A 55,744-nucleotide genomic window follows, 5' to 3' on the forward strand; every position below is an offset into this window, starting at 1 on the left:
GCCAATCAAATCTGCCAGACGAGGGCGGCTGCCAGCGCGCCCGCGCCGTTGACCGACCAGTGCAGGGCTATCGGGGCGAGCAGGCTGCCGCTGCGGTGGCGCAGCCAGGTGAACACCGCTCCTGCCGCCGCTGTCGCGGCGACGGCGAGCAGTATCCCGATGATCTGCCCGGCCACGCCGCCGCCGACGATGCCGCTGAGGCCCCGGTTGCCCGAGGTGAGGCCGAAGGAGGATGCGATGTGCCAGAGCCCGAACAGCAGGGAGCCGGCCGCGAAGACGCCGCGCGCACCGTACGCCCGGTGCAGTGTGCCGTGCAGCACACCGCGGAAGGCCAGTTCCTCGGGGATCACCGTTTGCAGTGGGATGACGATCATCGAGGCGATGAGTGCGCCCGAGATGGTCGCGTAGCGATCGGCCAGGAAGAACGGGCGGGTGAGGGGGAGCGCCGCCCCGATCGCGACGACCGCGAGCACCAGTGCTACCGCGCCGAGCGCGTAGAGCGAACCGCGCCGCCAGTGCCGGGGCGAAAGACCCAGCTCCGCCCAGCCGAGGCCGCGTCTGCGGACCAGCGCGAGCAGCACGATCGCCGCGGCGGGCACGGTCACGATGCTCGCCCAGGCGGTGGTGAAGTGCGCGATCAGGTTGGTGCCCGCCAGCACGATCACGACGACGGCCACGTCGACGTAGGCGTGCACTTTGTGGCGTGGGTGGGTCGGTGCAGCTAGGTCCGGCTCAGACATCCCGGACGAGTCTACGGAAGAGGAACACGTTCACCAGGGATCCCTCTATGTTTTGCTGGATCGATCACTTTTTCGTGGCCGTCGCGGTCCGCCGGGGTCCGCGCGTCGCACCGGGCTGCGGCACGCCGCTCGGCCGGGAAATCGTGTCCGGACGGCGCTACCCGAGACCACGGGCGCTGATCCCGGTGCCGTCAGCCAGCCCATCCGTGCGGATCGGTCCACGCCTGCAAGGTGCGTGTGGTCTCGAAGCGGCGCGGCTCGCGGGTGACCGGATCGGTGAACTCGAGCGAAGCGGCCAGCAGTTGCAGCGGCCTGGTGAAATCGTGGACGGGTTTGTCGGTGAGCACCGGGTAGAAGTCGTCGCCGAGAATGGGGATGCCCAGGCTGTTCATGTGCAGGCGCAGCTGGTGGGTCCGGCCGGTGTGCGGGCGCAGCCGGTAGCGGCCCAGCCCGTCGCGGTGCTCGAGCAGTTCGATCTCGGTTTCCGCGTTGGGCTCGCCCGGCACCTCCTGGGCCGCGAGCACCTGCTTTTCCTTGACGATCCGGCTGCGCACCACGCGGGGCAGTGTGAGGTCCGGGTCGAACCGGGCGATCGCCTCGTACTCTTTGCGCACGGTGCGCTTGTGGAACATGGTCTGGTACGCGCCGCGGCGGGCCGGGTTGATCACGAACAGCAGCAGGCCCGCCGTGACGCGGTCGAGCCGATGCGCCGGGACCAGGTCGGGCAGGTCCAAATCGCGCCGCAACCGCACCAGCGCGGTCTGCAAGATGTGCTGACCGCGCGGGATCGTGGCCAGGAAGTGCGGTTTGTCGACGACCAGCAGGTCGTCGTCGCGATGCACGACGGGGATGTCGAACGGGACCACCGTCTCCTCGGGGAGATCGCGATGGAACCAGACCGCGCCGCCCGGTACGTACGGCGCGTCGGGGGCGACCGGCCCGTCCAAGGTCACGATGCCGCCCGCGTGCAACAGTTCATCGATCCGTGTGGCCGGGACCCGGGGCAGGCGCTCCACCAGATGGTCCCGAATGGTCGCCCAGTGGCCCTGCTCCGGTAGTCGCAGCCGGGCCGGGTCCAAGCCGTGCCGCTTCGGCAACGGCGGTTGTTGCCGCCTTCTCATCGGTATCGACCCTAGTCGCCGACCTGACGCGGGCCGCGCCGGCCGCGCCTCAGTGGGCCCGGATCGCGATGCCCGGATAGTCGAGCACCAAGCCCGACTTGTCGTATGCCAAGGTGCACCCGAAGTCGAACTCCGGAGCCGCGTAGTCGAACCGCGGTCCGTGCTCGCCGTCGACGACCCGGTGGTAGCGCTGTCGCAGCCGCCCCACCGCGGCGCCGGAGGCGTACACGTAGGCCGCGGGTGCGTCCGCGCCTTCCCCGATCTCCGGCGCCGACCTGTGCACGGGCAGGGCGTTGGTCAACGCGGAGGACTCCAGGTCCACGTCGAGACAACCGTCGAGCAGCGGCGCGGGCATGCCGTCCAGCAGCCAGGATCCCGCGCCGTCGGCCTCCAGCACCAGCGTGTTCCAGCCGCCCGGTTTCCGAACGGCCACCTCGGCCCGGCGCGTGCGCCATTCGGTGTCCAGCGTGATCCGGTAGTCCACCACCCATGCCGCGCCGTCCTCGACGGCTGTGGTGCAGCCGTCGATCAGCACGCCTTGCTCGGTGACCCGGAAATACGCCACCTCGAACCCCTCGCGAGCGGTTCGATGCCGCCAGGCGGCGGTGGGCGGCGGCGGCGCGAACATCATCGGCTCAGAACCCGCGCAGCCGATCCGGGGTGATGCGCAGCACGACCGAGTATTCGGCGTAGAACTGCTCGTCGGTCATGTCGATCGAGCGAAGGCCCTCGGTGTACTTCGTGGTGAAGGCGGCGATTTCGGCCGCGTCCGGCCGCTGTTCGGCGATCCGCGCGGTGCCGGTGAACACGACGACATCCCCGCCGGTCTCGGTGCTGTTGAGATTCAGCGAGACCCGGGGGTTGCGCTGGATGTTGCGTACCTTCGGCTGCGCGGGCTTGCTGAAGACGAGGAATTCGCCGTCGCGCCACTGGAACCAGACGGGGTTCGGCTGTGGTGTGCCGGTGGGGCCGACGGTGGTCAGCCAGAGGACGGATTCGCGGTTCAGCCGTTCGGCGACTTTCGCGCCGAATTCGGTCTCGGTGTCGACGACGGGGGCGGCGGATCGATCGGATGCCGTTGTGGTCATGGCAGGGACAACGCCGCCGCGCGCCGTGCGATTCCACCCCTGCACCGAAACCGATCCGGCGCGCGGGAACCCGCCTTCGCTCGCCCGGGCGTTCGCGGGCACGATCGCGCAACGCGTTCCATCACGGCGTGGCCCGTTCGTCCAACACCATCAAGCGTGCCTCGACCAGCGTCCTGCGCGCGCGGCGGCGGACCCGGCACAGTTCAACGCTGCAATCCAGGTGCACCTGCATGGCCAGGTGCGCCTGGCCCGGGCTCAGTTCGCCGGGGTCACGCGCGCAATTCGACAGGACCGAAAACAATTCCATGCCATACATATCCGATACTCCTGCGCTTCAATTGTTCCGCTTTCGCTCGAAGTTAGCGATGTTCACGAGCTATCGGACCAGGATGCACCGCCGTTCACGGAGGCTTCCCCGGCGCGTCGGGAGTGCGAAAACCACGAGTCCAGATCAGTTTTCGCACGTTGACGGAATAGGTCGGGGAGAACAACGCCGGGTGCGGGGCGATGGCGGATGCGAGTGAGCTGAGGCGGTACGGGTGGAGGCGCGGACGGACGCCGGCGGAAGTCGTGCCGCCGGCAGCGAAGAGGAAACCGTCGACTGAAGGTCCTCGGCGAAGGCAAGCGGCGTACGGCGGAGGCGCCCAGCTCCGTCCTGGGGAGCCGCCGTGTCCGAATGAAGGAAGGTTAGGCAACCCTATTTTGTTGCGATATGCTCCTTGCCGAGGTGCCTGACCGGCTGGCCGGCGCTACACGTCCGGAACTGCTGAGACTTCGGAGCGTTCGTAGACGTCGGCCCGGTGCGGGCGTCCCGCGAGACAGAGGAGTGACAGCAGTGATGGAGCCAAGGCGGGGGAACGGGGCGAAGTCGGTCGCGGCGGCGGCGATGGACACCGACGAGGTCCGCGAGGCGGTGGCCGCGCAACTCGGCATCGCCGCGAACACGATCACCGACCGAGACGACCTCATCCAGCTGGGCCTCGATTCCATTCGCACCATGAAGTTGGCCGGAGCCTGGCGAAAGCGCGGATACGACGTCAACTTCGCCGAACTGGCTGCTGCGCCGACGGTGGGGGACTGGCACCGGATCCTCGCGTCGGGGGTGCGATCCGGGGGATCCGAAGTCGCTGCGGGCGGCAGCGCGCTGCAGGCGGGCGACCGGTCCGGCGAAACAGCGGAAGAAGCGGCGCAGCGGGCGGACGAGTTCGCCCCGTTCCCGCTCGCAACAATGCAGCACGCGTACTGGATCGGACGTTCCGACGAGCAGGAACTCGGCGGCGTGGCGGCGCACCTGTACGTCGAATTCGATGGCGGGCAGGTCGATCCCGCGCGACTGGAGCGCGCGGTGGCCGACCTGGCGGCGGCGCATCCGATGCTGCGCACCAGATTCCTGCCGGACGGTACCCAACAGACGATGGACGCGCCGGGACGCCCGGTGTTCAGCGTGGTCGACCTGCGCGAGCACGCACCCGAGGCCGCCGCGGCGGCTTTGGTGCGGCTGCGCGACCAGAAGACCCATCAGCGCTTGGACATCGCGAAGGGACAGGTCTTCGACGTCACGCTCACCCAGCTCGCGGACGAACGAACCCGGCTGCATCTGGATGTCGACATGCTGGCCGGGGATGCGATGAGCTATCGGGTGCTGGTCGCGGATCTCGCCGAGTTGTACCACGGAGCGCAGTTACCGACGCAATCTTACAGCTATCGTCGGTACCGTACCGAGCGCGAGGTGGACACCGCGGCTCGCGAGAGGGACCGCCAATGGTGGCAGCAGCGGCTGCCGGAATTGCCGGGCGCCCCGGAACTGCCCACCATTCCCGTCGGTGAGCGCGTCGAACCGCATCGCACGGTTCGCTACGACCACTGGCTGGCTCCGGAAGCGAAGGAGCGGTTGTCGGCCGCCGCGCACGAGCGCGGAATCACCCCGGCCATGGCATTGGCGGCGGTATTCGCCGAAACCATCGGCGGCTGGTCGGCCCAGAGCCGGTTTCTGCTGAATGTGCCGCTGTTTCACCGGGAGCCGGTCGACCCTGGCATCGACCGGGTGGTCGGCGACTTCACCTCCTCGATCATGCTCGACGTGGACGTCACCGAGAACGTGACCGTCGCCGAGCGAGCCAGGTCGCTGCAGCGCAGCATGCACGAAAGTGGTTCGCACAGCGCCTATTCCGGGCTGGAGGTGCTGCGTGACCTCGGTCGATACCGGGGTGAGCCGGTATTGGCGCCGATCGTCTACACGAGTGCGCTCAACCTCGGCGAATTGTTCGCCGAGTCGGTCACCGACACCTTCGGTGAACCGGTATGGATCATCTCGCAGGGGCCGCAGGTGCTGCTGGACGCGCAGGTCACCGAGGTCCGTGGCGGACTGCTGCTCAACTGGGACGTCCGGCGATCCGCGTTCCCGGCGGGGATGATCGACACCATGTTCGCGCGCTACATCGAGGCGGTCGCGAGGCTCGCCGAGGGATCGGCGGGCTGGGATGCCGAGGCGCCGGTCCGGCTACCGGTGGCACAGGCGGCGGTGCGCGCGCACGTCAACGCCACCGACGGGCCGGTCAGCGGGCGTTGCCTGCACCAAGGTCTGTTCGAGCACGCGCGGACGACGCCCGACGCGCCCGCCGTGGTGTGGAGCCGCGACGGTGCAGATGGCGCGTGGACCTACCGCGAGCTGGCGGCACAGGCGTTGGCGGTCGCGGGCGCACTGCGCGACAACGGTGTCGAGTCCGGTGACGCCGTGGCGGTGCAGTTGCCCAAGGGGCCGGACCAGATCGTGGCCGTGCTGGGGATCCTCGCGGCGGGCGCCGCCTACGTGCCCATCGGATTCGATCAACCGGCGGCCCGGCGGGCGGAGATCCTGCGGACGGGTGAGGTGGCCGTCGCCATCACCGTTGCAGGTGCCGACTTGGGCGAACAGGTCCGCTGTGTGCCGATGACCGTGGCACGGCAACATGCGAACCCGTTGCGGGAGCCGGTGCTCCCGGACACCCGCAGCATCGCCTACGTCATCTTCACCTCGGGCTCCACGGGTGTGCCGAAGGGCGTCGACGTTCCGCACCGCGCGGCGATGAACACCATCGACGCGGTGAACGACTGGTTCGACGTCGATGCCGTCGACCGGGTACTCGGTCTGTCCGCCCTGGAGTTCGACGCGTCGGTCTACGACATCTTCGGGATGTTCTCGGTCGGGGCATCGGTGGTCGCGCTCGACGCGGAACAACGCGCCGAAGCAACCTCCTGGGTCGAACTGATTCGCCGCCACCGGGTTTCCATTCTCAACTGCGTTCCCGCCATGCTGGACATGATCCTGGAAGTCGGCGGTGGGGAACTGGGTGACTCACTGCGCGCGGTGACACTGGGCGGCGACTGGGTCGGCGCCGACTTGGCGCGACGACTCGCGCGCCAGGTCCCGGGTTGCCGGTTCTCCGGGCTGGGCGGTGCGACCGAGACGGCCATCCACAACACCATCTGTGAGGTCGTCGATCCTCCCGAGCACTGGGCGACGGTGCCGTTCGGCGTCCCGCTGCGCAATGTACGATGCCGGGTCGTCTCGCCGGCCGGCCGTGATTGCCCCGACTGGGTGCCGGGTGAGTTCTGGGTGGGTGGCGCCGGCGTGGCGGCCGGCTATCGCAACGATCCGGAGCGGACGGCGGAGCGGTTCGTCGAACACGAGGGAACACGCTGGTATCGCACCGGGGATCTGGCTCGGTACTGGCCGGACGGCACCATCGAGTTCTTGGGTCGTGCCGACCATCAGGTGCAGATCCGTGGCTACCGTGTGGAACTCGGCGAGGTCGAGACCGCCTTACGGGCGGTGGACGGCGTCCGCCATGCCGTCGCCGCGGTCGTGGGAGCCAGTTCACCGAAGCTGGTCGCGGCGGTGTCCGGACCGACCGGTAGTGCCGCGGAGATCACCGCAGCGGTATCGGACCTGTTGCCCGCCTACATGATTCCGACCCACATCGAGGTACTCGATCGCATGCCGTTGACGGCCAACGGAAAGCTGGACCGGCGTGCGGTGGTCGCTCTGCTCGAACCGAGCGCCGGGGACGCGGCGGACGGTCGGCCACGCACGGATGTGGAAGCCGCGCTCGCGGATATCGTCGCGGGCGTGCTCGGCGTCGACAGCGTCGGCGTGCACGACGACTTCTTCCAGCTCGGCGGTGATTCGGTGCTGGCCACCACAGTTATCGCGCGCGTGCGCGATTGGCTGGACACCGACCACGCGTTGGTTGCCGACATGTTCGCGGCTCGCACCATCGCGGGACTCGCGCAACGACTGCAGAGCAGGGATCCGCATGCCGACCGGCTGGCGCAGGTGGCCAGGATGTACCTGGAGGTCTCGGCGATGAGCGACGACGAAGTGCTGTCGCGAACTCAGAGTATGGCCTGAGGCCGGGGAGAGGAGCGCCTCGCAAAGGGCGAGGCGCTCCCGGGCTACTTCCAGTAGGCCTGGTACTTGATCGAGGTCTTCGGCAACTGGTGGGTTGTCTTCAAAGCCTTCACGATCGCGCGGGTGGTGTGGCCGTCGCAGGCGGCCCACGCGAAAACGTCCTTGGAGCAGTCCAACTCATGTGCTTGTTCGCGCAGCAGCTTGCCGTCATCGATGCGCTGCACCCAGTTCACCTGGTGGTGTGGCTTGTTGCGCACCGGAAGCGAGGTGTCGGACTCGTACTGCCATTCCAGCCACACTCTCGCGGGCGCGTCGCCGATCGCGTCGAGCAGCGAATTGATCGCAGGAAGCGAGGCGGTGTCGCCGAAAATGACGTACTCGCTCGGTACGGTCTCCGGCAGCTGAAACTTCGAGCCCAGTACGGAAGCTTCGATTTCCTCGCCGACCGCCGCGCGCTGTGCCCACGCGCTGGCCGGGCCGCCGTGCAAAGCGAATTCGATATAGAAGTGGTCGGCCGCGGGGTCCTGATCCACCAGCGTGTACGCACGGTGGTGCAACTTGTCGGTGACCGCGTCGGGGATCCACAGCCGGATGAACTGTGTGGGGTGGACCGGATGGTCGGCGAGCAGACCGCCCGCGGCGAAGCCGATCCGCACGTATTTGTCGGTGATGCTCTCCGTCGAGGTGACGCGCAGTCGATAGTCATCGGCGCGCCACAGCTTCAACATGACGCCGTTGGTTCCTTTACCCATGTGATTAAGGTTAGCCTAAGTATACTTGGAAGTCTTGTCGGCTGTCCTGACGGCGGCGGCACAGACGATCCGCTTCGCGGCCGGGGCCGATCCGGTGGCTGGGATGAAGATGGGAGAACCGGTGGACAGACTTCTGGTGGTCGGTGCGGGTCCGAAGGCCATGGCCGTCGCGGCGAAGGCATACGTCCTGCGCGAGCTCGGCCTGCCTGCGCCGCAGGTGGTCGTCGTGGAACCGCATGCGGTGGGCGGCAATTGGTTGCCGAACGGTGGCTGGACCGACGGTCAGCACCGGCTGGGCACCAGCCCCGAGAAGGACGTGGGTTTCCCGTACCATTCCACCTGGGCACGCGGGCACAACCGCGCGATCAACGAGGCGATGATGGCGTTCGGCTGGACGTCGTTTCTCATCGACCGCGGCACGTACGCCGAATGGATCGACCGCGGCCGCCCCCATCCGCACCATCATGTCTGGGCCAAGTATTTGCAGTGGGTCGCGAAGAAGGCCGAGGTCGAGATCGTGCCGGGGGCGGTGCGCAAGATCGCCGCGGCGGCCGACGGCTGGCTGGTCTCGGTGGTCGACGCGGACGGCGTCGCGTCCGAGATCGATGCGGATCAGCTGATGATCACCGGGCCGGGTGACAGCAGGCGTGCGCTGGCCACTCATCCGAAAGTGCTGAGCATCGCCGACTTCTGGGATCTGGTCGGCCGTCGCCGGTTGCCGGTTTCGTCGCGAGCGGCCGTGATCGGCGGCGGCGAGACCGCGGGCTCCGCGATGGACGAGTTGGTCCGGCACGACGTACTGACCGTCTCGGTGATCTCGCCTGCCGCCACGATCTACACCCGCGGGGAGAGCTATTTCGAGAATTCGCTGTACAGCGATCCGGCCAAATGGCGGGGGTTGAGCATAGAAGAACGGCGGGACGTCGTCCGGCGCACGGACCGTGGCGTGTTCTCGGTGCGTGTGCAGGAGAACCTGTTGGGCGACAATCGGGTTCATCATTTGCAAGGGCGTGTCGTGCGGGTCGCGGAGCAAGGCGAGGGCGTCGCGCTGACGTTGCGCAACGAAGGGCGCCCGGATCGAGTGCATGTCTTCGATCTGGTGGTGGACGCGACCGGCGGTCAGCCGCTGTGGTTCCTGGAGATGTTCGATGTCGACGCCGCGGATCTGGTGGAACTCGCGATCGGCGGCCCCATCACGCAGCCGCGGGTCGAGGCGGCGATCGGCCACGACCTGGCGGTGACCGGCCTCGACGCCAAGCTCTATCTGCCGAATCTGGCCGGCCTGGCACAGGGGCCCGGATTCCCGAATCTCAGTTGCCTAGGAGAACTTTCGGATCGGGTACTGCAGGCGGGGCCGACCCGGGCGCGCTCGGGAGCCGTGCGCGCACGGGAACGTTCGGCCGGTCGGTAGACGCGGGTGGTCAGCGCCGGATCGACGGTACGTCCTGCGGCTCGCGCGGCAGCGTGCACAGGGCGATCCGGCGGCCGGGCCGCACATCGAACTCGCCCAGCTCCACCCAGCCGTTCTTGGCCAAAGCCTTGCGTACCGAGATGTTCTGGTGATCCGGATCGCCCATCAGGCGGCGGCATTCCGGTTCGGCGGCCCAGATCCCCTCGGCCAAGAGGCCGATCCACTTCGACATGACGCCTCGGCCGATCAGGTTCTGGTCCGCGGTCGCGATGTGGAAACCCATGTCGCGGGGGTCGGCGTGGTAGAACCGAGCGCACTCGTCCTTCGCCGCCCGGTACAGCTCCACGTAGGCGACCTCGCGGCGGCCGAGTTCGGGCAGGTCGATGGCTGCGAAGTCGAAGCTGACGATGCACGGCCGCGAGTACGTTCCGGCGAGCTGTGCGGCGATGTCGGCGCGTCTGCGCTCCGCGGGCCATGGTTGTTCCCAGGTCTCGGCCAGGTGAGGGAGCGCCATCCATTCGGCGATCGTCGCGGGATCGTCGCTGTCGGGATCGGCCACGCGGAGACCGAACGGCTCGGGGAAATCAGGAATCACCGGCGCCGGGGCGGCGCGGACATCGTCGGGAATATCGGTCAGTTCTCGCTTGAGAACGTACGGCGTTCCAGTCGGATTCATCGTTTCGGCGGCTCCTCGGTCGGCACTGTCGGTTTCGGCCGCAGTACTCGGTCTCCGGTCACCGGTAAGGTTACCCTATGCTAAGACCGCATCGGGTGGTTGCTCGGCTCGGCCAGGGAGTCGAAGCGCATACCGTCGGATCGCGCCGGAGTGGCTGCTCCCGCTGATGCCAGTGACGCGGGAGCCGTGCTGTGCCGTGATGCGAGTAAGGGAGACAGATGCTTTCGGAACTGCGCGGTGGCCGCGCCCCGGCCGCCCACTCGCTGGTGCGCCCGGTACGGGCCGGGTCCGGTGTCGGTGTCGACGCGGGAGGCGTGGGCACCTTCGCAGTCCGGGATCCCGCCGGGCCGGCCCACGCCGATCCCGTCGGCGAGCCGGCTGTACTGACCGCTGACGAGCGACGGCGGGTGCTCGACGAATGGGCTACCGGTGTGGAATTGCCCGCGACGCCGCGCATCGCCGACATGGTTCGCCGGGCTCGGATGGTTCCCGGCATTCGTACCGCGCTCCGCTGCGGCACAGTGCGTCTCACCTATGGCGATTTCTTCGCACTGCTGGATACGCCCGCAGTGGGCAGCGTGTCGGCGAACGTGTCGGTCGACCGCTTGGTCCGGCTGGTGGCCCTGCTCGCCGATGGCGCCGCGACCGTCGCCGGCGTCGCCCCGGAGACCGCCGTGCTGACCGATTCGGCACTGGGAGTGGCCGTCGAGGACCGCCGTACCATCGCCGCCGAACGCCGGTATCGAGAATCCGATCGCGCGGGGGGTTGCGCCGACGTGCGGCTGCTCGCCTCGGGGTGGAGCGACGCTGAGCTGGCCGTCGAGTTGCTCGCGGCCCTGGCGGACGGTGCGACGTCGGTCGTCGCCACGCAGTCGCAGTGGGGTGACCCGCACACGGTGGTCGAACTCGTCGCGGCACACGCGGTCACCCACGTCACCGCCGATGTGGCTGCGGTCGAACGCATCGCTGCCACCGGCGCCGAGTTGCCGACGGTACGGCGCTGGGATGTCACCGGGGTCTGCCCCGCGCCACTGCGTCCCGGCCGACTCGCCGCCCGGTCGCCGGCGTCGATCGCCACGTTCGGCTATACGGTGCTCGCGTACGCCGGTACGGTGACGCGCGGCTCCCTGGACGGAACCGGACGCACGAGGCCGATCTCGGGCGCCAGGGTGCTGGTCTTGGACGAGTCCCGGCAACCGGTCCCGCCGGGAGTGGTCGGCGAGGTCTACGTGGGCGGCGCCGCGCTCGGCGCCGAGGGCGGGAATCCGTCCGCTCCCGACCGGTTCGTGAACGACCCGTTCCTGCCGGAGGGCCGATTGTTCCGAACCGGCGATCGTGCCTGCTGGACCGCGGACGGTTGGCTGGTATGCGCTTGCCGCGCGTGCCGTTCCTGATCAGGCGGCACAATCGCGATTGTCCCAGCCGCGATCATGATCGGCTGGGACGATCGCGAAGGAGCCGAGGCAGCCCGCTCGGCTCCTTGCTCCTCAGTCGCGGACCGCGGCGAAGATCCGCTGGTCGAGCATGTACATCGGATGATCGGCGTCGGGCAGCACCAGCATGGGGGTGAACCCGGACTCGCTGAGCTGATCACGCCACTCGTCTTCGGTGAGGAAGATCCGTGCCCCGGCCCGGATATCGGAACTGCCGGGATGCGGTTGACCGGGGCCGGCCGACATCAGGAACTTCATCGATGTCAGCAGCTGGAAGTTCGCCCGGCAGGCCTCGATGAAAACCACCGCGCCACCGGGGTTGAGCAGGTCGTGCAGCTGGCGAAGCGTCTTCCCGATGTGGTGCGCATTGTGCACCACGTTGGCCGCGATCACGATGTCGTAGGGCGGCTGCTCACCGAGGTCGGTATTGAGGTCCATGATCCCGTAGCGGATCCACGGATACTCGGCGAACCGCTTCTGCGCCGCGGCGAGGAAGAAGGTCGACAGGTCGGTGAAGTGGTAGTCCACGGATAGACCGGACAGTCCGGCCAGGACATCGTTGGTTGTGCCGCCGATGCCGGCACCCAGTTCGAGGATCCGGATGGGTGATCGGTCGCGTTCCAGTCGCTCGGCTATGCCCGCGACGGTCTCGCGGGCGGCGGTATTGAGATAGCTGCTGATGATGTTGTCGCGATAGGCGGCTTCGGCCGTGAGCATGTCGCCGTCGGGGAACAACAACTCTTGAACGCGCACGCGGTCCTGGGCCAGTTCGGTCAGATGCTCATCGGACCGCTGGAGGAAGGTCGCGAACTCGGGCGAGTAGCCCAGGTCGGCGCACACCGTGAGCAGATCGGGACGAGCCGGTGTCGGCACCGGACCGGCGGCGCGATAGCCGTGTGCCGGGGCCTGGTCGAGATAACCGTGTGTTGTGAGCTCATCGAGCCAGCGCTGCAGCAACCACCGATGTCGCGGTGCGAATTCCAGACGTGTGGCGATTTCGTCCGCGGTGTGGACGGCGCCATCCCGCAACACCGGATCAAGGGTCTCCATCATCGCTCGGAGCCCGAAGGTATCAAGATCCGCGCGTGCGGAGCGCATTCGGTCGTGATCCAGGTCGGCCGGCACCGCCTGCGCGGCTGCCAGCCGCGCACGCTCGGTGATGTCCACGGGCTTCGTGGCCTGCGCTGGGCGCACCGATTCGGCGGGCACGTCTGGTCGCGGGGAGGACGAAGGGCGTGCCGGTGTTCCCGTCCGCGCCGGGATCGGCGGGTGCGAGCGGACCAGCGCCACGACGTCATCGACGGAGGCTCCGCCGAGAAGCTGCGCGACGGGCAGGTCGTGACCGAACTCCCCGTTGACTCGCCGACGGAATTCCAGCGCCTGCAACGAATCGAGACCGATCGCGACCATCGGAACGGAAGTGTCGATGGTCCCGACGCGATCCACACCGATGACCTCCGCCAGCAGCTTCACCATGCGCCGCGGCAAGTCCTCTCCGCCATCGGGTGCGTGATCGGCGTCGGCCGGTGTTGCTGCCAGCTGCGACAACAGCGGCCCGTATCCATACGCCTCGAGCGCGGAACGCGCGCGGCTCCAGTCGAATGCCGCGACGATGGCGTTGGTGCGGATTCCGTTCGATCCGAGCGCGATCGCGTCCGCGGGATCCATCGGAACGACGCCCGCTCCAGCGAGCTTCGCCGCGCCTGCGGCGCCGAGATCGAGATGCACCGTCCACTGCCCCCATTGCACCGAGACGCAATCGAGGCCCTCGGCCCGCAGCCGGTGCGCCATCGCATCGAGCATCCGGTTGGCTGCCGCGTAGACGACCTGTCCGCGTCCACCGATCGTGGCCGCCATCGAGGAACACAGCAGCACGCGGCAGTTCTCCGCCCGGGGGAGCACTTCCAGCACCTGCGCGATGCCGAGCACTTTCGTCCGCAACGCTTGGTCGGCCTTCTCGCTGGTGATCTGCGCCAGCTCGATATCCGAGTAATCGACCGCGGCGTGGATGATCAGATCGGCGGGCGTCGCGCGGAGTTCTTCCGCCATGCGCGCGACAGCGGACTTGTCACGCACGTCGCAGCGGATCGTGCGGATGTCGGCCGCGCCCGTCCGGCGAATCCGGGCCAACCGGTCGGCGGTCGCCGCGGTTTCACCTGACCTGCCCACCAGCGTGATGCGTCGTGCGCCGTGGCGGGAGAAGTGATCGCAGAACTCCAGGCCGAGGTTGCCTGTGCCCCCGATGATGACGACGTTCTCCGGCGCCGTCGCGGCCGAATCCGGCGTCATCCGTTCGGCCTCGACGAGTCGCTTGGCGTACAAGCTGTCGCCACGCACCGCCAGTTCCGGTTCACCTGCCGTGTGTATCGCCGCGATGATCGCGCCGGCGGCATCCGGACGCGACTGTTCGGGCGACAGATCCAGATGACGGAAGGCGACGCCGGGGTATTCGGCGCCGATGCAGCGGAATCCCGCACTGGCCGCGGCATGCACCGGGTGCGGCGGCGCGTCCTCGGCCACCACGGTCTCCCCGCCGGCCGTCAGCAGCCAGCAATCGGTCACTTCGCTGCCCAAGCCCGGCCACCACGATCGAAGCCCGAAGAAATCGGCGGTTCGGGCCACGGCGTCGTAGTCGTCCAGCGGCCCGGGGTCGGCGAGCAGCACCACGACTGTGTCGACATCGCCGCTGTCATCGTCGTTCTCGATGTCGATCATGCGCGCCGTGGCGCCGTAGTTCTCCGCTTCGGCGCACAGCGTCGAGGCGAGTTCGGCGCAGGCGCCGGTGTGATCGATGAGGCCGAGTCGGCGCGGCGGGACCAGTGAACGCCGCACCAGCCGCACCCAATCCTCGACCAGCAGTTGTGCGGGCGCCACGGCATCGGCCAGGTTGCCGGGGACATGCTCGGTGACCGATGACGCGGCGGCGTGCTCGGCCGGTGGGGTCACCGGCCCGGCCCGGACGGCCGAGGGGGAGTTGTATGGCAACCACAGCCGCAGTTCGTTCATCCGCACATTGGGGAAGTCGGGCAACGGCAGCGGGATCGTCTTCTCGGATCCGGTGCGCAGGCGATCCCACGAGTAGTCCGCGTCGCTCGTCGCCAGAACCGCCAGGTTTCGCGCGAACTCGCTCAGATCGGTGGCGGTGCGACTGGAGGTACCGGTCACCGTCGTGTTGTGCTCGGCCGCGACGACGCTCAGATTCTCCTGGATCGACAGTTGCAGCGTCGGATGTTCGGCGAGTTCGACGAAGGTGTCCACCTGCTGTGCGACCGCTGCGGCGATCGCCTTGTCGAATCGGACGACGTTGCGCAGATTCCAGAACCAGTATTCGTCGACGGGCAGATCGGAGGTGATCGGGCGGCCGAGCGTGGCGCCGATGCACTCGATCTTGGTCTCGTGGAAGTGGCGGCTGCTCAGCCTGCTCCGCACCGCCTCTCGGACGTCGTCGCCGAGCCGGTTGATCGCACTGGTGTGCGCCGGGTACCGGACGCGGATCACCCGGGCGAAGGTGCCACGCTCGGTGAGCGTATCCACGACGTCCTGCACTGTGCCGCGGTCGCCCGAGATGCCCACCATGTGCGGAGCATTGACCACCGACAGCTGGGACCATCCCGAGCGGCGCGCGAGCAAGTCTTCGCACTCGTCACGGTCGGCGGCGACCACCGCCATCGCGTAGTCGTCGGAGGCGATCTCGTCCACCGCGTGCGCCCGCGTGCCGACGACGAGGATCGCGTCGGCCAGCGTCATCTTGCCCGACACATACGCCGCCGCGATCTCGCCCTGACTGTGCCCGATCGTGACACCGGGCTCGATGCCCGCAGCTCGCCACATCGCGGCGAACGCGGCCATCTGCAGGAACAGCGCGGGTTGCACGATTCGCGCGCTGTCGTCGGCCGGGAAATCCTCGTCGAGGACGTATGTCAGCGGTGATTCGCCGAACAGCTCGTGGAAGATCTCGTCACAGCGATCCGCTTCGGCGCGGAACGCGGGGGAGTGTTCGTAGTAGAGCTTGCCCATTCCTGGGCGCTGACCACCCTGTCCCGGGAATACGAACGCGCGCTTGCGAGGCGTGGCGGCACCCGCGTTACGCACCACCGCAGGGTGCGCAGCGCCCTCGGCGACCGCTCGCAGCGCGGTGGCGAGGTCGTCTCGGCCGGTGACCATCGCCACCGCCCGATGCCGCCGCGCGACCCGCGTGCGGAACAGCATCTCGGCGACGCGGTGCGGTGCTACCTCGGGACGATCCGTGACGTAGGAGAGGATGGCCGCGGCCTCGTCCCGCAGCAGGTCAGGCGTATCCGCCGACAGCAGAACCGGAATGGTGCCGTCGGGCAGCAGATAGTCAGAAATCGTCGCGCTCCTCACGAACGGGCATCGCAATGATTGCGTGCGCATTGGCTCCGCCTGCGCCGAACGAGGACACGGCGCCGTAGCGCGCGCCGTTCGCCGGCTCCCACGGCAGCAGTTTCGTAGCCAGCCGCAAGCTCGACCGATCCCAATCCACTTTGGTGGTCGGGTTCTCCGAGAACAGGCTCGGCGGGATGTGACCGTGCTCACCGGCCAGCAGCAGCTTGATCAATCCGAGCATTCCCGCTGCGGCCTGCGCGTGTCCGGCGTTCGATTTCACGGAACCCAACATCACATCGGATCCCGCGCGGCCGTAGGTATTCTGCAGTGCGGTCAACTCGACCGGGTCGCCGGCGCGAGTGGCTGTGCCGTGTCCTTCGACCATTCCGACAACGGCGGGGTCGATCCCGGCGATATCGATCGTTTTGCGAATCAGCCGCTCCTGGGCATGCGCGCGGGGAACCAGGATCGGCTTGCCCTTGCCATTGTGATTGGTAGCGGTGGCCAGAATGCGGCCGTGGATCCGATGTCCCAGCCGACGGGCGCGCGACTCGGGCTCGACGACTACGACACCCGCGCCTTCGCTCCAGAGCGTGCCGGTGGCGTCGTCGGCATAAGATCGGCAATGCCCATCAGCGGAAAGGGCGTTGTTCTTCGCGAATTCGTAGAACGCCACCGGCGATCCCATCACGCAGACGGCCCCGGCGAGCGCCCATTCGCATTCTCCCGCTCGTACCGCCGCGGCGGCCAGATGCAATGCGGTCAACGACGACGCGCACGCGGAGTCGATGCACATCGACGGTCCGCCCAGTCCCAAGCAGTGTGAAATCCGGCCCGCGACGCCCAGTTGTCCGAAGCCGACGATCCGATGTCCGCTGTAGGCGTTGACCTCCGCGCCTCGCGGGCCGTACTCCATCGGGGATGCGCCGATGAAGCAGCCGCCGTCCTCGCCGTCGAGCGCGCCGGGATTGATTCCGGCGTTTTCCAGTGCCTTCCATGCCACCCGCATGCCGACCCGCTGTTGTGGGTCCATCGCGATGGCTTCCCGTTGCGTGATTCCGAAGAACGAGGGATCGAAATCCGCGGCGCCGTCGAGGAATCCGCCCGCGTCGCAGACGTTTCCCCATCCATCGATGCGGGAAACCGACAGCAGATCGTCGAGCGGCCAATCCCGGTCGCGCGGGAACGGCCCGACGAGTTCTCTCGATTCGGCAAGCGCGGACCAAAACGACCGGGGGCTGTCGATTCCGCCCGGCGCCTCGACGGCCATTCCGGAAATGACTAAGTGATCGCGGCTTTCGGCCGTCGCTGTGGTCATGACGGATCCTCGCTACTCAGACTGTCCGAACGGGTTGCGCGCACGGCGCCAACAACTCCGCGATCGCGTCGGCGTGGTCGTTCAGATAGAAGTGCCCACCGTCGAACATCGTGACCTCGATTTCGTCGGTGTGCGTGGCCCAGCCATAGAGGTCCCGCATCGTGACGACCGGATCCTGATCGCCGCAGATCGCGTGGATGCGAGTCGCCAACTTGACGGTGTCGGCGCAGGAATAGGCATCGAATGCCCGGTAATCGGATTTGATGACCGGCAGCGCCATCTTCATGACCTCCCGGTTCGCGAAGACATCGGCGCTGGTGCCCTCCAACATGCCGAGATGGTCGAGGATTTCCTGGTCATCGGTCGGGTGCGGCGGTTTGTCCGCCACGTGGCATGGCGCGACCGCCGCCGAGATCGTGAGTTGCCGCACATCGATACCCGCGGCCTCCGCGAGCCGTACGAACTCGAACGAGACCAGCGCTCCCATGCTGTGGCCGAAAGTGATGATCGGGACACCGCGGTTGTATTCCGACTGCCGGAATTCGGCGAAGGCGCCCGCTGCGATTTCGGGCAGGGTGCTCGATGCCGGCTCCGTGGCTCGATCCTGACGCCCCGGGTATTGGAACACGATGACGTCGAAGTTCTTGCTCAACGCCTGAGAAAAGACGCGGTAGGACGAGGCGCCCGCGCCCGCATGCGGAAAGATCAAGAGTGGGAGAAGTTCAGCTGAATTCGGCTTGTGGAACTGCCTGATCCAACTCGGTCTGCGCTGCATGTACTACTCCACATCTCGATCGCTCTCGCTCGACGATCCGCACCAGGAGGGCCGCACATCGAGCGCCGGGACCGAAATCCCGTGCCCTCCTGCATACGGTCCGCTGTGACGCGCCTCGAGCCGAATGGTAGGTAAGGCTATCATAACTTGGACACCTGTACGTGTCCGCGCGGGTATTGCCCTGTGGGCCAACGGACTCCGCCTGTGGGGGCGTCGTCGGGCGCGCTTCGCGCCTGATCCGACCCGGGTTACTGGCGAGGCTATATTGTGTAGGCTAACCTAAGTCGCTAGGTTGAGCGGGCCTGAGGGATATCAGGTGCAAGGCAACAGGTAGGTGAGTTCGATCCGCACTTTCGCTGTCTTGCTGATGTCCGAGAACAACCGCTGAGGAGTTCGGCTTCATGTCGGAGAAGACACAAGCGCCCGATGCCGCGCGTGATTCGGCGGCGCTGCCGGAAATCGAAGACGTGCTCGCGCTGAGCCCGTTACAGGAGGGCCTGTTCTCCCTGGCCGAATTGGCCGGTGCGGACGATCTCTACATCATGCAGATCGAGGTCGAGATCACCGGCCCGGTCGATGTGGCGCTGTTGCGTCGCAGCGTGGAGGCGATCGTGCGGCGGCACGCCAACCTGCGCGCGGTGTTCTGGGACCGGGATCTGCCGAGGCCGGTGCAGATCGTGCCGCGTTCCATCGAACTGCCCTGGTTCGAGCGTGCCGCTGACACCTACGAATTCGCCGCCATCGCGGAATCGGAAGCGCGGCGCGGCTTCGACCTGGAGCGCGGCCCGGCGTTGCGGGTCGTGCTCGCGACGCTGCCCGACGGGTCGCGCAGGATGATCCTGACCGCGCACCACATCCTGATGGACGGATGGTCGCTCGGCGTGTTCTTCCGCGAGGTCTTCGCGGTGTATCAGGCGGGAGGGTCGGCCGCCGCGCTGCCCGCGCCCCGGCCCTACCGCGACTACATCGGCTGGCTGGCGGCCCGAGACAGCGAAGCGGATCTGCGCCTGTGGGCCGACTATCTCGGCGATGTCGAGCCGCTCATCCTCGGTGACCGCTCGTCCTCGATCGTCAACACGATCGTGCCGGAGGTGCACAAGCTGACATTGGACGCGGTCGACACCGACCGGCTGCGGCGCTGGGCGGGCGCGCACGGGCTCACCATGAACACCGTGGTGCAGTTCGCCTGGGCTCTCGTGCTGGGCAGGCTCACCGACCGTCAGGAAGTGGTGTTCGGCACCACCGTCTCGGGACGGCCCGATGAGCTGTCCGGCGTGGAGACGATGATCGGCCTGTTCATCAACACCATCCCCGTGCGAATCCAGCTGGGCGCGGGAGAATTCGATGCCGAACGCGTCGCGGGAACCTGCGCGCAGCTGCAGCGCGAGGCAGCGGCGATGCGGGACGTCGGTTACCTCAGCCTGTCGGCCATCCAGCGCGCGGTAGGCCGGGGCGCGCTCTTCGACACCCTTTTCGTCTTCGAGAACGCCCCCGTGGCCGACGTGTTCGGAACGATCGCCACGAGCGATGGCGCCCGGTTCCAGATGTCGGTATCGCAAGGCCTCACCCACTACCCGCTGGCGGTGGTGTCGTATCTGCTGGACGGCGAATTGTCGGTGGGAGTCGAGGCCGTCCCCGCGTTGCTCGGCCGGCTTTCCGTCTCGGATCTGGTCGCCCGGCTCGTTTCCGTCCTGCGCCGGTTGCCGGCTCTCGGCGACGGGGATCAGGGTGCGCTGGATGTGCTGTTACCGCACGAACGTCCACGACCTCCGGAGGCGACGGCGCAGGACGTACGCGGTGCGACGGTGCCGGAGTTGTTCGCCCGCCAGGTCGCGGCGACGCCCGACGCGCTGGCGCTGACCACCGAACACGAGCGGTACACCTACCGTGAGTTGTCCGAGGCCGCGTCCCGCGTGGCGGCTGTGCTGGCACAGCGCGGTATCGGCGCCGAAGACGTCGTCGCACTCGCCATGCCGCGATCAGCGCAGTCGATCGTGGCGATCCTGGGGGTGCTCGCCGCGGGGGCCGCGTACGTTCCGGTCGACATCGACCTACCTGCCGCGCGCATCGAATCCATCGTGCGGCAATCGAAGCCGCGCCTGGTACTGGTGGACGGCGCGGGCGCCGCCGCACTGGCCGAAGTCGGCGGCCTGCCCCCGGTGCTGGCTATGAGCGACGCGATGACCGCGAAAGGTTCGGCGATGGCCTCGCCATCGTTCGAGCCCGCGCAGTGCGCCTACTTGATCTTCACGTCCGGTTCGACAGGAGAGCCCAAGGGCGTGATGGGTACCCACGCGGCGTTGGCGAGCTACTTCGCCGACCACCGCGACCGGGTCTATCGCCCGGCGGTGGCTCGATTGGGTCGGCCGCTGCGGATCGCGCACGCTTGGTCGTTGAGTTTCGACGCCTCATGGCAGCCGCTGATCGGGTTGCTCGACGGCCACATGATCCACCTGTTCGGCGCCGAGGAGATGCGGGACGCGCAACGGCTCGTCGACGGTATGAACCGGCATCGAGTGGACATGATCGACACGACACCTTCGATGTTCGCGCAGCTTGCCGAAGCCGGGTTGATCGATGGTCGTGGTACCGCCGGTCCGGCGGTCCTGGCGTTGGGCGGCGAGGCCATCGGCGTGCCGTTGTGGAAACAGCTGTGCGCGCTGCCGAATACCGCCGTTTACAACTGCTACGGGCCTACCGAGACCACGGTCGAGGCCGTGGTGGCCTCGGTGACCGACGCCGCCGCGACGCCGGCGATCGGCGCTCCGACGGCGGGCATGACCGGATACGTCCTCGATTCGGGACTACGTGCGGTCCCGGACGGTGTCGTCGGTGAGCTCTATCTGTCCGGCGCGCAGCTGGCCCGCGGTTACGTGGGGAAGTCGGGTGTCACCGCGGAACGATTCGTCGCGGACCCATTCCGCTCCGGTGAACGGATGTATCGCACCGGCGATCTGGTGCAGCGGCTGCCCTCCGGTGAGCTGGCGTATCTGGGACGCGCGGATGGCCAGGTGAAGATTCGCGGCTACCGCATCGAGATAGGTGAAATCGAAAACGCGCTGCTGTCGTTGCCGCAGGTGTGCGCGGCCGCGGTGATCGCGGTCCGCCGCCCGAGCGGCCCGGCACTGGTGGGGTTCGTGGTCGGCGCGGACGGCACGACCGCCCGGATACGCGCAGACCTCGCCGAGCGCCTGCCCGCCTACATGGTTCCGCAGCGCATTCTGGCCCTCGACGCCCTGCCGGTGACCACCAACGGCAAGCTCGACACCCGGCAACTGGAGGTGACAGCGCGGGAAGCGCTGTCCAGCGCAGGCGGCGAAGCCCCGAAGACGGAGACCGAACGCAGCCTCTGCGCCGTGGTCGCCGAACTGACCGGGGGCGCGAAGCCGGGTGTCGAAGACGATCTGGTCGAGTTCGGCCTCGACAGCATCGTCGCCATCTCGCTGGTGAACGCGCTTCGCGGAAGGGGAATATCGACCAGCCCGCGCATGGTGCTCACCGCGGGCACGATCCGGGAACTGGCCGCGCGAATCGATTCCGGAGCGACGCCGGGCCGCGCGGCGACTGCGGAGGACTACGGCGCCATCGGCCGGGTTCCGATCTTGTCGTGGATGCACGAGTACGGCGGATATCGCAGATTGTCGCTGTGCACCCTGCTCGAGCTTCCCCCGGGAGTGGACCAGCCGAGACTGGAGGCCGCGCTGCAGTCCGTCCTGGACGGGCACGACCTGCTGCGGTCCCGCTTCAGCGAGACCGCCACCGGATACGACCTGTACACCCGCGCGCCGGGTTGTGTCCGCGCGGGCGACATCCTGACCCGGGTGCAGGAGGGCGCGGACTTCCGGGCGAACCTCGCGGCCCACGCGCGCAGCGCCGCGGCGCGGATCGACCCGCTCGCCGGTGACCTGGTGCGTGCGGTCTGGTTCACCCGGTCCGAAGCCCCCGATCTGCTCCTGCTTTCGATCCATCACATCGCGGTCGACCCGGTCTCCTGGTACATCATCTGTGCCGATCTGGCTGAGAGCTGGGCCCGGCTCACCGCACCGGATCAGATCGCCACCGCGCAGATCCCGGCCTTGGCTCCAGCGGGCGAGTACACCGGGTACCGCCTGTGGGCGGAGCGGATCCGGGCGCGCGCCGGCGCCGCGGAGGTCGCCGCCCAGCGCGAATACTGGCTGCGCCAATCCACCGGACCGGATCCGGTGCTCGGCGCACGGCGTCCCGATCCGAAGACGGACACGTTGTCCTCGTGTCACGTCCACCCCGTACTCCTCCCGGTCGAGACGACGGCCGCGATCCTCGATGGCCTTGCCGGCGAACTCGGCGTCCGCGAGTTCCTCCTCGCCGCGCTCACCATGACCTTGGCGACTTGGCGCGTCTCGCGTGGCCAGGATCCGACCGGCGGGGCATACGTCGCGATGGAAGGCCACGGTCGCGAAGACGCGTTGCTCGGCGAAGACATCGATACGGCGCGTACGGTCGGTTGGTTCACGAGCATATTCCCGGCGCGTTTCGGAGCCGGTGCGAATTACGTGGATCTCGCTGCGGCACAGGAGGATCCGCGCACGGCCAGGGCGCTCATCGATGCCATCGCCGCACAGCTGTCGGAGATACCGAACCGCGGTCTGGATTACGGCGTGCTTCGCTATCTCGAGGAAGTACCCGAACTCGTCGGCGCGCCGGAGCCGCAGGTGTTGTTCGACTATCTCGGGCGCCTCGATCTCGTCGGTGCGAACAAGCCGTGGACGCCGGTGACCGACACCGAACTGCTCGAGCGACTTCCGATGTCGCCCGAACCCGAATTCCCGCTCCGGCACGCGATCGACGTGATCGCAGCGGTGCACGCGACGCCGGCGGGCCCGCAATTGGTCACTCTGCTGCGTTGGAGCGACGCCGTGTTCACCGAAGCCGACGTGCATCGGTTCGCCGAAATCTGGCGTGCCGCCGTGGCATCGCTCGAACGCGCGTTGTCGCCGATCTCGGTCGACCGCACAGCGGCTTCCGACCTGTGATCCGCCGACCCGCAAGCGCCCCCGTCGACTGAAGGACGACCATGTCAGAAGATATTCTCGAGCGTCGGAAGCAACTGCTGCAGCAGCGACTGCGTGAGCAGAACCTGCAGGCGCCTACGCCGACGACCGTGCCTGCCCGAAGCGGTGGCGAGCCGAGCCCGCTTTCGGCCGCGCAGCGCCGCATGTGGTTCGTGCAGCAGCTCGATCCCGACGACACCACGCTGAACGTGTGCGTCGCCTACCGCCTGGACGGTGACTTGCGGCCCGATCGGCTCCGCGCGGCGTGCGCCACCGTGGTCGCCCGGCACGAGATCCTCCGTACCACTTACCACGTCGACAAGTCCGGCGAGCCGTATCAGGTCTCGCGCGCCGAGGCCGATTTCTCCTGGCAGGAGCACGACCTCACCGAACTGCCGGAAAGCGGCCGGAGCCGGCGGATCGAGGTACTCGCGCGCCGGGAGTTCGCTCGTCCCTTCGACCTGTCCGTCGAATCGCCGCTGCGCGTGACGCTGGTGCGCACCGGCGCGGCCGAGCACATCCTCATTTTGGTCGTTCACCACATCAGCTGGGACGACGATTCCTGGCCGGTGTTCTTCGCCGAGATGAACGCGGCCTATCGGGATGGCGCGCTGCCGGAGATCCACGCGCAATACGTGGATGTCGACGCTGCCGCACAGGAAGAGGAAATCCCGGCTGCCGACCTGGACTATTGGCGTGCCGAGCTGGTTCCGCTGCCCGAGCGGCTCGAGCTGCCGGGCAGACGCGCGGGAAGCGCGCGGTCGAAGAACGCAGGCCGCTGCGTGCGAGGACTGGCGCCGGAGCTTCTGAGCAGGGTCGCCGCCATCGGGCGCGAGCACTCGGCGAGCCCGTTCACCGTGCTGCTCACGGCGTTCGAGGCGGTGGTGCATCGCTACACGGCGGCGACGGATTTCCTCGTATCGGTGCCGGTGAGCAACCGCACCGGCCGCGGCGCCGAGGCCCTCATCGGCTACTTCGGCAACACGGTGCTGATCCGCGCCACCCCTGATGGCGACGAGACCTTCGCCACCCTTCTCGATGCGACCAAGACCACCTGCCTCGACGCATTCGCCCACCAGCGTGCCGGCGTCGATGAGGTGATCCGCGCGGTGAGCCCCGAACGGGTGGCCGGACGAGACGGCTTGGCGCAGCTCGTCCAGCTGAGCTTCACGACGCGCAGCGCCGCGAACGGTTTCGACCTCCGCGGCATCGAGTGCACCGAATTGGCGCTGGGCAGTGCGGTCGCCCAGGAGGAACTGGGCCTGATGGTGATTCTCGACGACGCGGAGCCTCGCGTCGAGGCCACCTATCTGGTCGATGAACTGGACGAGCGACTCGTCGAGCAGTTCCTCGACCACTACATCCAGCTGCTCGACAGCGCACTGCGCGAGCCGGACCGGCGGCTGCACGACATCGACATGCTCGGCGCCGATCGCGCCGAGGTCCTGGAAGCCTCGCATGGCACGCTCGTCCCCGAGCAGCCGACTACGGTGGTCGCCCTGCTGGAGGACCAGGTGGCCGCGGCGCCCGAGCGTGTCGCCGTGGCCTCGGACGAGATCGAACTCAGCTTCCACACGCTGAACCAGCGTGCGAACCGATTGGCGCACTGGCTGATCAACCAAGGCATCGGCGCCGAGGACATCGTCGCGCTGCGAATGGCGACCTCCGTCGGATTCGTCGTCGCGGCCGTGGCCACGCTCAAGGCCGGCGCGGCCTACCTGCCGATCGATCCCGCCTACCCGGAGGAGCGGATCGACTATCTGCTCGGCGACGCCCGGCCGAGGTCGACCCTCGATGCCGCGGCATTCGAAGCGGCGGAGGCCGCCGCGGCTATGCTGCCCGACACGAATCCGTCCGATGCGCAACGGGTCGCCCCGTTGCGACCGTCGAACACCGCGTACGTGATCTACACCTCGGGTTCCACGGGCAAGCCGAAGGGCGTCTCCGTTCCGCACGAGGCGATCGCCGAGCATCTGACGAGCTTCGTCGCGCAATGGGACCTCACCGCGCAGGACCGGGTATTGCAATCGACCTCGGTGAGTTTCGACGCATCGGTGGCGGACATCTTCCTCACGTTGGTCGCGGGCGCACGGGTGGTCATCCCGAAACCGCACGCCTACCGGGACATTCCCTATGTCGCCGACCTGGTCACCCGCCATGAGATATCGGTGCTGCACATGGTGCCCTCGATGCTGGCGACATTCCTGATGCTCCCCGACGTCAACGACTGGAGGACACTGCGACACGTCCCGGTCGGCGGTGAGGCTCTGCCCGGCGAGGTTGCCGACCGGTTCACCTCGCTGTTCGACGCCGAGTTGCGCAACCACTACGGGCCGACCGAAGCGGTTGTGTGCTCCACGCACATGGCGGTCGAGGGTCCGCAGGGCACCGGCATCGTGCCGATCGGTGTCCCGAATCGCAACGTCTACCTCTACCTTCTCGATGAGGCCCTGCAACTGGTGCCGAACGGCGTAGTCGGCGAGATCTATCTCGGCGGTCGCCAGTTGGCCCGCGGCTATCTGCATCGCCCCGGCCTGACCGCGGAACGCTTCGTCGCCGATCCGTTCCTGCCGGGCGGACGGCTGTACCGCACCGGAGACCTCGCCCGCCGTAACGCCGCCGGAGAGATCGAATTCGTCGGCCGCGCGGACGAACAGGTCAAAGTGCGCGGTTTTCGGATCGAACTGGGTGAGGTGGAAGCCGCCCTCACCGACCACCCCGATGTCGCACACGCCGTCGTGGTGGTCACCGAGCACGAGTCGCTCGGTCCTATACTCGCGGCCTACCTCGTGCCCGCGCCGGGCGCCGACCTCGATGTCGACGCGGTCCGCGCGCATATCGCGGCGACATTGCCCGATTACATGGTCCCGATGGCGTTCACGGTGATCGACGAGATTCCGCTCACCGCGCACGGGAAACTCGACAAGCGCGCGCTGCCGACGCCCGAACCGACGCTGACGCGCACCTACCGGGAGCCACGGACGCCGACCGAGATCCGGGTGGCCGACCTCTACCGCAGGCTGTTCGACCGCGACCGGATCGGCGCCGACGACTCCTTCTTCGAACTCGGAGGCCACTCGTTGCTGGCGGCGCGGCTGATCTCGATGATCCGGGCGGAGTTCGGTATCGAGATCGACATGCGCGTTCCATTCGACACCCCCACCGTCACCGGGCTGAGCGCGTATCTGGTCGCCCAGTTCCTCGACGAGTTCGGCGTCGACATCGATGAGGTCGCCGCACTCGACGAGCCCGGCGGGGAGCCGGTCGGGGAGACCGGAGCCGTTGTCGAGGCCAGGGCGTCCGCCCGGCCGGACCTGGTGCGACGGCCGCGGCCGGAACATATCCCGCTGTCGTACTCGCAACGGGTGTACTGGTTGCAGCGGCGGCTCGAGGGCGCGATCGACGGCGAGAACGTCGCGTACCCCCTCCGTTTCGACGGTCCGCTCGACCTCGAAGCCCTCCGCGGCGCCATCGATGACGTCGTGGCCCGTCACGAGTCGCTGCGCACCACCTTCCCGGAGCACGAAGGAACGCCGTACCAGCACGTGCACCCGGCCGGCCCGGTGCCGGTGCCCACCATCGAACTCGGCGGTGGGACCCTCGAGGCCGCCGCCGAGCTGGAGCGGGAACTGGCACAGGACGCCGCTTACGTCTTCGATCTGCGCAGTGAACCGCTGTTGCGGCTGCGCCTGTTGGTCCTCGATCCGCAGACGCATGTGCTCTCGATCCTGATGCACCACATCATCGCCGACCGGCGCTCGTGCCAGATCTTCGTCGCCGATCTCACGCGGGCTTATCGTGCCCGGTTGCGCGGCGAATCACCGGACTGGCCGGAACTCGCCATCCAGTTCGCCGATTTCGCGATGTGGGAGCGCGAGGTATTCGACCGCGGGCCGGGTCGCGGCGAAGCCAGCGCGTACGGGCAGGCGCTGCTCGATGATTGGCGCGAGGCGCTGGCCGGAATACCGGACGAGATCGCCGTCGCCCACGACCGGCCGCGTCCAGCGGTGCTGGGACACGATGGCCTGAGTACCAGCAGGGTTGTCCCCGCGGCCACCTGGCAGATCGCCAAGGCGCATGCCGAGGCGGCCGGCGCGACCGACTTCATGCTGTGCCAGGCGGTGAGTGCCGCGACCGTGCACGCGCTCGGTGGGGGCGACGACCTGCCGATCGGCGTCGCCGTCGCGAATCGCCTCGATGCGGTGACCGAGGACATGATCGGCCTGTTCGCCAATATGGTGGTATTGCGCAACGACTTGTCCGGTGATCCGACGCCGCGTGCGGTGCTCGGCAGGGTGCGTGACTCGGCGCTGGACGCTATCACCAGGCAGGGCGTGCCCTTCGAGCGATTGGTCGAAACGATCAACCCGCCCCGGTCGCTGTCGCGCAATCCGCTGTTCCAGGTGGTGATGCACTTCCGCAACCGCGTGCAGCCCACCGACCTCACCGAGGACGGCGCGACGGTCGTGACCAGCATCGCCAAGTACTACGAAGTCTCGTTCATGGACTTCCACCTCGACTACACCGCGGAGCCCAACGGTGACCTGACGGCGCGTGTCGTGGTGAACTCGGATCTCTACGACGCGACGACCGGCGAGATCTTCGCCGATGTGCTGGTGCGGGTGATCCAAGCCTTCACCGAGCAGCCCGATCGAGCGCTCGGTGAACTGGACATCCTGCCGGAGGGCTGGGATGCCACCAGATCGGTCGTACATCAGGCGTCGACCGCGGTGGCCTCCGATCATCGGGATGAGAACGCACCCGCGTCGCTGGAAACCGACACCGAGCGCACCCTGGCTTCGATTCTCGAAGAGCTCCTCGACATCACCGGCGTCGGGCGTGAAGACGGCTTCTTCGCACTCGGCGGCGACAGCGTCATCGCGATCCAATGGGCCGCCAGAGCCGGCGAGTCGGGGCTGCCGCTGGCGCCGCAGATGGTATTCGAGCACTTCACGATCGCGGAGCTGGCCGCCGCGGTGGACGATGCCATCGCGAATCCGCCTACCGCCGAGTCCGACGAGCCGGAGAAAGAGGATCGTCATCACGCCCCGATGTCGGTCTCCGGCCTCGACGACGACGCGCTGCGGGCTCTGCGTGAATCCTGGTCGGCGCGCAATTGAGCCGCCCGCGCTTCGAAAAACGAGGTCCCAGCGCTTCTCAGCGCTGGGACCTCGTATTTTTACGTGCTCGCGGGAAACGTTCGCGGCCGATCCGGTCAGCGCGGCGGCGCCGAACCGACGATCATGCTGCCGACGCTGCACTCCTCCAGTTCATCGACCCCCGCCGCCGCGACGAAAGCGGCGGTGTCGCCGAATCCTTGGGCGCACGCGCCCAAGCCCATGGCGGTCGCCGCCAGATAGATCGTCTGCATCAGGACGCCGACATGTTTGAGGATGACGGCGTAGGCGACCTGCTCGTAGGTCCACATCACCCGGCCGGACCGTGCCGCCATGACGAGGAGAACCTGAGGTTCGGCGCCGTTGGTCAACGTCGCGGACGTGGACTTCAGAAGCCGGGCCACCGCGGGCGAATCCGCCGCCGCGACCGGCCGCAGCACGTGGTCGAACGAGTCGTAGTGGTACATCCCGGGTGCCAGGCCGGCGACGTTGCGCACGATCGGGTAGATCTCGAGTTCGTAGACGCTGCCGCCCGAGGGATACGGGCGGGATACCAGTTCCTCACCCTCGCCCGCCGGGCGCGTGCTGCGGGTCCGGGCTGTGCGATAGAGCAATTCCGCCAGCTGATCGCTGGTGATCGGCCGCGCGTCATCGAAGGCTCTGGTCGAAACGCGGTCTTCGAGCACAGCCGTCAAGGTCGGGTCATCGGCCCTGGCGGCCGCCAGATCCGGGACGGTGAGCGACACCGGCTCGCCGGGATAACTCGCCTTGCGCGCCGGCGGCTGCGGGAACCTGCCCTTCGCCCACTTGGTGGGGCCGAAGTTCTCCCAAGTGATGGTGCGGTCGCCGAGGGTGCTGCGGCGATGGAACCACAGATCCGGCGGGTTCCAGCTGCAGGTGGTGAACTGCCGGTCCTCCGCGTCCGAATCCGCGACCAGGAAGCCGCACCAGTGCAGATCTTCGGTGAACCGCGAGATGAGCGCGTGCGGCAGATCGGTATCGGCTGCGGCGGGCTGATCGAGCAGTGTGAGCAGCCGCAGATCGTGGATGCGCAGATCGCACCAAGCCAGCGGGTGTTCCAGCACGAAGCCGTTCGAGTCCCGGTGCAGCACAGCGAACTTCGACAGCGTCACCGGTCCGGGGAACGGAGTTGTCGGTCGGGGGCCGGGCAGTGCGAACGGGCGGAGGGTGTAGAGGTCACGCCCGCTGTCGCGCATCGTCACAGTCAACCAGCCACTGCGGGCAAGCCGGTCCATCAAGTCCGTGACATCGGCTCCGCCCGCTGCCGCGGACATCTCCGATACTGTCGCGGGGCCGCGGTTGAGCGTCTTCAGCGCTTGGAGCTGACCGGCGGGGAGGCCGGTCAGCTTCTCGTTGCGCGGCGGATTCAGCAGGATCGCGCCCGTGGGGAGAGTCAGGCAGGTGGCGCCGTCCCGCAGGGCGAATCTGGTCTGGTCGGGATATCTGACAGCGGGCAAACCGCTAACCTCCGCTTGTCGAACCAATTCGATCGGGACGCTACCTATTTCGAGGCAGCGGCGAACGCGGGTGAGATCTTGTCCAGGATGTAGGGCACCGAGAGGGCGGTCGGCTGGTTCACCGCGCTGATCTCCTGAGTGGTCAGGAACACGACCGAGCCCTTCTTCACGGCGGGCAGCGCGGCGTATCCCGGCAGGTTGCGATAGGCCTCGTCCATGCCGGGGGAGTAGCCGGCCAACAACAGATCAGCGGTGAGTTCGTCGACGCGCTCCGGCGACAATGCCAGACGACCCTGATTGGAGGGCTGCTCGGTGAGATTCTTGGGGATGGTCAGGCCGAGCTGGGCGAATACCTTGGCGGAGCCGTCGTTCTGGTCGGTGAGCACCATCAGCTGGGTGGGCCCGCTCAGCCAGGTGCTGGCGAAGGTCTTGCCTTTCAGTCCTGGGTTGGCCGCGATGATCCCCTCGATCTTCTTGTCCACATTCGAGATCACCGCGCTCGCCTCATCCTGCTTGCGCAGCACCTTGCCCAGTGCGGTCACCTGGTCCTGCCATGGGGTGACGGTGTCCTTGGTGAGGCCGGGCAGAGTAGGCGCGATCTTGGTGAACTCGTCGTAATTCTTCTGATCGGCGAGAAATGTATCGGCGAGAATGAGATCCGGCTCCAGCGCGGCGACCTGCTCGGCGATATTGCCCATCGGGTTGAGAACCTTCGCGGATTCCAGCGACTTCGGCTCCCACGGGGGCGCGCTCTGGGAGACCATGGCGATGGTGTCGACGTAGCCGACCGGGTTCGCCCCGAGCGCCAGAGTGGCATCCAGCCACTGGTTGCCGAGGGCGACGATCTTCTTCGGGGTTCCCTCGATGGTGGTTTCTCCACGCGCGTGGGTGATGGTGATCCGATCGCCGGAAGTGGAATCGTCGTCCGACGAGCCGCACGCGGTGACGCCGAGAGTAAGCGCACCGGCCAGTACGGCTACCGCCGCCCTCGTCCACACGCGGGGTGCTCGAACACGCTTCATCGTTGAACCTCCTTCATCGGGGAACCTCCCCAGCTCGGCCTATCAGAAGCCAAACTCAGCCAAGGCTAACCTATCTTGCGGATTCCTGAGAAGGTGGCCCGAGCGGCTGACCTCACCGCTCGGCAGAGGCCGGAGGCATGCGTTCGAGTGTCGTTGTGGCCCAGTGCCTCGGAGTGATCCCTGTGCGCGAAGCGCGGCTCGATTGGCCGCCGTGTCCGCGGGGTTCTACTGTGCATCACGATGACATCAACACCGCCCGTTGTGTTTGCCGTGACGATGATTTTCGTGGTCGCAGTGTCCATTGGACGCTGGTTGCTGGTCAACGACGCTGTAGCGGACAAGTTGATCAATCGCGCACTGCGGTGCGACGTCGCGGCCGTGCTGATCGGCTACCTGGTGGCTACGGTCGGAGGTGACGCGGCGCTGGGGCAACAGTTGTTCATGAGTCTCGGCGTGTTCTCGTTGGCCTATTCCTATGGCGTCGCTCGGCTGCTGGACGGTGCCAGCACAGCGGGCGCCGACGCGCGGCAACGCCGATACAACACCTTTGCGGCGATGTTCGCGCTGATCACCTGGGTATGCGCGGTGTCGGAGCGGCTCGGCGTCGACTTGCGCTCGGCCGTCGACTGGGAAGGGTTGTTGTGGTCGGTGACCTGTTTGTTCACCGGCTGTATCGGCGTGCTGCTCGCTCGCGCGTGCGTCCGGGAACTCCGGCTGGGGACGCCGGTCCTGCGGGAGCGACTGACGTACTCGGCGCTGCTCGTGTTCGGGATCTACTGCGTGGTGTCCACTACGGGTGGGGTCATCCAAGTAGCGGGTGGCGCTGTGCCGGGCTCTCCCGGTCTCGGATGGGCTGTTGCCTCGATCGTCGCGTTCGGCATCCTCGCGGCCCTCGTATCGATTCCGCTGTTGGATGCGTTGGCGATACGCGCCGGCTTGGATCGGGACGCTCGCTATTGCCGCCGGTTGCGGCCCCTGTGGCGTGATCTCACGACGGCGGTTCCGGAAGTCGTACTGCGCCAGCACCATTTCGAGTCGGCATCACGCCTGTACCGGATGACGGTGGAGATCCAGGACGCGCTGGTTGTGCTCCGGCAGTACGCGCCGGCGTCGGTCAGCCGGCAGGCGGCGGCCGACCGTCACCAGGCCGTTCGCGTCGCCTCTGCGGCGCGGCTGGAACAGTGCGGCGCGATCGCGCCCGTAGCCCCCGGTGATCACGCGGATCAGCTGGGTTACCTGCTGGACCTGGCGCGCCGGTGGCCGCGCGGCGTCGACCCAGCGGGTGCACAGGACGGTCCGGCTCGCCTGTCGGGATGGGGACGCGCAGCGTGGTCCGCCGTCCGGCGCATGGCGCGGTCGCCGAAAGGCCCGAATGTGCCCGCATCGAACGCTTCTGCCCGAACGGCGTGATAGATACTCGCGAGTGGGAGCGCGCGGAAGGCCGTAGCGGTGGTGCTACGGGGCAGATTCGGCACAAGCGGCCGCCACCGCGGCGGTATCCCAATAGAAGGGTCGCACCTCGGCGATGCGGCCGTCGACGAAGGTGAGTGTCTGCAGAATCGCGAAGGTGAGTTCGCGGCCGGTCGCGCGTGCTCGTGCGTGCACATCGGTGTGCACCACGGCGGTCTCCCCGGTCGCGAGGAAGCGCTGATCGCGCAGATCGAATACCTCCCATGTGTCGCTCATCGCGCGGAAGAACCGCTCCAGACCCTCATGACCACGCCAGATTCCGCCGTAGGGCAGATTCTCGGCCTGATGAAGCACCACCGAAGGGTGGAAGTACGGAGCGAGCAGTTCGAATGAGGCGTTGCCCGGCCCGCCCTCCGCGAGATATTTCGCTTCCGCGGCGTACATCGCGGTCAACACGGTCATCGATGCGCTCGTGGACGAAGTCATGCGGCCAGTCTGGTCGTCCGGCCGGACCGGAACCGGCGGTAATCGGACGTCGCGATGCGGCTATGGCACGCCCGTTCCCGCGCGCGTCACGCGCGGGACAGTGGCGACCGAATCAGCCCATCGCGACGGGCTCCTGGCGGGTGTCGTGGCGCAGGCCGACGGACATGATGTCGGACGGTTCGTCGAGTTCGATCCGGTGCCAACGATTCCGGGGCACGACGAAGGCGGTCCCGGACGTGAGACGGACCATCGTCTCGTCGCCGCCGGGGCGTTCCGGTCGCAGGTAGAGGCGCAGCGCGCCGCGCAGGCAGCACACCGCTTCGTCACTGCCTGGGTGGACTTCCCAGTGGTCGGCGTGCACGTCGGCGTCGGATTCGACGTGGAAGGTCGCGAGCTGCCAGCCGCCGTCACCGGTGCTCATCCGGCGTTCACCGGCGGCTACCCGGCCGTCTCCGCCGAAATGGACGGCTCGGCTGAACAAATCGATGGGTGTGTGGTTCATGCCGCTCCCCTCGAGGCTGAGTTTCTATACATGTATAGAAACTAACCCGGCGGACCGCCCGTGTCCACCTCCGATTCGGTGGATGGGCGATGATGGACCCATGCCGAGGTCTCCGTCACAGCCCCAGCGCACCGGCCGACCTGCGCGGATCTCCCGTACGGAGATCGTCGCGGCGGCCAACGCGGTGATCGATGCCGAGGGGGTCGAAAAGCTGACCATGCGCCGCTTGGCCACCGACCTGGGTTGCACGCCGATGGCGCTCTACCACCACGTCCGCGACAAAGAAGACCTGCTCCGGCTGCTGCTCGACGACTACGCCGATCGGGTGGCGTGGCCGGATCTGCCGGACGATCCGCGGGAGCGCGTCCGCGTCGCGGCGCGCGCCATGCACGATGTGCTCGCCGCCCGCCCGTGGATCATCGAGATACTCGCCGCGGACGATCTTTTCGGCGTCTCGGCGCTGTGGGTCAGCGAATCCATCATCGACGGTTTCGCGGCCTGCGGCCTGTCGTTGGAGCGCGCCGTCGCCGCCTATCGCACCATCTGGTACTACACGGCAGGCGATCTCATCGTGCGCGCCCGATCCGCCCGCCGGGCCGCCGAGGATCGCCCCACCTTCCGCGCCCGAGTCTTCGCCGACCTCGATGCCGAAACATTCCCTCGTCTAGCCGCTCTCGGCCCCAATTACGTGACCCTCGCCACCCGGAACACCTACACACTCGGCCTCGACGCCCTCATCGCGGGCCTGCTGGCGGAACGGTAGTCGAATGGTGGGTTGTGGCGTTGCCTCGGAACGCCCTTCCACTACCGATGGTGAGTAATCCACAACTGGCGTGTTGTTCACAGGGGTCGGTTGTGTGGGGGATCGGCGGTGGCGCGGTGGTCATGCTGGAGGCATGCGATCTGGCTTGGAGCAATTGCGAGACAAGCAATTCGGCGTCTTCACCGCTCGGCAGATACAGCGCGAGTATTCCCGGGCCGAGCTGCGCGCACGGGTCGACCGCGGTGAGTGGGTGCGGGTCTTCCATGGGGTATATCGGGAGGCCACCACCCCGGCCTCGCCCGAACTGCGGGTCGAGGCCGCACGCCTGTCGATGGGAGTGGCCTCGGTGGCCGCCGCCTACCGCACCGCCGCCGAGCTGCACGGATTCTCGGTCTTGGCCGACCACCCGACCGAAGTGCTCGGCATTCGGGCCGCTCGCTCCAATCGGCTGGTCGTGCATCGCGAGCGAGCAGATCCGGTGGATCTGGTCTCGGTCCACGGCACGGCCGTCACCGGCGCGGTGCGCACGGCTGTCGATCTCGCTCGCACTCTGCCCCGGATGGACGCGCTGGCGACCTTGGACGCGGCACTGCGCTGCGGACTCTCCCGCGCCGCGCTGTCCACCGAACTCGACAAGCACGCCGGGCGGCGCGGGCGCCGGCAAGCCGCCGAGCTGATCGCACTGGCCGACGGCCGAGCCGAATCACCCGTGCGGCGGATGCTCGTCGAGTCGCGACCGGACCGCGACCGGCAGGCGCGAACCGCGCCCGCGCGGTGCGGCATTCCGACTCAGAAAGTCACCCGCTGGTCGGCGGGCAGGAACAACTTGTCGCCTTCCTTCACCTCGAAGGTCTTGTAGAACTCCTCGAGGTTCCGGACCACCTGGTTGCAGCGGAATTCGGCGGGGGAGTGGGTGTCGGCGGCGAGGTAGCGGACCGTGAGTTCCTTGGTCTGCTTCTCGCGCCAGCTGCGGGCCCAGGACAGGAACATGGTGCGGTAGTCCGGATCGGTGACCCCGCGGCGTTTCTCGGCGATGCGGAAGGCGGCCAGCGTGATCTGCAGTCCGCGCAGGTCGGCGAGGTTCTCGCCGACGGTGAGCTCACCGTTGACGTGCTGGTTCGGCTCGAGTCCCTCCGGTACCAGCACGTTGTACTGGTCGACGAGTTGCTTGGCCTTGGCGTCGAACGCGGCGCGGTCCTCGGGCGTCCACCAGTCCCGCCGGTTGCCGTCCCCGTCGTACTTGGAGCCCTGGTCGTCGAAGCCGTGGCCGATCTCGTGGCCGATGGTAGACCCGACCGCACCGAAATTGACGGCGGGCAACGCGTCTTTGTCGAAGAACGGCGGCTGCAAGTAGGCGGCGGGGAAGACGATCTGGTTGGAGGTCGACGAGTAGTAGGCGTTCACCGTCTGGGGCGACATGCCCCACTCGGCCTTGTCGACCGGCGTGCCGAGTCGCGCGAACGCACGCTTGACCTCGAACGCGTTGACGGCGAGCAGCGATTCGATCAGCTTGCCCTTGGTGATCGTCAGCTTCGAATAGTCGACCCACTTGTCCGGGTAGCCGATCTTGGGATCGATCTTGTCCAGTTTCTCCAGCGACGCGGTCCTGGTGGCGGGCGACATCCAGGTGGAATTCGTGAAGTTCTCCCGGTACGCCGCGATGACGTCGGCCAGCATCTCCTTGGCGCGCTCCTTGGCGTCGGGCGGGAAGTGCTTGGCCACGTACAGTTTCCCGAGCTGCTCGCCGAGATGCTCGTCGACGATGCCGACACCGTACTTCCAGCGTTCGGGCCGCTCGTCCTGCCCGTTGAGCACCTTGCCCTTGAAGTCGAAATTCGCGTCGTTGACGGCCTTGGGCAGATAGGGAGCGAACTCCCGCAGCACGTACAGCTTCAGGTAGTCACGCCAGGTGGGGATGTCCACCTCGGTCCACAGCTGACCGGCCGCCGTGAGGTACGACGGCTGGTTGACCACCATCGTCGCGAACAGCTCGCGCGGGCGATCGGTGTTCCCCGCCAGCCACGGATCCCAGTCGAAGCCCGGGGCGAGCGCGGTCATGTCCGCCCAGCTGTACACGTTGTACGTGGCGTCGGTGTCCCGGTTGCGCACGTTGTCCCAGTGCGCGGGCGCGATGCGCTTCTCCAGGTCGAACACCCGCTGAGCAGTACCGGCCGGGTCGGCCAGCCCGGCGCCCGCGGCGATGCGCTCGAGGAAGATCCGGTATTGCGCGAGCACCTCGGCGTACTCCGGCTTCCGGTAGTACTGCTCACCGAGTCCGAGGCCGGACTGTCCGACCGAAGGGATGTAGGCGTCGGAATTCTTCCGGTCGACGCCGATGCCGAGGCCGATCAGCCCGCCGATCGGCAGCTCGGCCATCACCTTCGCCAGATCCGCCTTGGTGGCGGCGCCGTCGATCTTCGCGAACAGCGGCGCCAGCGGCGTCATGCCGAGACGTTCGATCTCGTCCCAGTCCACCCGCGCGTCGTAGAGGTCCTTGATCTGCTGTTCCTCCGACCCTGGCCGCGGGTCCCGGATCCCCTCGATGATCTCCCGCAGCTGCTGCTGGGTGCGTTCGGCCGCCTCGCTGGTCGAGCCGAAGGCGACCTTGTCCGGCGGCAGCTGGTAGTCCCGCAGCCACTTGCCGTTCACGTGCCGGTAAAGGTCGTCCTGCGGCCGGATCGTCTCGTCCGCTCCGGTGAGATCGACGCCGGTGAGCGTCCGGCTCGCGGGTTCGGCGTCGTTCGAGCACGCGACCAGGGCGGCGGTGGCCGGGACCGCTCCGAGCGCGATCAGGAAGGCACGACGATCCAGCTTCGCTGGCCGACCGGTAGATGTCACGAGAATCCTCTCCCCGACGCGGCGTTGCCGCAGATGTACGAAGGCAGCCTTGCAGGACACGAGGCTACCGGCGCGGAGGCGGGCAGGCCCGGATTGGGGAATGGGCCCGGTCGCGTGGCCCCGATTTGGGAACGACCTGCGGATTCCCATACACTGGACCGGTTGCCTGCGGGAGCTGTGCCCGCAATCCGGCAGTGAACCCCCAGTGGTTGGTTCCGCGTTTCTTGCTCGAACCGAGGAAAACCGCTGGCAGGCGCGCGTCCGGAGGGCAACCGACCATGCCCGTCGGGTCGGCAATCCGGCGTGCACATACGTCCAGGTCAAGGAGGACGCTGAAGTGATTCAGCAGGAGTCGCGACTGCGCGTCGCCGACAACACGGGCGCGAAGGAGATCCTTTGCATCCGCGTTCTCGGCGGTTCGTCGCGTCGCTATGCCGGTATCGGCGACATCATCGTCGCCACCGTGAAGGACGCCATCCCCGGCGGCAACGTGAAGCGGGGTGACGTCGTCAAGGCCGTCGTCGTGCGCACCACCAAGGAGCGCCGTCGTCCGGACGGTTCCTACATCAAGTTCGACGAGAACGCGGCCGTGCTCATCAAGGCGGACAACGACCCGCGCGGCACCCGCATCTTCGGCCCGGTCGGCCGCGAGCTGCGCGACAAGAAGTTCATGAAGATCGTCTCGCTGGCTCCGGAGGTGCTCTGACATGAAGGTGCACAAGGGTGACACCGTGCTCGTCATCTCGGGCAAGGACAAGGGCGCCAAGGGCAAGGTCATCCAGGCCTACCCGAAGGAGAACCGGGTTCTCGTCGAGGGCGTGAACCGGATCAAGAAGCACGTCGCGAACTCCGCCAACCAGCGCGGCGCCTCCTCGGGCGGCATCGTGACCCAGGAAGCCCCCATCCACGTCTCGAACGTGATGGTCGTCGACTCCGACGGCAAGCCGGCCCGTATCGGCTACCGGACCGACGAGGAGAGCGGCAAGCGGGTCCGGATCTCCCGGAAAAACGGGAAGGACATCTGATATGACCACGACGGAAACAGTGTCGTCGGGGCGCTCCGCAGGCTCCGCGCCCGTGCAGCCCCGGCTGAAGCAGCGCTACCGCGAAGAGATCAAGGACGCGCTGAACAAGGAATTCGACTACGCCAACGTGATGCAGATCCCGGGCGTGGTGAAGGTCGTCGTCAACATGGGTGTCGGCGACGCCGCCCGCGACGCGAAGCTGATCAACGGCGCCGTCGAGGACCTGGCCCTGATCACCGGTCAGAAGCCGCAGATCCGCAAGGCGACCAAGTCCATCGCGCAGTTCAAGCTGCGTGAGGGCATGCCGATCGGCGCCAAGGTCACCCTGCGCGGCGATCGGATGTGGGAGTTCCTCGACCGCCTGGTCTCCATCGCGCTCCCCCGTATCCGCGACTTCCGCGGCCTGTCGCCGAAGCAGTTCGACGGCAACGGCAACTACACGTTCGGCCTGAGCGAGCAGTCGATGTTCCACGAGATCGATGTCGACAAGATCGACCGCCCGCGTGGTATGGACATCACCGTGGTGACCACCGCGACCAACAACGAAGAAGGCCGTGCCCTGCTCAAGCACCTCGGCTTCCCGTTCAAGGAGAACTGAGCACATGGCTAAGAAAGCACTGGTCAACAAGGCCAACGCCAAGCCCAAGTTTGCGGTCCGTGCCTACACCCGCTGCCAGCGGTGCGGTCGCCCGCACGCGGTCTACCGCAAGTTCGGCCTCTGCCGCGTGTGCCTGCGCGACATGGCGCACCGGGGCGAACTGCCCGGAGTGCACAAGAGCTCCTGGTAAGCTCGCGCTCTTTGTGAGCGCACCCGTATAGCAAGCGCTGAGGACACGGACTCGCACTGAGTCCGTGTCCTCAGCGTTGTATAGAGGCGCGTCCAACGCGGCAACACTGACCGAACGCAGTTTTCTGCCGCGAACGCCGCCGTCGAGTGTCAGTTCTTTTCGTCCTCTGACTGTGTTCGGACTCTCGAGGATGTAAATGTGCGGCCGGCCTCGGCTGTGATTTGTCCAGGATATTCGGTTCGATGAACCGTTCTGTGTCGATAGCGCTTAACGTCGCGGGGGCACAACAGTTGGTTCGGAAGGTGGCGGCGAGCGTGACAGGTACCGAGGCGAAGCTCGATGAACTGGTCAAGATCCTGACGATCGCCGCGGAACCGGCGGGTGAGGCCGGTGTCGCCAAGCGGGAGAAGAAGGGCGTGCCGAGCGTTCGCCAGCGTGTGGACATGCTGCTCGACCGCGGGACGTTCATCGAGACCGGTGCGCTGGCTCGTCAGCCCGACCGACCGGATGCTCTCTACGGTGACGGGCTGGTCACCGGTCGCGGTCTGATCGGAGGCCGTCCGGTGGTGGTGATCGCCCACGATCAGACCGTGTACGGCGGGTCGGTCGGTATCACGTCCGCCCGCAAGTTCATGCGGGCGCTGCAACTGGCGTTCGACAACGCGTGCCCGGTGGTGACGATCAATGATTCCGGCGGTGCGCGTATCCAGGACGCGGTGGGTTCGATCGCTTCGTTCGGTGATATTTCGCGGGTGCTGGAGAAACTGTCCGGGTATGTGCCACAGGTGTCGATCATTCTCGGCAAGTGCGCGGCGGGTTCGGTGTACGGGCCGATCAACACCGACGTGCTCATCGGCACCAAGGATTCCTACATGTTCGTCACCGGGCCGGAGGTGATCAAAGCCGTCAACGGTGAGGACATCACCGCCGAGGAGCTCGGTGGCGCCGAGGTGCAGGCCAAACGCGGCACCCTGCATCACGTGGCCGACACCGAGCAGGAAGCCTACGAGTGGGCGCGCAACTATCTGAGCTACATGCCGACGAGCTGTCTCGAGCTGCCGCCGATCGTGAACCCCGGCCTGGAGCCGGAGATCACTGCCACCGATCGGGAGCTCGACACGATCATCCCGGATTCCGATCGCGCCGGTTACGACATGCACGAGATCCTGCTGCGGATTTTCGACGACGGTGAATTCCACGAGATCCGCGCCGCGTTCGCCCCGAATCTGATCACCGGGTTCGCCAGGGTCGACGGCTATCCGGTCGGTGTGATCGCCAACCAGCCGCTGGTGCTGGGCGGTTCCATCGACGCCGCCTGCTCGGACAAGTCGACCTACTTCATCCGGCTCTGCGACGCGTTCAATATCCCACTGGTGTTCGTCGCGGACACGCCGGGCGTGCTGCCGGGTCTCGAGCAGGAAGCCAACGGTGTGATCATCCGCGGCGGGCGGGTGCCGCGGGCGATCATCGAGGCGACGGTCCCGATCATCAACCTGGTCGTGCGCAAGTCTTACGGTGGCGCCTACGGCATGATGGCGGCCCGACAGGTGGGCGCCGATATCAGTTTCGCCTGGCCGACGGCCCGGATCGCGGTGATCGGCGCCGAGAGCGCGGTCGACCTCATCGGCAAGCGGCAACTGGCGGCGGTGCCGGAGGAGCATCGGGCGGCGGCGCGCGAGTTCATGATCAACCAGTACAACGAGACGATCGCCACCCCGTGGATCGCCGCCGAACGCGGCTACATCGACGCGGTCATCGAACCGTCGCGGACCCGTCTGGAGATCCGGAGCGCGCTGCGCCTGTTGCGGGACAAGCCGCCGGTCAAGCCGGAGTTCAACCCGCGCAAGCACCCGGTGTACCCGATGTGATCTTCCCGTTTACTCCGCGGCTGGGCGCACGGCACGCCGAGGCTGTCACACCGGCAGGTTGCCGGAAGAGGCATCTGGCGACCTCCTCGACCGATGTCGGCCCTGAAGTCACCGGTAACGCGGACGCGACATAGCCCGCGCGGCTGTGTGACCACCGAGCGTGCGCCGAGTAGCGAATCACGGACGACCAGAAGCAAGGCGCTGCGGCGGATCGTGTCCGCCGCAGCGCCTTTCGCGTTTCAGCTCAGCAGATCAATCGCTGATTGTCAGGGCAGCACCTGCGGAATGACATCCGGCGCGACCGTACCCACGACCGCGCCGACCACGGCACCCAGGATGGCGGTGGTCACCACGCCGACCGCGGCGCACAGCACGTAACCGACGACGAAGGCCGCCACGGTCGGAATGCAGGTGATGAGGGCGGCGACCGCACCGACGCCCGCGCCCGCGGCCGCACCGTTCATGACCGGATCCGGGTACTGCGCGCCCGGATTGGTCGCGATGTCCTTCAGTTCCGCGCCCGTCGCCGCCGAGACCTCAGGTGTCGTCACCGACAGCGTGCGGCCGTCTTCGGACACCTTGGCATCCAGGGCGATGGTGGTCCCGGACGGCGTGGCCAGCGTGCGCGGAAGCTCCGTGACCGCCGCGCCGACCTGGTTCACGACCTTGATCGACGTCTCCCCGAGCTGGAACGTGCCCGCGTCCAGCGTGGCGGACACGCTGCGCAGGTCCGGCGCGACCGTGGTGTGGTAGCCGATGTCCGCGGAGGTGCCCGACGTAGAAATCGCCTGCGCCAACTGCGCCTGCTCGGCGTAGTTGGTGGCCGATGCGGCTCCGGCACCGGCGAACGTAGTCGCCACGGCCAGCGGCAGCGCACCGATGAGCGCCTTACGACCGACCCGAATTGCAGCGCGATAGACCATTGATTTTCTTCTCCTCCCCGACCCCCGACACCCCCACGTGGACGAATCGAACGCCGTTTCGTGTGATGTGAACGCACTATTGGTAGCGATTGGGCGGCCCTCGAGGCAAGTCCTGTGACATTGTCGACAATGGGGAACCGATTGCGCAGCAGCATATTTGGATACAGCATGGAGTTGGCAAACCGAGAGCGAATGCTGCCGCCGACCCCGCCACCGCATCGGGTGACTGCCGGTCACCGACTCCTGGATGGTTGCTCGGCCGCGGGGGCGCTCGGCCGGCCGTGGCTGCTACCCGAATCGCCTTGCCGCAGCATGAATACACGGTTACCGGCGGCCACCCCGCCGACCCGCGAGCCGTCGACCACGAGCCGGGCACGGGACGACCTTCCGCCGTCTCGAGAATCCCGTCCTGGTACTGGTCCCAGGCGCTTTCGGCGGGATTCCAGGTCAAGAGGAAAGCGCCTCGAGGTGCTGCCGGAGCGTACTGAATACCTTCCTCGAAAGGGTCTGGCAGATACTGCACCGGATTCCTGCCACTAGTCGGCACCGGAGACCCGATCAGCGCCATATGAACGGGATCGGTCTCTTGCAGGGGCGCCCGATCAGTGCGATCTTCTCCGCCCCTGGACGAACATCGGCCACGCGCTCGTAGTCTTCGATTCGATAGACAGCCACGATCGTGCCGTCGACCGAGAACGTCGCAAACTGTTCGTTGTCGAGGCGTTTTTCGACAGATTCCAGCGTCCGCGATTGTGTCTCCATAATCCTTCGACGCTGACCCTGGGGTCGTGCCCTGCCCAGCGCCGATGCAACGAGTCGGACATCGCTTCTTCGGACGTGAGTTCCCCATCGAGGACGTAGCCGAATGTTGACCACCACGGAGCTCAGTCTGTCGTGAGTTCATTGTCGGGCAGTCGGATTCGGACCCGGTTCCTGGCAGAGTCGTCGGACCACAGGTCTCACCGATGCCACCGCGGCAACACTGATCGTGGCCGGGTGCGCGCGACGATGGCCGCTCTCGGGCGGTTGACGGTATCCGGGATTCTGTACCAGCTCAACGTAGGTCGACGGTGACATAGAGCGCTAGAGGCGATCATCCCCACTGCGCAGATGCGCGGCCTTGCCACGGCGCACTCTAAAGTGCTGCTAGCAAGCATGTTCCGAAGCTTCTGTCGCCAGACACACTTGAAGCGTTAAGGTTTCAAGGACAGACAGCACTGCATAGGGGGAGAAGTCTTGCTGCCGCACCAGGTGCAATACGCGCACAGCAAGTTCCGGTCGATGGTGGAGACCAGTTCGGGCAATGAGTTCGAGAAGCTCTTTCACCAGCTCATGGAGTATCGGTACAGCGACTATGTGCCGATTCGAACTCATGGCAACCTTGGCGACCTCGGTGGAGACGGTCTTCGTACGCAGAGCCGGACACTCTACGCATGCTATGCGCCGGAGACGTTCAAGGCGTCCAGGGTCAGGCGCAAGTTCCGCGATGACGTCGAAAGCGCGATCGCCAAGCGGTCGGAGCAGTTCACGACCTTCGTGTTCGTCCACAACGACCAACGTGGCATACATCCGGTTATCTCGGGGGAACTGGTGACAGTCGGAGACGACCACCCCGACAAAGTGTTCCAGCAGATGGGTCCGCGGAAACTTTGGAACGAGGCCGTGCACCTCGACCGGGTCGAGATGGAAGGTCTCCTCGGAGCTCCCATACCGGTCGAGCACGTCGTCTACAGCATCGGGATGGCGGAGATCGAGCCGCTCCTCAAGCATCTGGCCGAACACCGGGATCGCCATGCCGTGGTCGAGTCCATTCCTCTGCCAACAACGTACAAGGTCGATTACAACCGGCTCTCCGTCTTTGCTCGGGACCGGCTTCAGGCAGGTCGGCGCTACGTGCATCTCATCGAGGCGTATTACCGCAACGTGCTCGACCTCAGGGAACGGGACGAAGTAGCGGCCGACTTCCGAGAGTATTACCGGCGGATGCATCGCCAGCACGGAGCCGACACGGACGAGATTTTTTGGGAAATGCAGTGTTATGTCCTGGGTCAGGCTGCCCCCAAGTGGGATCGTGAGGATGCGGCGAAGGTGGTGCTTGCCTACTTCTTCGATGAATGCGACATCTTCGAAGTGCCGCCTCCTGGATGGCAGCCGACCAAGGTGGAGCAGGGAGGGATGGCATGATCACACCGACGAAGGGCATTGCCCCTGACCGCGCTCTTCTCGCTGTCGGTGCCCAGATCGCCATGCAACTGGACCAGCCGCTCACCGTCAGCCAGACCTGGTCGCGACTGCGCGAGTGGCGTCGACGGAACGGCCATTCGGCTCCGCTGTCGTTCGGCTGGTTCGTCCTGGCATTGGACGTCCTGCATGCACTTGGTTCGGTAGATCTGGACGATGACCTGATCACGAGGAGGGCCGCCCATGCTGCGCCTGCTGAGCGCTGACGACGAGCGGTTCAAGACGATTATCTTCAAGTCGGGGCTCAACCTGCTGGTAGCGGAGAAGACCGCGACCTCGCAATCTACCGATAGTCGTAACGGCGCAGGCAAGTCCAGCATGATCGAGCTGCTGCACTTCCTGTTGGGTGCGCGTGCTGACAATAAGCACTTGGCCGCTCGAAAGGAACTTCGTCGCACTACTTTCACCCTTGCCCTGGACTGGCCAGACATGAAAGAGCAGCTACGAGTCAGCCGAACCGGTAGAGACGTCGGCGAAGTCACACTTTTTCCTGCAGTGCGCGCGCGGACACCTACACCCGGCCTGGGAACCTCTGCGGAATCACCCGAACTCGAGTTGCCCTTTTTCGTCGAACAGATGGTGCCGACCCGTATCGAGACCGCTCAGCCGCAGACGGTGTCGCTTGCTGAGTGGCAGACGCTTATCGAGCACAAACTATTCGGACTCAGCGGCGAGTATCCGGGTGTCAGTGGTCGGGCATTGCTGTCGTTTCTCATCCGTAGGGTCGGCGATCACGGGTTCAACGAAGCTATACGCAGCTTCGCGCGCCAGCCCGAAGCCAAGGCCACGCCCAACCTCGCTTATCTCCTTGGGCTCGATTCCACCCTCGCCGCTCGATACCAGGACATCGCGGCTAAAAAGGCCACCCGAGACCAATTGAGAAAGGCGGTGAACGACCCGGTTTGGGGACAAGTGGTCGGTAAGCCCGCCGATCTTCGCGGTGAGATCGCCGTTCAGAATAAGAAGATCAGTGACCTTCGACGTCAGTTGCAGTCGTTCCGGGTGGTGCCGCAGTACGAGGAACTCAAGGAACGCGCTGATGAACTGACACGCCGGATTCGGGAACTCGGTACACAGGACGTCATCGATCGGAGGAACCTCGATCACCTCGAACAAGCTGTCGAAGAAACGGTGGATCCAGAGGTTCGCTACCTAGAACAGGTCTATCAGGAACTGGGCGTGACTCTGCCAGGTCAGGCACTGCGTCGATTCGACGAGGTTCGAGCCTTCCATGCCGCGGTTGTCCGAAATCGGCGCACTTATCTGGAAAGCGAAATAGAGGCAACTCGCAAAGCGCTGGCGGAGCGCAAGGCAGAGCGTGCTCGCCTGGACGAGGAACAAAGCAGGATCTTGCGGGAGTTGAGCGAAGGCGGCGCCTTAGAGGTTCTCACCACTCTCCAGAAGGCATTGGCTCAGGAGGAATCGAAACTGGGGGCGTTGCAACACCGTCTGAAGTCAGCCGAGACAGTGGAGGCAAGCAGCAGAGAGATCGAGGCATCCCGGGTCGCACTCCGTGAGGAAGTTGCCGTCGATCTGGAAGAACGTCAACAACAGATCAATCGGGCGACTGAACTCTTTCACGAATTGGCCAGCAGGCTCTACGGTCGCGACAGGACCGCCTACCTTTCGGTCGAAGCCGGACCGAACAGCTTGAAAATTGCACCAAAGATTCATAGCGATAACAGCGCAGGGATCAACAAGATGTCGATCTTCTGCTTCGACCTAACCATGGCGGCGATCGCCCACCGCGACGGCCGCGCGCCGGACTTTCTGGTGCACGATAGTCACATTTTCGATGGGGTGGACGACCGTCAACTCAGCCGAGCACTCGAGGCCGCAGCCGACCTCACCGAAGCGGAAGGCATGCAATACATCGCGACGATCAACGAGGATGATTTATCGAAAGCCCGGAACCTCGGCTTCGATCCAGAGCCGTTCATCATTCAGCCTCGATTGACCGACGCTTACGACAGTGGTGGACTGTTCGGATTCCGTTTCGAGCGCTGAGAGAAAGGATCGACGCTGCGTCAGCGCTTCGCGACAGTTTCCTGTATATCTTCGCGGAGCTCTCCGAATGCGGATCGATGGCGGGCGTGGACGAGAACGGCCAGGAGTGGGCGCGTTCGTACAACACGTCTGCCTATGGGGCTGTGGGTTTCTTCCGGGATGTCCACTCCACCCTGTACGCATATGGCAGCGCCCTCAACGACATCGGCTTCACTCATGCCCAGGCCGACGCGACCGTCAAGGGCGCGCCGCCACCGGACCGGCCCACCGACCCGGGCATGCCGGTTTTCCGGCCGTTCTCGGTCCCCGCCTCCGCGGGCGGCCCTGGTCAGGGCATCGTGGACAAGGGCATCAACATAATCAGCCACATCGGCATACCTGTTCCTGACGGCGACACCGGAAAACTCGCGAAGGCCGCCGACGCGTGGGACCGTCTCGGCACGATCTACCAGAACACGAACGCCCGCGACAAGATCACGATCGCGGCGAGCTTGTTCGACAGCGTCACCGCAGACGACGCGGACTACATCCGGGACGACCTCAAATCCCTTGCGAACTCGATCGATCAGCTGCTGACCGCGTGCACGCAGATCAGCCAGTCCTGCCTCGCGTACAAGGACGCGCTGTCGGAACTCCGCGACGAGATCAAGGGTTTCCTGAGATCCCTGGCCCAGGATCTCGCCATCGACGCCGCGATCACCATCGGCCTTTCGCTGATCAGCTTCGGTGCCGGAGCGGTCACCGCAGGCAAGGCTCTGGTCACGGTGCAGAAATGGGCGGGAAAGATCAAAGACGGCATCATCGCCTGGCGAGGGCGCAAGGCATTACAGATCGCCGGTATCGGCCAAGAGGCGAAGGACGCCACTGTCAAGGCCAGAAAGGTGGTCACCGACCTACGTGATCGACTACGCGGCAAACGCGCCGCTGACGCGACCAATGCTCCCAAATCGCCGTCCAAGGCGATTGTAGACGAAAAGAAGTACGAGTATCTCTTCGGTAGGGCGGCAGAAGATGCGCACAACTCGCCTAGATCGTTGCAGAATCAATCGCAATTGAACCGGGTGGGCGTTTTCGACAACCAGGCTGGAAGGAATCTGCTCAATAGTCATTTCGACGAAGTCGTCCGCACGGACAGTAATATCGCAAGAACTTCTCGAATGATTATGGAGAATTCCAAGTGCGGGAGTCGCTGTTCGTCGGTCCGAACGGTATTCTGAAGTTTGAAACAACATGGCAAGTGACGCCGGAAGGCCTACGCTTGACAACTGTGATTCCAAAGGGTGGAGGAGCGTAGATGGCCGAGTATGAGTTCATTGAGCCGGATGAGTCAGAGTTTTTGGAGGCGTTCGGGGCCGAACGTGTAGCCGTCCCCGGGGCTGCTGCTTCCTTTGTGGTCGGTATCTACTCCGATGATCGGAACAAACTGGAACTATCATACGACGTAATAGCGCGATCCGCGCGGGTGCGCTGGTTGCAGGACTCGATGGTCGTGGTGGATATCTTCCGGGAGCAGGTGAATCGAATTGCGGTCGACCACGGCGGAATTGTCAAGATATCGACCAGCGGAATCGATCTGTCGGGCGAATTAGCTATAGAAGTGTATCCGATCCGAATCAGAGATGTGTCGTTGACCCGGTGAATCTACGCGTGTATCCGGCCGCGTGCGGGTGGATGCGCAGCGTGATGTTCGGCCGGGTGCTGACATCGGCCAGGTAGCGATGTTGTGACCATGCCTCGAAGTGCTGCGAATCGTCAGGTGGGACAGGCCTACGCCGCACTGGTGTGCGGTGTGAAACTGACGCGTGCGTCGTCGGCATCGATAGCGATGTTCAGCGAAGCGTCCAGGGCTTGTGCCAGCTTTGTCAGTAGCGGCAGAGTGGGGACGGCGTCGGATCCCTCGATCCTCGAGATCTTCGCTTGCGTCAGTCCCGCCCGGGCGGCGAGTTCGGCTTGGGTGAGTCCGAGTTCGGTGCGACGGTTGTAGACCGCGGCGGCGAGCTCCATGGCCAGCCGGATCTCATGACGCACTTCGCTGACGGCCTCGGGCTCGGTCAGTCCCTTGTCCCTACTCGTCTTCCATCGGCTATGGGGCATCACAGCTCTCCCTTCTCAATAGTGCGCAGGAACTCCTCATGGGCGGGGCCGTGTTCGGCCTCGCATATTCTTCGCATCTCGATAGCGCGCTTGACCTCGGCGTCCTCGCGGTCCTTGGTCTTACGGAAGGTTGTCAGCAAGACGATCGTGCGGTCGGAGCGGAACCAGTACGTGATCCGCGTGGCGGCGCCGTCCAGCGTGGGGCGAAGTTCGCGCACACCTTCGCCCAGGTAGCGGGAGAAGGGTTCGTTGAGTGTGGTGGCGCGTTCGGCGAGTAGCGCCACGTACGCTTCGACCTTCAGGAAGTGCTTGGCTGGGAGCGATTCCAGCCAAGCCCGCACCTCTGGCTCGATCTCAATCGAATAGAGCGACTCCACTTCAACAGTCTATATGTCGTTGACGACATGTCTGGGTGCTCGGGAGCCGCTCGTCAGCGCGGAAGTGAACGCTTGATGCTCGGCAGGACCCCGTCGTAGCCAGACGACACGCCCGTCCCACAGTTCGATCTGCCCGGCGATCTCTTCGGGCAGTTGCTCGAGTTCCTCCCACGTCATGTACTCGGGGAGATCGGGACGTTCGCCGCGCGGACCTGGCATGGCGTCATGTTAGCTCGGTCACGGGCTGTTTCCGCTGGTCATGAGTCCAGTGCGGCGGGCACCTCACCGACCCCGATTTTGCCGTGGTGAACCGCTTGCCTACACTAGAGCGGTTGCCTGGGCACCTCCATGTCCGCATGCGTGCGCTCGGGCGATCGAACCTCCTCCGGTCGGCAAGTGCCGGCCGGACCATCCGAATTGTCGTAGGCCCACCGCTGGGCATGCCGATGTGCATGGCGGCGCTGTATGGGAACCGCGGCGAGAAAGGTGTCTAGGTCGAACCATGACCATGACTGATCCGATCGCAGACTTCCTGACACGTCTGCGCAACGCCAACTCGGCGTACCACGATCAGGTGAAGGCTCCGCACTCGAAGCTCAAGGCGAACATCGCCGAGATCCTCAAGCGCGAGGGCTACATCGCCGACTACCGGACCGAGGACGCACAGGTGGGCAAGACGCTCATCGTCGACCTCAAGTACGGCCCGAGCCGTGAGCGCAGCCTCGCCGGCGTGCGCCGTGTCTCCAAGCCCGGTCTGCGCGTGTACGCGAAATCCACCAACCTGCCCAAGGTGCTCGGCGGCCTCGGCGTGGCGATCATCTCCACGTCCTCCGGCCTGCTGACCGACAAGCAGGCGGCCAAGCAGGGCGTGGGCGGCGAAGTCCTCGCTTACGTCTGGTAAGGGGAGCAGGACAATGTCGCGTATTGGTAAGAAGCCCATCGCCCTCCCGGCCGGTGTGGATGTGACCATCGACGGCCAGGACATCTCGGTGAAGGGGCCCAAGGGCACCCTGTCGCTCACCGTCGCCGAGCCGATCACCGTCGTCAAGGGCGAGGACGGCCAGCTCGAGGTCGCCCGTCCGGACGACGAGCGCCGCAGCCGCGCGCTGCACGGCCTGACCCGCACCCTCGTGTCGAACATGGTTGTCGGTGTGACCCAGGGCTACGAGAAGAAGATGGAAATCTTCGGCGTCGGCTACCGCGTCGCGCTCAAGGGCCAGAACCTCGAGTTCGCCCTGGGCTACAGCCACCCGGTGCCGATCGAGGCGCCCGAGGGCATCACCTTCGCGGTGGAATCGCCCACCAAGTTCTCCGTGTCCGGAATCGACAAGCAGAAGGTCGGCCAGATTTCGGCGGTCATCCACGGCCTGCGCAAGCCCGACCCGTACAAGGGCAAGGGCATCCGCTACGCCGGCGAGGTCGTTCGCCGCAAGGTCGGAAAGACGGGTAAGTGATCATGGCGCAAACCGAAAACCAGAAGGCCAAGCGCATCCCCCTGGGCAAGGACGTGTCGACGCAGCGTCGCCTGTCCAAGACGCGCCGTCATTTCCGCCTGCGCAAGAAGGTGGCGGGTACCACCGAGCGTCCGCGCCTGGTGGTCAACCGCTCCTCGCGGCACCTGCACGCGCAGCTGGTGGACGACTCGGTCGGCAAGACCGTCGCCGCCGCCTCGACCATCGAGGCCGACGTGCGCGCGCTGGACGGCGACAAGTCCGCCAAGAGCAAGAAGGTCGGCGCTCTGCTCGCGGAGCGGGCGAAGGCCGCCGGTGTCGAGGCCGTCGTGTTCGACCGTGGTGGGCACGACTACCACGGCCGGATCGCCGCACTGGCCGATGCCGCTCGCGAAGGTGGGTTGAAATTCTGATGATCGACAACATGAACGGAAGGAACGTCTGATGCCGGGACGTCAGAGGCGTGACGGCGGAAACGGACCCGCCGGACAGAATGGCAGCGCCCCCGAGGGCGGCCGCGGCGACCGTCGCGGTGGTGGCGACCGCCGGGGCGGCGGCGACCGTCGCGACAGCGCCGCCGAGAAGAACCAGCTCGAGCGCGTCGTCGCGATCAACCGCGTCTCCAAGGTCGTGAAGGGTGGTCGGCGCTTCAGCTTCACCGCCCTGGTGATCGTCGGCGACGGCAACGGCCTGGTCGGCGTCGGCTACGGCAAGGCCAAGGAAGTTCCCGCGGCCATCCAGAAGGGCGTCGAAGAGGCTCGCAAGAACTTCTTCCGCGTCCCGATGATCGGCTCCACCATCACGCACCCCGTTCAGGGTGAGGCGGCCGCCGGTGTGGTCATGCTGCGCCCGGCCTCGCCGGGTACCGGTGTGATCGCCGGTGGCGCGGCTCGTGCCGTGCTGGAATGCGCCGGTATCCACGACATTCTGGCGAAGTCGCTGGGTAGCGACAACGCCATCAACGTCGTGCACGCGACTGTCACTGCCCTCAAGCAGCTGCAGCGTCCGGAAGAGGTCGCGGCTCGCCGTGGCCTGCCGCTCGAGGACGTCGCCCCTGCCGGCATGCTGCGTGCGCGCGCTCAGGCTGCCGGAGGTGTCAAGTAATGGCAGATCTCAAGGTGACCCAGATCAAGAGTTCGATCGGCGCCAAGAAGAATCAGCGGGACAGCCTTCGGACCCTGGGTCTGCGCGGTATCCGCAAGACCGTGGTCCGCGAGGACAACCCCCAGAACCGCGGGCTGATCAACGTCGTGCGCCACCTCGTGACCGTTGAGGAGGTCTGACATGACCATCAAGTTGCACCACCTGCGTCCGGCTCCCGGCGCCAAGACCGAGAAGACCCGCGTGGGTCGCGGTGAGGGCTCCAAGGGCAAGACCGCGGGCCGTGGTACCAAGGGCACCAAGGCGCGCAAGAACGTGCCTGCCGCCTTCGAGGGCGGGCAGATGCCGCTGCACATGCGGCTGCCCAAGCTCAAGGGCTTCACGAACCCGTTCCGCACGGAATACCAGGTCGTGAACGTCGGCGCCATCGCCAAGCTGTTCCCCGAGGGCGGCGAGGTCGGCAAGGCCGAGCTCGTGGCGGCCGGCGCGGTTCGCAAGAACCAGCTGGTCAAGGTCCTCGGCGATGGTGAGATCGGCGTCGCGGTCCAGGTGACCGTGGACAAGGTCACCGGCTCGGCGAAGGAGAAGATCACCGCCGCCGGTGGCACCGTCACCGAGCTGGGCTGACGGTACTCTGCATTACAGCGGCACCGGACGAGTGAAGGCTCGTCCGGTGCCACTGTTAGAGTTCAATAGTTGTCTGCCAAGCCTCGTCGTGGTTTTCGGCGTCCCTTCTGTGTCGAGCAGGGACATCGCTGAACATCCATGTCATGACCATGTCGTTCGCCAGGAGGATCAGTGCTTTCCGCCTTCGTATCGGCCTTCCGGACTCCGGACTTACGGCGGAAGATTCTCTTCACGCTGGGGTTGATCGCGTTGTACCGGCTGGGTGCCTCGCTGCCGTCCCCCGGCGTCGACTACAAGGCGGTCCAGGAGTGCATCGACCTGGTTTCCGGCGGTGAGTCCGGCGGCATCTACCAGCTGATCAACCTGTTCTCCGGTGGCGCGCTACTGCAGCTGTCGGTCTTCGCGATCGGCATCATGCCCTACATCACCGCGAGCATCATCATCCAGCTGCTCACGGTCGTCATCCCGCGGTTCGAGGAACTGCGCAAGGAAGGCCAATCCGGCCAGACCAAGATGACGCAGTACACCAGATACCTGTCGATCGCCTTGGCGATCCTGCAGGCCACCGGCCTGGTCGCCCTGGCGGCCCGCGGACAGCTGCTGCAGGGCTGCCAGGAGGACATCCTGGCCGACACCAGCATCTTCGGCATGATCATCATCGTGCTCGTGATGACCGCGGGCGCGGCGCTGGTGATGTGGTTCGGCGAGCAGATCACCGAGCGCGGCATCGGCAACGGCATGTCCCTGCTGATCTTCGCCGGTATCGCCGCCCGCATCCCGACCGAGGGCAAGGCCATCCTGGACAGCCGGGGCGGTCTGGTCTTCGCCCTGGTCTGTGTCGCCGCGCTGGCGATCGTCACGGCCGTGATCTTCGTCGAGCAGGGCCAGCGCCGGATCCCGGTCCAGTACGCCAAGCGCGTGGTCGGCCGGAAGATGTACGGTGGCTCCTCGACCTACCTGCCGCTGAAGGTGAACCAGGCGGGCGTCATCCCGGTCATCTTCGCCTCGTCGCTGCTGTACCTGCCGAACCTGGTGGCGCAGCTGACGGGTTCGCAGAACAACCCGGATCCGAGCTGGTGGCAGGAGATCATCCAGAAGTACCTGGTGAATCCGAGCAACCCGGTGTACATCGCGATCTACTTCGGTCTGATCGTGTTCTTCACCTACTTCTACGTCGCGATCACCTTCAACCCGGAGGAGCGCGCCGACGAGATGAAGAAGTTCGGCGGCTTCATCCCGGGCTACCGGCCCGGTAAGCCGACCGCCGACTACCTCAACTTCGTCCTGAGCCGTATCACCCTCCCCGGCTCGATCTATCTCGGTCTGGTCGCCGTACTGCCGAACGTGTTCCTCGATATCGGTTCTTCCGGTGGCGTCCAGAACCTCCCGTTCGGCGGTACCGCGGTGCTGATCATGGTGAGCGTCGGTTTGGACACGGTGAAGCAGATCGAGAGCCAGCTGATGAATCGAAATTACGAAGGGTTCCTCAAGTGAGAGTTGTACTGCTCGGTCCGCCGGGCGCCGGTAAAGGCACCCAGGCTGTCCTGCTGTCGGAGAAGCTGGGCGTTCCGCACATCTCCACCGGGGACCTGTTCCGTGCGAATATCAGCCAGCAGACCCCGCTGGGCCGCGAGGCGCAGAAGTACATGGACGCGGGCGACTTGGTGCCCAGCGACGTGACCAATCGGATGGTGGAGGCGCGGGTCAACGAGCCCGACGCCGCCAACGGGTTCGTCCTCGACGGATACCCGCGCACGGTCGACCAGGCCGACGCGCTGGAGAAGATCCTCAAGGACATGAACGCCAAGCTCGACGCCGTGCTGCGCTTCGTCGTGCCGGAGGACACCGTGGTCGAGCGGATGCTCGCGCGCGGTCGCACCGACGACAACGAGGGCGTGATCCGCAACCGGCTGCGGGTGTACCGCGAGGAGACCGAGCCGCTGCTCGATCACTACGACGGTCTGGTCGTCTCGGTGGACGGTGTCGGCGAGGTCGACGACGTCAACGCGCGGGCACTGCGCGCGCTGGGCCACTGAGCCCGTTCGCGATGGAGCGCTGAGGCCGGATGGTCTTCAACCGCAAGAAGAAGGTCGTGCCGTTCCGGACGGCAGGCGAACTGGATGCCATGGCGGCGGCCGGCGCGATCGTCGGCCGCGCCTTGGTGGCGGTGCGTGCGGCCGCCAAACCCGGAGTGTCCACCCTGGAGCTGGACGAGGTCGCCGAGCAGGTGATCCGGGACGCGGGCGCGGTGCCGTCGTTCAAGGGCTACCACGGCTTCCCCGCGTCCATCTGCGCGTCGGTGAACGATCGCGTGGTGCACGGGATCCCGACCGCCGAGGAGATCCTCGCCGAGGGCGACCTGGTCTCCATCGACTGCGGGGCGATCCTCGACGGCTGGCACGGTGATTCCGCGTGGACCTTCGGCGTCGGCACGATCATCGAGGCCGACCGGCTGCTCAGCGTGGCGACCGAGCTGTCGATGGAGGCGGGTATCGCGGCGATGCTGCCGGGCAACCGGCTCACCGACGTCTCGCATGCCATCGAGCTGGGCACCCGGGCCGCCGAGCAGGAGCACGGGCGCGCCTACGGCATCGTCGACGGCTACGGTGGGCACGGCATCGGCCGCGAGATGCACCTCGACCCGTTCCTCGCCAACGAGGGCGAACCGGGCAAGGGGCCGAAACTCGTGGTGGGCTCGGTGCTCGCGATCGAGCCGATGCTCACCCTCGGCACCACCCAGACCAAGGTGCTCGACGACGACTGGACCGTGGTCACCGTGGACGGCAGTCGCGCGGCACATTGGGAACACACCGTCGCGGTCACCGAGGACGGACCGCGGATCCTGACGTTGCGTCCGGAGTAGCGCACGGCGGGCGGCCATCGGGTCGTCCGTTCCGGCAACACTGCGCGGCGAGGAAACGAGCCGCACCGACGCCAGGAACCCTGGTCGATCTCGCCGCGTGTTCGCGTGCCGACACCATGCGCCGACACGACCACCGGGCGATACCCAGCTCGCGCTGGATCGGTGACGTCATTCCTTGCACCCGCGTCCTGCGTGTTCGACCGAAGCGGTGCGCCCGGGGCGGTGCCCGTGCGGGGTGGAACGGTTACTTTCTCCTTGGTTCGAAATTGTTTTGAACGATGCCGTCAGCGTATGGCCGGGCGGGTGGTGCGGACGTGAGTAGGCTGCTACTCGAATCCGCTTGGCGCGCGCCGCAGTTCGATGCGGCAGGGTCGCACCGCGGCCTCGTCCTGGGTGATGGAAATGTCGTGGCCTGGGTGTTTCGTCTGCGTAAGTAGCCTGTCAGTCCGCGGCGCGCAGGGTGGATCGCAGTGCCAAAGTGAGGATCGGCAGGTCGAATTCGCCTTCGGTGGTCTCCGGTCTGCCGCGCAGATAGTCCGAGATGCGGCCGAGCACTTCGGCCCGCTCCTCGGGCGAGATCACCAGCAGGTGCGATTGCGTCCCGATGGTGGCCGTCAGCGACTCGGCGGTCCGCCGATGCCGGTGCGGGAATGTCGACCGTTCGATCACGTGCTCGCCGAACAGTGGATGAGCGGGAAGATCGCCCTGCCCGCTCGGTGGCAGGGCGGTGGACACGCTGGACCCGGCGACCTGCTTCAACCCGGCGACCCACTCCACCGAGCTGTCGTCGGTGTTCCACAGGGCGGCGAGAACGCCGCCGGGCCGCAGCACCCGGATGAACTCCGGATAGGCGCGGTCGAGATCGAACCAGTGGAACGCCTGCCCGGCGGCGATCGCGTCCACCGAAGCGTCCGCGAGCGGAATGGCCTCTGCCGCACCGGCATGCGCGGTGACGTGCGGGAACCGGCGGATCAATTCGGCGCGCATGTGCTCGTCCGGCTCGACGGCGATCACCGTCGCGCCGATTTCGAGCAGACCCTCGGTCAGCTTGCCGGTGCCAGCGCCCAGGTCGAGAACGGTCAGCGGCCGCCGGTCGGCGACGGCGGCCAGCGCCCATCGGATGGCCGCGACCGGATAGTCGGGGCGGTGTTCGGCATACGCGGCGGCGTGCGCGCCGAACGAACGCGCCCTTGTGGCGTGCAGGGCGAACTTCGCTTCGTCTCGGTCGGCCGGACTCCCCATACGTCCAATCTACGGATGGGGAGCCGCGACGGAACCTACGATGCGCCGGGAAGTCTCCGCACGCCCGCGCAGACTTCGGCGGCCAGGTCGTCGTAGCCGACGGCCAGCTCGGCCAAGCGCTGCCAGGCGTCCCACAGATCCCATTCCGAGGCGCTGGCCAGCGCCGCGTAGGCGTTCGCGGTGAACTGGGCCAGCCGGTCGATCACCGCGCCGACCGTCTCGGTGTGCACGTGCGCCGCGCCGTGCGCGGGTGGCAGCTGCACCGTGATCCAGCGATCGATGTCACGAATCAGGCTCGCGCGCAACGCATCGATCTCACCGAGCGAATCCTGACCGGCGCTGAGCCTGCGTTCGTGCAGCGTGGTCAGTTCGTGCGCACCGCGCAGCAGTGGGTTGCCTTCTTGCAGTTCACCTCGGCACGCTTGCAGGACCTGATGTTT

At 66.4% G+C, this 55,744-nt stretch carries 48 protein-coding genes and 1 pseudogene; 27 read left to right on the plus strand and 22 right to left on the minus strand.

The annotated features are described in order from the left end of the window. Window positions 1-5: 5 nt before the first annotated feature. The 5 genes from ON27_RS04575 to ON27_RS04595 form a co-directional block, all read right to left on the minus strand. On the minus strand, window positions 6-740 hold the full coding sequence (locus ON27_RS04575) for a CPBP family intramembrane glutamic endopeptidase (protein WP_043719804.1): 735 nt from the start codon (window positions 738-740) through the stop codon (window positions 6-8). 191 nt (window positions 741-931) lie between these two features. Continuing rightward, window positions 932-1,861: an RluA family pseudouridine synthase gene (locus tag ON27_RS04580; protein WP_043719806.1), complete on the minus strand. Its 930-nt coding sequence runs from the start codon at window positions 1,859-1,861 to the stop codon at window positions 932-934. 49 nt (window positions 1,862-1,910) lie between these two features. Further along, complete coding sequence (locus ON27_RS04585; protein WP_043719809.1) at window positions 1,911-2,492, minus strand: putative glycolipid-binding domain-containing protein; 582 nt, start codon at window positions 2,490-2,492, stop codon at window positions 1,911-1,913. 4 nt (window positions 2,493-2,496) lie between these two features. Beyond that, window positions 2,497-2,949 carry a TIGR03667 family PPOX class F420-dependent oxidoreductase gene (locus ON27_RS04590; protein ID WP_043719812.1) on the minus strand — a complete coding sequence of 151 codons (453 nt, stop codon included), beginning with the start codon at window positions 2,947-2,949 and terminating at the stop codon, window positions 2,497-2,499. A gap of 121 nt (window positions 2,950-3,070) precedes the next feature. After that, window positions 3,071-3,256 carry a hypothetical protein gene (locus ON27_RS04595; RefSeq protein WP_083887380.1) on the minus strand — a complete coding sequence of 62 codons (186 nt, stop codon included), beginning with the start codon at window positions 3,254-3,256 and terminating at the stop codon, window positions 3,071-3,073. A gap of 531 nt (window positions 3,257-3,787) precedes the next feature. Between ON27_RS04595 and ON27_RS04600 the strand changes: the two genes are divergently transcribed. Next, the gene (locus ON27_RS04600) at window positions 3,788-7,339 is read left to right on the plus strand and encodes a non-ribosomal peptide synthetase (RefSeq protein WP_051046233.1); all 3,552 of its coding nucleotides are present in this window, start codon (window positions 3,788-3,790) and stop codon (window positions 7,337-7,339) included. A 44-nt stretch (window positions 7,340-7,383) separates the two neighbouring features. Here ON27_RS04600 and ON27_RS04605 read toward each other — a convergent pair whose 3' ends face one another. Further along, the gene (locus ON27_RS04605) at window positions 7,384-8,091 is read right to left on the minus strand and encodes a siderophore-interacting protein (protein ID WP_043719823.1); all 708 of its coding nucleotides are present in this window, start codon (window positions 8,089-8,091) and stop codon (window positions 7,384-7,386) included. A gap of 109 nt (window positions 8,092-8,200) precedes the next feature. On the opposite strand from ON27_RS04605, the gene ON27_RS04610 reads away from it, so the two are divergent. Then, window positions 8,201-9,502, plus strand: a complete 1,302-nt coding sequence (locus ON27_RS04610) for a SidA/IucD/PvdA family monooxygenase (protein ID WP_043719899.1) — start codon at window positions 8,201-8,203, stop codon at window positions 9,500-9,502. Window positions 9,503-9,512: 10 nt separating this feature from the next. Here ON27_RS04610 and ON27_RS04615 read toward each other — a convergent pair whose 3' ends face one another. Further along, window positions 9,513-10,178, minus strand: coding sequence for a GNAT family N-acetyltransferase (locus tag ON27_RS04615; RefSeq protein WP_043719825.1), 666 nt, complete (start codon window positions 10,176-10,178; stop codon window positions 9,513-9,515). Between the two features lie 218 nt (window positions 10,179-10,396). Here ON27_RS04615 and ON27_RS04620 point away from each other — a divergent pair, with 218 nt between their 5' ends. Further along, the gene (locus ON27_RS04620) at window positions 10,397-11,572 is read left to right on the plus strand and encodes an AMP-binding protein (protein ID WP_043719827.1); all 1,176 of its coding nucleotides are present in this window, start codon (window positions 10,397-10,399) and stop codon (window positions 11,570-11,572) included. A gap of 93 nt (window positions 11,573-11,665) precedes the next feature. Here ON27_RS04620 and nbtC read toward each other — a convergent pair whose 3' ends face one another. The 3 genes from nbtC to ON27_RS04635 are packed head-to-tail and all read right to left on the minus strand — an operon-like array spanning window position 11,666 to window position 18,051. Continuing rightward, complete coding sequence (gene nbtC, locus ON27_RS04625) at window positions 11,666-15,898, minus strand: nocobactin polyketide synthase NbtC (RefSeq protein ID WP_444543652.1); 4,233 nt, start codon at window positions 15,896-15,898, stop codon at window positions 11,666-11,668. Between the two features lie 55 nt (window positions 15,899-15,953). Beyond that, complete coding sequence (locus ON27_RS04630) at window positions 15,954-17,276, minus strand: beta-ketoacyl [acyl carrier protein] synthase domain-containing protein (protein WP_043719831.1); 1,323 nt, start codon at window positions 17,274-17,276, stop codon at window positions 15,954-15,956. 16 nt (window positions 17,277-17,292) lie between these two features. Continuing rightward, window positions 17,293-18,051: a thioesterase II family protein gene (locus tag ON27_RS04635; protein ID WP_043719833.1), complete on the minus strand. Its 759-nt coding sequence runs from the start codon at window positions 18,049-18,051 to the stop codon at window positions 17,293-17,295. 401 nt (window positions 18,052-18,452) lie between these two features. Between ON27_RS04635 and ON27_RS04640 the strand changes: the two genes are divergently transcribed. Then, a complete protein-coding gene (locus ON27_RS04640) occupies window positions 18,453-23,063 on the plus strand; it encodes a non-ribosomal peptide synthetase (RefSeq protein WP_051046225.1) in 4,611 nt (1,536 codons plus the stop codon). 41 nt (window positions 23,064-23,104) lie between these two features. After that, complete coding sequence (locus tag ON27_RS04645) at window positions 23,105-28,201, plus strand: non-ribosomal peptide synthetase (RefSeq protein ID WP_043719836.1); 5,097 nt, start codon at window positions 23,105-23,107, stop codon at window positions 28,199-28,201. A gap of 95 nt (window positions 28,202-28,296) precedes the next feature. On the opposite strand, the gene ON27_RS04650 is transcribed toward ON27_RS04645, so the two are convergent. Together ON27_RS04650 and ON27_RS04655 are read right to left on the minus strand one after the other, a co-directional pair. Next, the gene (locus ON27_RS04650) at window positions 28,297-29,676 is read right to left on the minus strand and encodes a SagB family peptide dehydrogenase (RefSeq protein ID WP_051046226.1); all 1,380 of its coding nucleotides are present in this window, start codon (window positions 29,674-29,676) and stop codon (window positions 28,297-28,299) included. 44 nt (window positions 29,677-29,720) lie between these two features. Next, window positions 29,721-30,698 carry an ABC transporter substrate-binding protein gene (locus tag ON27_RS04655; protein WP_051046227.1) on the minus strand — a complete coding sequence of 326 codons (978 nt, stop codon included), beginning with the start codon at window positions 30,696-30,698 and terminating at the stop codon, window positions 29,721-29,723. Between the two features lie 285 nt (window positions 30,699-30,983). Between ON27_RS04655 and ON27_RS04660 the strand changes: the two genes are divergently transcribed. After that, a complete protein-coding gene (locus ON27_RS04660) occupies window positions 30,984-32,108 on the plus strand; it encodes a DUF6545 domain-containing protein (RefSeq protein WP_157227085.1) in 1,125 nt (374 codons plus the stop codon). A 45-nt stretch (window positions 32,109-32,153) separates the two neighbouring features. Here ON27_RS04660 and ON27_RS04665 read toward each other — a convergent pair whose 3' ends face one another. Next, complete coding sequence (locus ON27_RS04665) at window positions 32,154-32,594, minus strand: nuclear transport factor 2 family protein (protein WP_043719848.1); 441 nt, start codon at window positions 32,592-32,594, stop codon at window positions 32,154-32,156. 112 nt (window positions 32,595-32,706) lie between these two features. Beyond that, window positions 32,707-33,096, minus strand: a complete 390-nt coding sequence (locus tag ON27_RS04670) for a cupin domain-containing protein (protein ID WP_043719850.1) — start codon at window positions 33,094-33,096, stop codon at window positions 32,707-32,709. Between the two features lie 100 nt (window positions 33,097-33,196). Here ON27_RS04670 and ON27_RS04675 point away from each other — a divergent pair, with 100 nt between their 5' ends. After that, on the plus strand, window positions 33,197-33,859 hold the full coding sequence (locus tag ON27_RS04675; RefSeq protein ID WP_043719853.1) for a TetR/AcrR family transcriptional regulator: 663 nt from the start codon (window positions 33,197-33,199) through the stop codon (window positions 33,857-33,859). A gap of 133 nt (window positions 33,860-33,992) precedes the next feature. Then, window positions 33,993-34,718 (plus strand): type IV toxin-antitoxin system AbiEi family antitoxin domain-containing protein, encoded by a 726-nt coding sequence (locus ON27_RS04680; protein WP_051046228.1) that lies wholly within the window; start codon window positions 33,993-33,995, stop codon window positions 34,716-34,718. On the opposite strand, the gene ON27_RS04685 is transcribed toward ON27_RS04680, so the two are convergent. Continuing rightward, window positions 34,649-36,697, minus strand: coding sequence for a M13 family metallopeptidase (locus ON27_RS04685; RefSeq protein ID WP_245559779.1), 2,049 nt, complete (start codon window positions 36,695-36,697; stop codon window positions 34,649-34,651). The two genes, ON27_RS04680 and ON27_RS04685, sit on opposite strands and share 70 nt — an antisense overlap. A gap of 337 nt (window positions 36,698-37,034) precedes the next feature. Between ON27_RS04685 and rplN the strand changes: the two genes are divergently transcribed. From rplN to ON27_RS04710, 5 genes are all read left to right on the plus strand, one after another. Continuing rightward, the gene (gene rplN / locus ON27_RS04690) at window positions 37,035-37,403 is read left to right on the plus strand and encodes a 50S ribosomal protein L14 (RefSeq protein ID WP_039795505.1); all 369 of its coding nucleotides are present in this window, start codon (window positions 37,035-37,037) and stop codon (window positions 37,401-37,403) included. A 1-nt stretch (window position 37,404) separates the two neighbouring features. Beyond that, window positions 37,405-37,722: a 50S ribosomal protein L24 gene (gene rplX / locus ON27_RS04695; RefSeq protein ID WP_040864865.1), complete on the plus strand. Its 318-nt coding sequence runs from the start codon at window positions 37,405-37,407 to the stop codon at window positions 37,720-37,722. Between the two features lies 1 nt (window position 37,723). Beyond that, entirely contained in the window at window positions 37,724-38,320 is a 597-nt protein-coding gene (rplE, locus tag ON27_RS04700; protein ID WP_051046229.1) for a 50S ribosomal protein L5, read from the plus strand. Between the two features lie 4 nt (window positions 38,321-38,324). Beyond that, a complete protein-coding gene (locus tag ON27_RS04705) occupies window positions 38,325-38,510 on the plus strand; it encodes a type Z 30S ribosomal protein S14 (RefSeq protein ID WP_043719856.1) in 186 nt (61 codons plus the stop codon). Window positions 38,511-38,824: 314 nt separating this feature from the next. After that, on the plus strand, window positions 38,825-40,378 hold the full coding sequence (locus ON27_RS04710) for an acyl-CoA carboxylase subunit beta (RefSeq protein WP_043719912.1): 1,554 nt from the start codon (window positions 38,825-38,827) through the stop codon (window positions 40,376-40,378). Window positions 40,379-40,644: 266 nt separating this feature from the next. Here ON27_RS04710 and ON27_RS04715 read toward each other — a convergent pair whose 3' ends face one another. Both ON27_RS04715 and ON27_RS04720 read right to left on the minus strand, forming a co-directional pair. Beyond that, window positions 40,645-41,301: a DUF8020 domain-containing protein gene (locus ON27_RS04715; protein ID WP_043719859.1), complete on the minus strand. Its 657-nt coding sequence runs from the start codon at window positions 41,299-41,301 to the stop codon at window positions 40,645-40,647. A 558-nt stretch (window positions 41,302-41,859) separates the two neighbouring features. Further along, the gene (locus ON27_RS04720; protein WP_043719861.1) at window positions 41,860-42,063 is read right to left on the minus strand and encodes a hypothetical protein; all 204 of its coding nucleotides are present in this window, start codon (window positions 42,061-42,063) and stop codon (window positions 41,860-41,862) included. Between the two features lie 474 nt (window positions 42,064-42,537). Between ON27_RS04720 and ON27_RS04725 the strand changes: the two genes are divergently transcribed. The 5 genes from ON27_RS04725 (at window position 42,538) to ON27_RS04745 (ending at window position 47,188) form a co-directional block, all read left to right on the plus strand. After that, the gene (locus tag ON27_RS04725; protein WP_157227086.1) at window positions 42,538-43,485 is read left to right on the plus strand and encodes an ABC-three component system protein; all 948 of its coding nucleotides are present in this window, start codon (window positions 42,538-42,540) and stop codon (window positions 43,483-43,485) included. Next, window positions 43,482-43,748, plus strand: coding sequence for an ABC-three component system middle component 6 (locus ON27_RS04730; RefSeq protein WP_043719864.1), 267 nt, complete (start codon window positions 43,482-43,484; stop codon window positions 43,746-43,748). Before ON27_RS04725 ends, ON27_RS04730 begins: the two co-directional genes overlap by 4 nt. Further along, complete coding sequence (locus tag ON27_RS04735; protein ID WP_043719866.1) at window positions 43,726-45,549, plus strand: ABC-three component system protein; 1,824 nt, start codon at window positions 43,726-43,728, stop codon at window positions 45,547-45,549. Before ON27_RS04730 ends, ON27_RS04735 begins: the two co-directional genes overlap by 23 nt. Window positions 45,550-45,635: 86 nt before the next feature. Further along, entirely contained in the window at window positions 45,636-46,766 is a 1,131-nt protein-coding gene (locus ON27_RS44275; RefSeq protein WP_043719868.1) for a WXG100-like domain-containing protein, read from the plus strand. Window positions 46,767-46,843: 77 nt separating this feature from the next. Beyond that, on the plus strand, window positions 46,844-47,188 hold the full coding sequence (locus ON27_RS04745) for a hypothetical protein (protein WP_043719871.1): 345 nt from the start codon (window positions 46,844-46,846) through the stop codon (window positions 47,186-47,188). Between the two features lie 128 nt (window positions 47,189-47,316). On the opposite strand, the gene ON27_RS04750 is transcribed toward ON27_RS04745, so the two are convergent. The 3 genes and pseudogenes from ON27_RS04750 to ON27_RS04760 all read right to left on the minus strand — a co-directional run. Further along, on the minus strand, window positions 47,317-47,643 hold the full coding sequence (locus ON27_RS04750; protein WP_043719873.1) for a helix-turn-helix domain-containing protein: 327 nt from the start codon (window positions 47,641-47,643) through the stop codon (window positions 47,317-47,319). Further along, on the minus strand, window positions 47,643-48,020 hold the full coding sequence (locus ON27_RS04755) for a type II toxin-antitoxin system RelE/ParE family toxin (RefSeq protein WP_043719875.1): 378 nt from the start codon (window positions 48,018-48,020) through the stop codon (window positions 47,643-47,645). Before ON27_RS04755 ends, ON27_RS04750 begins: the two co-directional genes overlap by 1 nt. 54 nt (window positions 48,021-48,074) lie before the next feature. Continuing rightward, window positions 48,075-48,239 (minus strand): annotated as a pseudogene (locus ON27_RS04760) (Uma2 family endonuclease); the annotation flags it as partial. 283 nt (window positions 48,240-48,522) lie between these two features. Between ON27_RS04760 and rpsH the strand changes: the two are divergent. The 9 genes from rpsH to map all read left to right on the plus strand — a co-directional run bounded on the left by rpsH (window position 48,523) and on the right by map (window position 54,062). Continuing rightward, a complete protein-coding gene (gene rpsH, locus ON27_RS04765; protein ID WP_039795549.1) occupies window positions 48,523-48,921 on the plus strand; it encodes a 30S ribosomal protein S8 in 399 nt (132 codons plus the stop codon). Window positions 48,922-48,934: 13 nt separating this feature from the next. Continuing rightward, the gene (rplF, locus tag ON27_RS04770; protein WP_043719879.1) at window positions 48,935-49,474 is read left to right on the plus strand and encodes a 50S ribosomal protein L6; all 540 of its coding nucleotides are present in this window, start codon (window positions 48,935-48,937) and stop codon (window positions 49,472-49,474) included. A 2-nt stretch (window positions 49,475-49,476) separates the two neighbouring features. After that, on the plus strand, window positions 49,477-49,884 hold the full coding sequence (rplR, locus tag ON27_RS04775) for a 50S ribosomal protein L18 (protein WP_043719881.1): 408 nt from the start codon (window positions 49,477-49,479) through the stop codon (window positions 49,882-49,884). Window positions 49,885-49,915: 31 nt separating this feature from the next. Continuing rightward, the gene (gene rpsE / locus ON27_RS04780; RefSeq protein WP_043719884.1) at window positions 49,916-50,575 is read left to right on the plus strand and encodes a 30S ribosomal protein S5; all 660 of its coding nucleotides are present in this window, start codon (window positions 49,916-49,918) and stop codon (window positions 50,573-50,575) included. Further along, window positions 50,575-50,754: a 50S ribosomal protein L30 gene (gene rpmD / locus ON27_RS04785; RefSeq protein ID WP_043687386.1), complete on the plus strand. Its 180-nt coding sequence runs from the start codon at window positions 50,575-50,577 to the stop codon at window positions 50,752-50,754. Before rpsE ends, rpmD begins: the two co-directional genes overlap by 1 nt. 1 nt (window position 50,755) lies before the next feature. Next, window positions 50,756-51,199 carry a 50S ribosomal protein L15 gene (gene rplO / locus ON27_RS04790; protein WP_043719886.1) on the plus strand — a complete coding sequence of 148 codons (444 nt, stop codon included), beginning with the start codon at window positions 50,756-50,758 and terminating at the stop codon, window positions 51,197-51,199. 171 nt (window positions 51,200-51,370) lie between these two features. Then, a complete protein-coding gene (secY, locus tag ON27_RS04795) occupies window positions 51,371-52,693 on the plus strand; it encodes a preprotein translocase subunit SecY (RefSeq protein ID WP_043719889.1) in 1,323 nt (440 codons plus the stop codon). Then, entirely contained in the window at window positions 52,690-53,235 is a 546-nt protein-coding gene (locus ON27_RS04800) for an adenylate kinase (RefSeq protein WP_043719891.1), read from the plus strand. Before secY ends, ON27_RS04800 begins: the two co-directional genes overlap by 4 nt. A gap of 29 nt (window positions 53,236-53,264) precedes the next feature. Continuing rightward, window positions 53,265-54,062, plus strand: coding sequence for a type I methionyl aminopeptidase (gene map / locus ON27_RS04805; protein WP_043719894.1), 798 nt, complete (start codon window positions 53,265-53,267; stop codon window positions 54,060-54,062). Window positions 54,063-54,503: 441 nt separating this feature from the next. On the opposite strand, the gene ON27_RS04810 is transcribed toward map, so the two are convergent. Together ON27_RS04810 and ON27_RS04815 are read right to left on the minus strand one after the other, a co-directional pair. Further along, window positions 54,504-55,304, minus strand: a complete 801-nt coding sequence (locus tag ON27_RS04810) for a class I SAM-dependent methyltransferase (protein WP_051046231.1) — start codon at window positions 55,302-55,304, stop codon at window positions 54,504-54,506. Window positions 55,305-55,339: 35 nt separating this feature from the next. After that, window positions 55,340-55,744: DUF4254 domain-containing protein (locus tag ON27_RS04815; protein ID WP_043719896.1), on the minus strand; the 405-nt coding region annotated here is incomplete at its 5' end.

The sequence above is a fragment of the Nocardia asiatica NBRC 100129 genome (assembly GCF_000308415.1).
GTDB classification, from domain to species: domain Bacteria; phylum Actinomycetota; class Actinomycetes; order Mycobacteriales; family Mycobacteriaceae; genus Nocardia; species Nocardia asiatica.

Bases quoted from the DNA above. Each gene is read 5' to 3' on its own strand.
- ON27_RS04575 (WP_043719804.1), bottom strand. From the start codon at position 740: ATGTCTGAGCCGGACCTAGCTGCACCGACCCACCCACGCCACAAAGTG.
- ON27_RS04580 (WP_043719806.1), bottom strand. From the start codon at position 1,861: ATGAGAAGGCGGCAACAACCGCCGTTGCCGAAGCGGCACGGCTTGGAC.
- ON27_RS04585 (WP_043719809.1), bottom strand. From the start codon at position 2,492: ATGATGTTCGCGCCGCCGCCGCCCACCGCCGCCTGGCGGCATCGAACC.
- ON27_RS04590 (WP_043719812.1), bottom strand. From the start codon at position 2,949: ATGACCACAACGGCATCCGATCGATCCGCCGCCCCCGTCGTCGACACC.
- ON27_RS04595 (WP_083887380.1), bottom strand. From the start codon at position 3,256: ATGGAATTGTTTTCGGTCCTGTCGAATTGCGCGCGTGACCCCGGCGAA.
- ON27_RS04600 (WP_051046233.1), top strand. From the start codon at position 3,788: ATGGAGCCAAGGCGGGGGAACGGGGCGAAGTCGGTCGCGGCGGCGGCG.
- ON27_RS04605 (WP_043719823.1), bottom strand. From the start codon at position 8,091: ATGGGTAAAGGAACCAACGGCGTCATGTTGAAGCTGTGGCGCGCCGAT.
- ON27_RS04610 (WP_043719899.1), top strand. From the start codon at position 8,201: ATGGGAGAACCGGTGGACAGACTTCTGGTGGTCGGTGCGGGTCCGAAG.
- ON27_RS04615 (WP_043719825.1), bottom strand. From the start codon at position 10,178: ATGAATCCGACTGGAACGCCGTACGTTCTCAAGCGAGAACTGACCGAT.
- ON27_RS04620 (WP_043719827.1), top strand. From the start codon at position 10,397: ATGCTTTCGGAACTGCGCGGTGGCCGCGCCCCGGCCGCCCACTCGCTG.
- ON27_RS04630 (WP_043719831.1), bottom strand. From the start codon at position 17,276: ATGACCACAGCGACGGCCGAAAGCCGCGATCACTTAGTCATTTCCGGA.
- ON27_RS04635 (WP_043719833.1), bottom strand. From the start codon at position 18,051: ATGCAGCGCAGACCGAGTTGGATCAGGCAGTTCCACAAGCCGAATTCA.
- ON27_RS04640 (WP_051046225.1), top strand. From the start codon at position 18,453: ATGTCGGAGAAGACACAAGCGCCCGATGCCGCGCGTGATTCGGCGGCG.
- ON27_RS04645 (WP_043719836.1), top strand. From the start codon at position 23,105: ATGTCAGAAGATATTCTCGAGCGTCGGAAGCAACTGCTGCAGCAGCGA.
- ON27_RS04655 (WP_051046227.1), bottom strand. From the start codon at position 30,698: ATGAAGCGTGTTCGAGCACCCCGCGTGTGGACGAGGGCGGCGGTAGCC.
- ON27_RS04665 (WP_043719848.1), bottom strand. From the start codon at position 32,594: ATGACTTCGTCCACGAGCGCATCGATGACCGTGTTGACCGCGATGTAC.
- ON27_RS04670 (WP_043719850.1), bottom strand. From the start codon at position 33,096: ATGAACCACACACCCATCGATTTGTTCAGCCGAGCCGTCCATTTCGGC.
- ON27_RS04675 (WP_043719853.1), top strand. From the start codon at position 33,197: ATGCCGAGGTCTCCGTCACAGCCCCAGCGCACCGGCCGACCTGCGCGG.
- ON27_RS04680 (WP_051046228.1), top strand. From the start codon at position 33,993: ATGCGATCTGGCTTGGAGCAATTGCGAGACAAGCAATTCGGCGTCTTC.
- rplX (WP_040864865.1), top strand. From the start codon at position 37,405: ATGAAGGTGCACAAGGGTGACACCGTGCTCGTCATCTCGGGCAAGGAC.
- rplE (WP_051046229.1), top strand. From the start codon at position 37,724: ATGACCACGACGGAAACAGTGTCGTCGGGGCGCTCCGCAGGCTCCGCG.
- ON27_RS04705 (WP_043719856.1), top strand. From the start codon at position 38,325: ATGGCTAAGAAAGCACTGGTCAACAAGGCCAACGCCAAGCCCAAGTTT.
- ON27_RS04715 (WP_043719859.1), bottom strand. From the start codon at position 41,301: ATGGTCTATCGCGCTGCAATTCGGGTCGGTCGTAAGGCGCTCATCGGT.
- ON27_RS04720 (WP_043719861.1), bottom strand. From the start codon at position 42,063: ATGGAGACACAATCGCGGACGCTGGAATCTGTCGAAAAACGCCTCGAC.
- ON27_RS04730 (WP_043719864.1), top strand. From the start codon at position 43,482: ATGATCACACCGACGAAGGGCATTGCCCCTGACCGCGCTCTTCTCGCT.
- ON27_RS04735 (WP_043719866.1), top strand. From the start codon at position 43,726: ATGCTGCGCCTGCTGAGCGCTGACGACGAGCGGTTCAAGACGATTATC.
- ON27_RS04745 (WP_043719871.1), top strand. From the start codon at position 46,844: ATGGCCGAGTATGAGTTCATTGAGCCGGATGAGTCAGAGTTTTTGGAG.
- ON27_RS04750 (WP_043719873.1), bottom strand. From the start codon at position 47,643: ATGCCCCATAGCCGATGGAAGACGAGTAGGGACAAGGGACTGACCGAG.
- rpsH (WP_039795549.1), top strand. From the start codon at position 48,523: ATGACCATGACTGATCCGATCGCAGACTTCCTGACACGTCTGCGCAAC.
- rplF (WP_043719879.1), top strand. From the start codon at position 48,935: ATGTCGCGTATTGGTAAGAAGCCCATCGCCCTCCCGGCCGGTGTGGAT.
- rplR (WP_043719881.1), top strand. From the start codon at position 49,477: ATGGCGCAAACCGAAAACCAGAAGGCCAAGCGCATCCCCCTGGGCAAG.
- rpsE (WP_043719884.1), top strand. From the start codon at position 49,916: ATGCCGGGACGTCAGAGGCGTGACGGCGGAAACGGACCCGCCGGACAG.
- rpmD (WP_043687386.1), top strand. From the start codon at position 50,575: ATGGCAGATCTCAAGGTGACCCAGATCAAGAGTTCGATCGGCGCCAAG.
- rplO (WP_043719886.1), top strand. From the start codon at position 50,756: ATGACCATCAAGTTGCACCACCTGCGTCCGGCTCCCGGCGCCAAGACC.
- map (WP_043719894.1), top strand. From the start codon at position 53,265: ATGGTCTTCAACCGCAAGAAGAAGGTCGTGCCGTTCCGGACGGCAGGC.
- ON27_RS04810 (WP_051046231.1), bottom strand. From the start codon at position 55,304: ATGGGGAGTCCGGCCGACCGAGACGAAGCGAAGTTCGCCCTGCACGCC.